The organism is Nocardioides mangrovi (assembly GCF_020073815.1).
Taxonomy (GTDB): domain Bacteria; phylum Actinomycetota; class Actinomycetes; order Propionibacteriales; family Nocardioidaceae; genus Nocardioides; species Nocardioides mangrovi.
This window is the reverse complement of the sequence record NZ_JAIQZJ010000002.1, coordinates 219,313-274,486: the sequence shown is the minus strand read 5'-3', so window position 1 is coordinate 274,486 and position 55,174 is coordinate 219,313. Positions and strand designations below refer to the sequence as shown.

Sequence of the window (55,174 nt, the reverse complement as noted above, 5' to 3'; positions counted from 1 at the left end):
GCAGCGCGTCGTCGAGCTCGAGCCGGGGCGGCGGGTGGTCTGGCGGGTCGTCGACAGCCGGCTGACCTTCATCGCCGAGCCGGACGAGTGGACCGGGACCGAGATCGTCTTCGAGATCGCGCCGACCGACGGGGGGACCGAACTGCGCTTCACGCACGTCGGGCTGGTCCCCGACAACGAGTGCTACGGCGCGTGCTCGGCGGGGTGGTCGCACTACGTCGGCGGCAGCCTGCGCAGCCTGGTCACCACGGGAGTGGGGCTGCCCGACCCGTGGTGACCGGCGACGTACGACGGGGTCAGGCGCCCCAGGTGTCCTGCCACCCGTCGACCTCCGACGCCGGCCGCGAGGCCGGGCCGGTGTAGATCGCGGAGGGGCGGATCAGGCGCCCGGTCTTCTTCTGCTCGAGGATGTGCGCGGACCAGCCGCCGGTGCGCGCGCAGGTGAACATCGAGGTGAACATGTTCGCCGGCACCTCGGCGAAGTCGAGGACGATCGCCGCCCAGAACTCCACGTTGGTCTCGAGCACCCGGTCGGGGCGGCGCTCGCGCAGCTCGGCGAGCGCCGCCTGCTCGAGCGCCTCGGCGACCTCGTAGCGCGGGGCGCCGAGCTCGCGCGCCGTACGACGGAGCACGCGGGCGCGGGGGTCCTCGGCCCGGTAGACCCGGTGGCCGAAGCCCATCAGCCGCTCGCCGCTGTCGAGGAGGCTCTTGACGTAGGCGGTCGCGTCGCCGCTCTTCTCGACGTCCTCGATCATGCCGAGCACACGCGACGGGGCGCCGCCGTGCAGGGGTCCGCTCATCGCGCCGATCGCGCCGGAGAAGGCCGCCGCCACGTCGGCGCCGGTGGAGGTGATGACCCGCGCGGTGAACGTCGAGGCGTTCATGCCGTGCTCGGCCGCCGAGCTCCAGTAGGCGTCGATCGCGTGGGCGTGCTTGGGATCGGCCTCGCCCTTCCAGCGGATCAGGAACTTCTCGGCGAGCGTCGCGCCCTCGTCGACCGTCTTCTGCGGGACCACGGCCTGCTGCAGGCCGCGGGCCGACTGGGCGGCGTACGAGAGGACCATGACGGCGAGCCGCCCGATGTCCTCGCGCGCCTGCTCGTCGCTGATGTCGTAGGTCTGGCCGAAGCCGAACGCCGGGGCGAGCATCGCCACGGCGGCCTGGACGTCGACGCGTACGTCGCCGGTGTGCACCGGCAGGTTGTAGGGCTCGGCGGGGGAGAGGCCGGGGGTGTACGCGCCGTCGATCAGCAGCCCCCAGACGTTCTCGAAGGGCACCCGGCCGACGATCTCCTCGATGTCGACGCCCCGGTAGCGGAGGGCGGAGCCCTCCTTGTCGGGCTCGGCGATCTGGGTCTCGAAGGCGACGACGCCCTCCAGCCCGTGGTGTACGTCAGTCACCCGCGCATTGTGCACCGCACCCTCGTCAGGGGTCACTACTAGGGTCGGGAGCATGTCCGACCTCGACCTCTCCGTGCTCCGTGAGGAGTACGCCCGCGCCGGCCTCGACGAGTCCGACCTCGAGCCCGACCCGTTCGCGATGTTCGACCGCTGGATGAGCGAGGCGCACGAGGCGATCCGGCACGACGCCAACGCCATGGTCGTCAGCACCGTCGGGGCCGACTTCGCGCCGTCGTCGCGCATGGTGCTGCTCAAGGGCGTCTCCGAGGCGGGCTTCGTCTTCTTCACCAACACCGGCTCCCGCAAGGGTCAGGAGCTGGCCGGCAACCCGCGCTGCGCCCTGCTCTTCCCCTGGCACGTGCTCGAGCGCCAGGTCCGCGTGGACGGCGTCGCCACCCCGCTGCCCCGCGCCGACGTCGAGGCCTACTTCGCCAGCCGGCCGCACGGCTCCCGGCTCGGCGCCGTCGCCTCGCACCAGTCGCAGGTCGTCGCCGATCGCGGCGAGCTCGAGGCGGCGTACGACGAGGCGGCGGCCCGCTACCCCGACGACGTGCCGACCCCCGAGGAGTGGGGCGGATACGTCGTCCGTCCCGAGGTCGTGGAGTTCTGGCAGGGCCGGACGTCCCGCCTGCACGACCGCCTGGTCTACCGCCGGACGGCCGGTGACCGGGGCGGGTGGGTCACGGAGCGGCTCGCCCCGTAAAAACCGTTTGTGAGTGAGTGCTCACTCACTTATGCTCGTCCCTCGTGGACACCAGCAGACGCGAGCGTGCGCGGCCGATGTCGCCCGAGGAGCGCCGGGAGGCGATCATCGCCGCGACGCGGCCGCTCCTCTACGAGCACGGCCGGGCCGTCACGACCCGCCTGATCGCCGAGGCCGCCGGGGTCGCCGAGGGCACCATCTTCCGGGTCTTCGAGTCCAAGGAGGAGCTCGTCGACGCCGCGATCGAGGCGGCCTTCGAGCCCGGCGACGTGATCGCCCGGATCGAGGAGATCGACCCCGACCTGCCGCTGCGCGACCGGCTCGTGGTGCTCACCTCGATCCTCCAGCAGCGCTTCCGCGCCACCTTCGGGCTGATGCAGAAGGTCGGCCTGGTCGGCCCGCCGAAGCACCTGCACGACAACGGGGTGGCCCAGGAGTGGCGGGCCCGCCAGGAGCTGCTCTTCTCCGCCGTCATCGCCCGCGACGCCGACCAGCTCCGCGTGCCCGTCGACCACTTCGCCCACGTCCTCCGACTGCTCACCTTCGCGGGCAGCCACATCATGATCTCCGACGACCGGCTGCTGTCGCCCGAGGAGATCGTCGACACCGTGCTGGTCGGGATGCTCCGACCCGAGGCCCGGACCACCAAGGAGATCTCCTGATGCTGATCCGACTGCTGCGCAGCCAGCTCGCGCCGTACCGCGCCTGGCTGAGCGTCGTCGTGCTCTTCCAGTTCCTCGGCGTGGTGGCGATGCTCTACCTGCCGACGCTCAACGCCGACATCATCGACAACGGCGTCGTCGAGGGCGACACCGACTACATCCTGCGCACCGGTGCGCTCATGCTCGTCGTGTCCATCGGCCAGATCGTCTGCTCCGTGATCGCCGTGCGCTTCGGCAGCCGGACCGCGATGAGCATGGGCCGCGACGTGCGCGCCGCGCTCTTCCACCGGGTCGGCACCTTCTCGACCCGCGAGGTCCAGGACATCGGCGCCCCGTCGCTGATCACCCGCACCACCAACGACGTCCAGCAGGTGCAGATGCTGGTGCTGATGTCGTGCACGATCGCGGTGTCCTCGCCGATCATGATGGTCGGGGGCGTCTTCATGGCGCTGCGCGAGGACACTGGCCTGGGCTGGGTCCTGGCCGTCGCGGTCCCGGCCCTCTTCCTCTGCGTCGGCTTCGTCGTCAGCCGGATGGTCCCGAACTTCCGCAAGATGCAGACCCGGATCGACGAGGTCAACCGCGTGCTGCGCGAGCAGATCACCGGCATCCGGGTGGTCCGTGCCTTCGTCCGCGAGCCCTACGAGACCAAGCGCTTCGGCAAGGCGAACGACGACCTCACCGACGTCGCGGTCGCGGCCGGACGCTGGATGGCGACGATGTTCCCGCTCGTGATCCTGGTCGTGAACGTCTCGAGCGTCGCCGTCATCTGGTTCGGCGGACACCGCATCGACAGCGGCCAGATGCAGGTCGGTGCCCTGACGGCGTTCCTCTCCTACCTGATGCAGATCCTGATGTCGGTGATGATGGCGACCTTCATGCTGATGCAGGTCCCGCGCGCCTCGGTCTGCGCGGACCGGATCGTCGAGGTGCTCGACACCCACACCTCCGTGCCGGTGCCGACCGACGCCGCGGCGCCCGACCCGGCTCGCCGCGGCCACCTCGACCTCGACGGCGTCACCTTCGCCTACCCGGGCGCCGACGAGCCGGTGCTCTCCGACATCGGCTTCCAGGCCCGGCCCGGTCAGACCGTGGCCGTCATCGGCTCGACCGGCGCCGGCAAGTCCACGCTGGTCAACCTGGTGCCGCGGCTCTTCGATGCGACCGAGGGCGAGGTCCGCGTCGCGGGCCACGACGTACGCCGTCTCGACCCGGACCTGCTCTGGCAGCAGATCGGACTGGTGCCGCAGAAGGCCTACCTCTTCAGCGGCACCGTGCGCAGCAACCTCCAGCACGGCAAGCCGGACGCCACCGACGAGGAGATGTGGGCCGCGCTCGAGGTTGCGCAGGGCCGTGACTTCGTCGAGGCACTGCCCGAGGGGCTCGACGCCCCGGTGACCCAGGGCGGCACCAACTTCTCCGGCGGCCAGCGGCAGCGGCTCGCGATCGCGCGGGCGCTGATCCGCAAGCCCGGCATCTACCTCTTCGACGACTCCTTCTCGGCGCTCGACCTGGCGACCGACGCCCGACTGCGGGCGGCGCTCAAACCGGAGACCCGGGACGCGACGGTGGTGATCGTGGCGCAACGCGTGTCCACGATCCGCGACGCGGACCTGATCCTCGTCCTCGACGACGGGCGCATCGTCGGCCGCGGCACGCACCACGAGCTGCTGGCCGGCTGCGCGACGTACCAGGAGATCGTCACCTCCCAGCTCACCGCGGAGGAGGCGGCCTGATGAGCACCGACACCACCTCTCCCTCCGGAGCACCGGGCAAGAAGCAGGAGTTCCAGGCCACCGAGCGGATCGAGGCGCCGCAGGGCGGACCCGGTCGCGGCCCGATGGCCGGCGGCATGGTCGGCCAGAAGGCGATGGACTTCGGCCCGTCCGCCAAGCGGGTCGTGGCACTGATGCGTCCCGACCGCACCAAGGCGATCGCGGTCGTCGTCCTCGGCGTCGCGAGCGTCATCATGATGTCGATCGCGCCGCGGATCCTCGGCCACGCGACCGACCTGGTCTTCAACGGCTTCATCGGCTCGAAGTTCCCGGCCGGCACCCCCGACTCGGCGCTGCCCGACGCGGTGCAGGGCATGGACGTCGTCCCCGGTCAGGGGGTCGACTTCACGGCCGTCGCGCACGTGCTGCTGGTCGTCCTCGCGCTGTACGCCGCGGCCTCGCTGCTGGCCTGGCTGCAGGGCTACGTGCTCAACACGGTCGTGCAGAACACCATCCGCACGATGCGCGAGGACGTCGAGGAGAAGATCAACCGGCTGCCGCTCAACTACTTCGACCGCTCGCCGCGCGGCGAGCTCCTGAGCCGGGTCACCAACGACATCGACAACGTGTCGCAGACCCTGCAGCAGACGATGAGCCAGCTGCTCACCTCGGTCATGACCGTCCTCGCGGTGCTAGCGATGATGGTCTGGATCTCGCCGCTGCTGGCGCTGGTCGCGCTGGTCACCGTGCCACTGTCGCTGATCGTCACCCAGCAGATCATGAAGCGCTCGCAGGGCCAGTTCGTGGCGCAGTGGCGGCGTACCGGCAAGCTCAACGCGCAGATCGAGGAAGCCTTCTCCGGCCACGCGCTCGTCAAGGTCTTCGGCCGCCAAGCCGAGGTCGAGCGGACCTTCGCCGAGGAGAACGACGAGCTCTTCAAGGTCAGCTACGGCGCGCAGTTCGTGAGCGGCCTGATCATGCCGTCGATGATGTTCATCGGGAACCTCAACTACGTCCTCGTCGCCGTCGTCGGCGGCCTGCGCGTGGCCAGCGGGTCGCTGTCGCTGGGCGAGGTGCAGGCCTTCATCCAGTACTCCCGGCAGTTCACCCAGCCGCTCACCACGGTCGCGTCGATGACCAACCTGCTCCAGTCGGGCGTCGCCTCGGCGGAGCGCGTCTTCGAGCTGCTCGACGCCGACGAGGAGCCGGTCGACGGCGCCGGCGTACCGTCCGCGTCGCGGCGGGGCGAGGTCGCCTTCGAGCACGTCTCCTTCTCGTACGACGCGGAGCGGCCGCTGATCACGGACCTGTCGCTCGTCGCGCGGCCGGGGGAGACCGTCGCGATCGTCGGCCCGACCGGTGCGGGCAAGACCACGCTGGTCAACCTGGTGATGCGCTTCTACGACGTCGACGGCGGCCGGATCACCCTCGACGGCGTGGACATCGCCTCGATGCCGCGCGCCGACCTGCGTGGCCAGATCGGCATGGTGCTCCAGGACACCTGGCTCTTCGAGGGCACGATCCGCGACAACATCGCCTACGGACGCCCGGACGCCACCGAGGACGAGATCCTCGAGGCCGCGCGCGCGACGTTCGTGGACCGCTTCGTGCACTCGCTGCCCGAGGGCTACGACACCGTGATCGACGAGGAGGGCTCCAACCTGTCGGCCGGCGAGCGGCAGCTCGTCACCATCGCCCGGGCCTTCCTGACCGACCCGGCGCTGCTGATCCTCGACGAGGCCACGTCGTCGGTCGACACCCGCACCGAGCTGCTGCTCCAGCAGGCGATGGCGGCGCTGCGCACCGACCGGACGTCGTTCGTGATCGCCCACCGGCTCTCGACGATCCGCGACGCCGACCTGATCCTGGTGATGGAGGACGGTGCGATCGTCGAGCAGGGCGACCACGAGTCGCTGCTCGCCAGCGGTGGCGCCTACGCGCGGCTCTACCAGGCGCAGTTCACCGCCGCCGCGGTGGAGGAGACCTCGGTGTAGGTGGCCGCGACGTACCCCTCATCGGTGATGCCGCACGCGGATCGGCTGCTCTAGCGTCCGAGCGTGGCCGCCCTGACGCGAGGCTCGTCGACCAGATCACTGCTCGGCGTGCTCGCGGCGCTCGCGCTGGCGCTGGTCGGGTTCGTCGCGGCGGTGCCGACCGCGCCCGCCGGTGCGGACGGCCCGGCCGACTGCACGCTCACCGCGCAGCTGGAGAACCCGTGCCGACCGTGGTTCGGAGGGAACTCGAACCTCTATCCGGGGATCACCGCGGGGTCGCTCAACCAGTACCTCTACTTCGAGCAGCGCACCGGCCGGCAGATGGACGTGGCGCACACCTTCCACGCCGTCGGCCAGACGACGGCCAACCAGCTCACCGACAACGACCGGTACTTCATCAACCGGCCGAACACGCTGCTCTACACGAACTGGGCGCTGACCAACGACTTCGCCACCGCGACCGGCGGCAACGACGCGGTCAACCAGCAGATCGACCAGATGGCGGCGAGCATCAAGTCCGTCGCACCCGCCAAGATCTTCCTCACGCTGCACCACGAGCCGGAGAACGACCTCGACGTCGCCCCGTCGGGCTGCAGCTTCACCCCGACCGGAACCATGGGGACGGCCGAGGAGTACCGCGCGATGTGGGCGAACGTGCGCGCCCGCTTCGATGCCGCAGGCGTCGACAACGTCGTCTGGGTCATGAACTACATGGGCTACCCCAAGTACGACTGCACGGTCGACGCCCTGTGGCCCGGCGACGACCTCGTCGACTGGGTGACCTACACCGGCTACGAGGACAGCGACGTCGGCGTCAGCTTCGACGAGGAGGTCGGCACTTTCTACGACCTGCTGACCGCGCACAGCGCCCCCGGCCACGACTACCTGTCGAAGCCCTGGGGCATCGCCGAGTGGAGCATCTACAACACCACCCAGGAGAGCGCCTACCTCTACTACCGCCAGGCCCGCGAGGCGGTCGAGGCAGGCCGCTTCCCCCGGCTGCGGATGTACCTCGTCTTCGACAACGCCGACCAGACGAAGAACCTCTACGACTACCAGGTGTCCTACGGCAAGAACCGTACGCTCGACCCGCTCGAGCAGGCCTGGTTCAACCAGTACGCCAACTCCTGGGCGCTCACCGGGGACGGCACGCCCGACCCCGACGCCCCGACCGTGCCCGGCAGCACCGCGCTCGCGCTGGACGCGGGCGAACGGCCGGTCCTCAGCTGGGATGCGTCCACGGACGACGACGGTGCCGTGACCTACGACGTGCTCCGCGACGGCGTCCGGGTCGCCACCACGGCGACGACGCGTTTCGTCGACGCCGGCGTCGCCGAGGGCAGCCACTTCTACCAGGTGCGAGCCGTCGACCCGACCGGTCGCGCCGGGGAGCTCTCTGACCCGCTGGTCATCAGTGCCCCGGCGCCGGACACGACCCCACCCAGTGTGCCCACCGGGCTCGGGGTGAGCCTGGTCGACCACCAGCCGTCCCTGACCTGGGACGCCTCGAGCGACGACCGCTCGGTGACCGGCTACGACGTCTACCGGGGGACGACGCTGCTCGCCACCACGACGGAGACGGCGTACGTCGACGACACGGCGCCGGCCGGGACCGCGACGTACACCGTGACCGCGCGCGACGGCTCGGACAACGTCAGCGACCCGTCGTCCTCCGTGACGATCGAGGTGCCCGACACGACCCCGCCGTCCGCCCCGGTCCTCGCGGGCACGCTCGTCGGGCGGGTGCCGTCCCTGTCGTGGAGCGCCTCCGGTGACGATGTCGGCGTCACGGCGTACGACGTCTACCGGGGGACGACCCTGCTGACGACCACGACGTCGCTGGCCTACGACGACTCGGCGGCGCCGACCGGCATTCAGACCTACACGGTGCGGGCGCGGGACGCCGCAGGGAACGTGTCGGACGCGAGCGTCCCGGTGTCGATCACCGTGCCGCCGCCTGCCGACACGACGGCCCCGACGCGTCCGACGGGACTGCGCGTGGCGCTCGCGGGTGGCGTGCCGTCGCTGACCTGGAACGCCTCCACGGATGCCACCGGGGTCACGGGCTACGACGTGCTCCGCGGCGGCACCGTCATCGCCACCGTGACCGGCCGGCAGTACACCGACAGGACGGCACCGCAGGGCCGGAGCAGCACCTACACCGTGCGGGCGCGGGATGCCGCCGGCAACGTGAGCGCGGTCAGCTCGTCGGTCAGCATCCGGGTCCCCGACACCACGGCTCCCGTAGGACCCGGCACGCTCAGCCTGACCCGGTCCGGGACCCGCGCGACGCTGCGCTGGTCCGCGGCGACCGACAACGTGGCGGTGACGGCCTACTGGGTCTACCGCGGGAGCACGCGGGTCGCGACGCTCGGTGCGAGCGCCAGGTCGTACGCCGCGACCGGACTGGTGTCGGGCCGTAGCTACACGTTCCGTGTCGTGGCGCGCGACGCGGCCGGCAACCAGAGCCCCGGCGCCTCCGCCACCGGCTGACGTCCCTCGGTCCTGGGTCTGACCTCTGCGGTCCTCGGGTGCCGCGAGGCGGCACCCGAGGCCGAGGCGCCGGCACCCCCGCGCTGCCTACGGTCCAGGCGTGAACCTGTTCCCGGTCCTGCTCGCCCTCACCCTCACCATCACCGGTTGCTCCGGATCCGAGGCCGCCGACGACCTGCCCGCCGCCAAGCGGCCCACGATCGCCCACCTCGACCCCGACCTCCGCGCCGCGGTCGTGGACGCCGCCGCCGACGCCCGGGCCGACGGCGTCCGGGTCTCGGTCACCAGCGGATGGCGCAGCAAGGCGCACCAGGAGCGGCTGCTCGAGGACGCCGTGCAGAAGTACGGCAGCGTCTCCGCCGCACTCCACTGGGTCTCCACGCCCGACACCTCCGCCCACGTCACCGGCGACGCCGTCGACATCGGCCCGAACCGCGAGGCCGACGCCTGGCTGAGCGAGCACGGCTCGGCGTACGGGCTGTGCCAGACGTTCGCCAACGAGCCCTGGCACTTCGAGCTCGCGACCGACCCCGGCGGCGACTGCCCGGAGATGCTGCCCGACAGCAGCTACCGCGAGTCCGGTCCTTCTGCTGGTTGAGCCCGTCCGCTGGTTGAGGTGCGAGGCCCGCTAGGGCCGAGCCTCGAAACCCCGCAACTGTCCCTAGCGGCCCGGTCCGCCTCCTCCGGCGTGGCGACGAAAGACATTTACAGCAATACGTGGTCACCGTCCGCTGTGGCCACCCGGGAGCGATTTCCAGCCGCTTCCCGGCTTCGACGTTGGCTCGGGTAGACCGCTGTGGCCCGGGCCGAAAGAAGAAGAGAAAGAGTCCGATTGGGCTAGAACACCTGTTCGATTCGATGTAGAATCAGGCATGGCTTCCGCACCCGCTCCTACCGCACCGACCTCACCGTCGGTGCTGCTGGATGCCGCCGCGGAACAGACCCGGATCGCCCTGCTCGCCGAGGCCGAGCGGTTCTCCCTCGCACTGCGCTGGGCCCACGCCCACCCCGCGCCGGTCACCGACGCCGTCGTCGACGAGCTCGGCGACCTGGTCATGTACGCCGACCAGCCCGCCACCCTGGCAGGAGAAGGCGCGCCCGGCATGTCGGAGTTCGCGATCGCGGAGTTCGCCACCGCCTGCGGACTCTCCACCTACCAGGGCCGCGCACTGATCGGCGCCGCCCTCGAAGCCCACCACCGCCTCCCGCGCCTCTGGTCGAAGGTGATGGCCGGGGACGTGGCGGTGTGGAAGGTCCGCCGGGTCACCGAACAGACCCACCGCCTCCCACCCGGCGCCGCCGCCGAGGTCGACACCGTGCTGGCGCCGATCATCGGGACCTGCTCCTACGCGCAGATCGAGAAGACCGTCGCCGCGGCCGCCGCACGGGTCGACGACGAGCACGAAGAGATGGAACGCCTCGACCGCTGGCAGCAGCAGCACCTCGAGGTCCGCCTCGACGCCGCCGCCCTCAACGGCGGCCTCGTGCCCGTCTCCGGGCTCCTCGACTATGTGGATGCGGTCGCCCTCGAAGCCCGGCTCAAGACCGGCGCCGCACTCCTCGGCGAGGCCCACCCCGACCTGTCGCTCGACGTGCGCCGCGCGATGGCCGCCGGCAGGTTGGGCACCACCGAGGGGGCCACCAGTCGGGAGGTCGTGGTCTACACCCACCACGAGCCCGACCAGATCCACGACATCCTCGACATCGAAGGCAACCACGGCCGGCTCGGGCACACCACCATCGAACAGATCGCCCAGTGGTGCCAGCTCGCCGGCACCAAGGTCACCATCAAGCCGGTGCTCGAGCTCGACGCCGAGATCTCGGTCGACCGCTACGAGCCATCCACCGCCCAGCGGGAGCAGGCGATCCTGACCTGCCCCACCTGCGTCTTCCCCGGCTGCTCAAAGTCGGCCCGCGGCTGCGACCTCGACCACATCACCGCCTACGCACAGGGCGGGACAACCACCTCCTGGAACCTCGCACCCCTGTGCAGGTACCACCACCGACTCAAGACCTTCGGCCACTGGACCTACCGACGACTCGGCCGCACCCGGTTCGAATGGACCTCCCCATCCGGACGGATCCACCACGTCGACCTCACCGCCAAGCGACGACGAACCCGCTGACCCCACACCCCACCAGCCCCGAGCAGGTGGGGCATCCGTCGTGCTCCTTGCTTCGGTCCGGGCCACCACGGTCGACCCGAGCGAACGGCGAAGCCGACAGCGAACTGGAAATCGCTCCCGGGTGACCACAGCGAACGGTGACCACATATTTCTCGAACTGTCTTTCGTCACCCACGCCGGGGGTGGCGGACAGGGCCGCTATAGACAGTCGCGGGTCGTCGGGGAGCGCATTAACCCGTTGAGCGAAGGCGCCGGCCGACCTACGCTCGTCGTACACGGGAAAGGAGGTGGTCCGAAGAATGAGTTCTTTCAGGACGCGTGAGGTGGCTGCCCGCTAGCAGCCCATCAGCATCACCCGGGGTGGAGTCACTCCGGGACGGCTGCTGGTGAATCCCAAGCAGTCACCCGACCCGCAGGCGATCCGGTCATCACGTCCACCGGAGCCGGGCCACTCGGCCCGAACGCCTGCGGGTCGCTGCATTTCCCGTGACGCCCGCAGGTACGCCGGCGGTCAGGCCGCGTCGGACTCCTCGATCGGGACCGGGATCGCCTCCAGGTCGACGCGGGTGGCGTCGGCGGCGTTGTTCGCGGCGTTGTTGGAGGCGACCGTCGACTGGGCGATGCTCGCAACCAGCGAGCACGCGGCCCACACGGCGACGAGGCAGATCAGCACCCGCACGAGCGCGACGTTGGTGGAGAGCATGCCGGTGTAGGCGGCGTACATCGCCGGCGAGCCGACGACGAGGGTGCCGAGGACGACCGGACCGGAGAACGGACTCATGCGGGACCTCCAGGGGTGACGGGGGACGGGGGCGGGGGCGGGGATGGGGACTAGCGGTTCGCCAGCTGGCGGTCGGCGGTCACGACGCCCTCGGAGCGGATCTGCTCGGCGCCCGACAGCTCCTGGTAGGACAGCACCGCGAGGCGCGGCACGATCGGGTGGACCAGCCGGCGCAGCGGGGCGCGCAGCTGGGGGGCGCAGACGAGGACCGGGCGCAGGTTCTGGTTCTCGACGTTGACGACGTGCTGGCCGAGGTTGTTCATCAGCGCCTGGCTGGTGTCCAGGTCGAGGGCGATGGTCTGGCCGGCCTCGCCGGGGCGCAGCGACTCGAGGATCCGCTGCTCGAGCTGCGGGTCGAGGGTGATGACGTGCAGCGTCTTGTCCACGAGGTACGGCGCCGCGATCGCCGCGCCGAGGGCCGTCCGGGCGGCCTCGACGAGCGGGTCGAGCTCCTTGGTGCGGGTCGCGCGGAGCGAGAGCGCCTCGAAGATCCGGACCAGGTCGCGGATGGAGACGCCCTCGTCGAGCAGCGTCTGGAGCACCCGCTGGATCTCGCCCAGGCTGAGCTGGGCCGGGGTGAGCTCCTCGACGACGACGGGGTGGGTCCGCTTCACCACGTCGGTGAGCATCCGGACGTCCTCGCGGCCGAGCAGGCGGCCGGCGTACTGCGTGATGATCTCGGCGAGGTGGGTGGTGATCACCGACGCGCGGTCGACCACGGTGGCGCCACCGAGCTCGGCCTGGCTGCGCAGCTCCGCGGGGATCCACTTGGCCTCGAGGCCGAAGACCGGCTCCTGGGTCGGCTGCCCCGGCAGCGAGCCGAGGTAGTCGCCGATCGCGAGGACGGTGCCGGACGGCGCCTCGCCGCGGGCGACCTCGATCCCGAAGAGCATGATCGCGTAGGTCTGGCTGGGGAGCATGAGGTTGTCGCGGGTCCGCACCGGCGGCGCGACGATGCCCAGGTCGGTGGCGATCTTGCGACGCAGCGCCCGGACCCGGTCGAGCAGGTCGCCGCCGCGGCTGGTGTCGACGAGGTCGACCATGTCGGCGGAGAGCTCGAGGCCGAGGGGGTCGACCTGGATCTCCGCGGCGAGCAGCTCGGGGGTGTCGGCGGAGACGACCGGCGCCTCGAGGGCGGCCTTCTCGACTTCGGCGCCCGGCTTGGGGGCGCGGGTGGACAGGATCAGCATCAGGCCGCCGGCGACGATGAACGGCAGCTTCGGCAGGCCGGGGATCACGCACAGGCCGAGGGCGCCGAAGCCGGCGATGCGCAGCGGCATCTGGTTGCTGGTGATCTGGCGGACGATGTCGGAGCCCATGTCCTGCTCGCTCACCGAGCGGGTCACCACGAGACCGGTGGCGACCGACAGCAGCAGCGCCGGGATCTGCGAGACCAGGCCGTCGCCGACCGAGAGGAGGCTGTACGTCGTGATCGCGTCGCTGAAGGGCATGCCCATCTGGCCGACGCCGACCGCGAAGCCGCCGATCAGGTTGACCAGGGTGATGATGATGGCCGCGATCGCGTCGCCCTTGACGAACTTCGACGCACCGTCCATCGCGCCGTAGAAGTCGGCCTCGGCGTGCACCTCGGCCCGACGCCGACGCGCCTCGTCCTCGTCGATGAGGCCGGAGTTGAGGTCGGCGTCGATGGCCATCTGCTTGCCGGGCATCGCGTCGAGAGTGAAGCGCGCGCCGACCTCGGCGACGCGGCCGGCACCGTTGGTGATGACGACGAACTGGATGATCAGCAGGATCGAGAAGACGATCAGGCCGACGATGAGCGAGCCGCCGACCACGAAGTGGCCGAACGTGTCGATCACCTTGCCGGCCTGGCCGTGGAGCAGCACGAGGCGGGTCGCGCTGACGTTGAGCGCGAGCCGGAAGAGCGTCATCACCAGCAGGATCGAGGGGAAGGCCGCGAAGTCGAGCGGCTTGTGCACGAACATCGCCGTCATCAGGACCAGCAGGGCCGCGGTGATGTTGAGCGCGATCAGCAGGTCGAGCACGACCGCGGGCAGCGGTACGACGAGCATGACGACGATCGCCACGATGCCGACAGGCACCGCCAGCTTGGTCAGCTGGTTCGTGGGCAACGGGTCTCCCGAGGCGTGTGAGGGGGCATTCGTGGATCCGAGCGCCGTCCCTGGCACCTGCTGGTCGACTCCGTCCTGGTGTCTCCGGGAGGCCTATCGGCTCGCGAGCGCCGGACCTGAGACGTCGCGGCGACGGCGTCCCGGCCGGCTCACCGGCGGGAGGTCGGACTCGAGGCGCGGGCTGCGGTGCTCGCCGCCGCTCTGGCCGCGGGTGCGCCGGTTGATGACGAACGCCAGGACCTGGGCGACGGCGGCGAACAGCTCGGCGGGGATCTGGTGGCCGACCTCGGTGGAGGAGTAGAGGGCACGCGCCAGCGGTACGTCGCGCACCATCGGCACCCGCGCCTCGGCGGCCCGCTCACGGATCGCGGCGGCGATCACGCCGGCACCCCGGGCGACCACCTGGGGCGCACCGCGCTCGGGCTCGTAGCGCAGCGCCACCGCGACGTGGGTCGGGTTGACCAGGACGACGTCCGCCGTCTTGACGTCCGCCATCATCCGGTTGCGCGCCGCGGCCAGCTGGCGGGAGCGGATCGCGCCCTTGAGCATCGGGTCGCCCTCGGACTGCTTGTGCTCCTGCTTGACCTCGTCCTTGGTCATCCGGGTCTGCTTGTTCATCCGCTGGCGGGCGACGAGGTAGTCGGCCGCGGCCAGCACCACACCGATGATCGCGACGTTCCGGACCAGACCCAGCGCGTCGTGCGCGACCTGGTCGAGCACGACCTGCATGGGGACCAGGCCGCCGATGAGCGGCATCAGACCCTTGACCGCCGAGTAGACGAGCAGCACGACCACCGCGGTCTTCAGCAGCATCTTGGCGCCCTCCCAGAGGGTCTTGACGCCGAACAGCCGCTTGATGCCCGCGATCGGGTTGATCTTCGAGAGCTTCGGCTTCATCGCCGAGGTGGCGAGGAAGAAGCCGCCCTGGGCGAGCGCGCCGGCGACCCCGACGACCATCACCATCGAGCCGAGCACGACCAGGGTCGTCAGCACGTGCCAGAGGGCGTGGCCGAGCAGGGCGAGCGCGGTCGGCACGTCCGCCTGGCCGCCGATGCTGAGGCTCGTGGTCATCATCGTCTGGAGCTTGCCGACCTCGTGGGCGAGCAGCTTCGGCAGCGCCATCGCGAAGAGCGCGAGCGCGCACCAGGCGCCCAGCTCCTGCGTACGCGGGACCTGGCCCTCCTTGCGGTTCTTCTTCCGCCGCTTGGGTGTCGGCTTCTCGGTCTTCTCCTCGGACACGCGTCGGTCACCCCGCCCCGGACATCGTCGAGGTCGCCTGCAGGGCGAGGTCGGTGAGGCGGTCGATCGCGTGCGGCAGCACCGGGAAGGAGAGGCCCACCAGGAGCAGCGTGAGGCCGATCTTCACCGGGAACATCACCGTCATCGCCTGGAGCTGCGGGGCCACCTTCGTCATCAGGGAGAGGCCGAGGTCGGCGAGGAAGAGAACCGCGATCAGCGGCAGCGCGATCTGCACGGCCGTGGTGAAGAAGAGGCCGAACGTCGTGAACACCACGTCGGAGAAGCTGCCCCAGTCGGGGGTGGTGCCGAGCGGGAGGAAGTGGAAGGTCTTCAGCAGGCCGCCGATCACCAGCAGGTGGGCCCCCGTGGTGAAGAGGAGCACGGTGGCGAGCATCTGGTGGAACTTGCCGAAGACCGTGTTGGAGTTCATCGACAGCGGGTCGAAGCCCTGCGCCAGCGAGAAGCCACCGAAGGTGTCGATCAGGCTGCCGGCGGCCGCGATGGCGGCGAAGAGGAGGTAGGTCACGAAGCCCATCGCGACGCCCACGCAGACCTGCGTGCCGACGTTGAGCATCAGCCCGATCGTGTCCAGCGGGATGTCGGCGGACTCGGGGACCACCGCGAAGGCGAGGCCGAGGGCGATGACCATCTTGACCATGCTCGGCACGGTGCGCCCGGAGAAGGGCGGCACGATCGCCAGCCAGGCGATGATGCGCACCGAGGCGAGCAGGTAGGCGATCAGCGGCTCGCCGGCGACGGTCAGGGTCATGGACGGAGGAGCGCGCTCAGCCCAGCATGCCGGGGATCGACTCGAACAGGTCGTTGGTGAAGTCCACGAGGGTGTGCATCATCCAGTTGCCCGAGATCAGCAGCGCGACGCCGACGCCGACCAGCTTCGGGACGAACGCGAGCGTGACCTCCTGGATCTGGGTCAGCGACTGGAAGAGCGAGATCGCGAAGCCGATCACCAGGGCGGTGAGCAGGATCGGCGCCGAGAGCTTCAGCGCGACCAGCATGGTCTGCAGCGCGATCTCGATGACGGTGGTGTCGGTCATGACAGGACTCCCGGGCCTTATCCGTAGCTCGCGACGAGGGACTTGATGACGAGGGCCCAGCCGTCGACCATCACGAAGAGCAGCAGCTTGAAGGGCAGCGAGACCATGACCGGCGGCATCATCATCATGCCGAGCGCCATCAGCGCCCCGCTCACGACCAGGTCGATGACCAGGAAGGGGATGAAGATGATGAAGCCGATGATGAAGGCCTGCTTGAGCTCGGTCAGCACGAACGCCGGGATCAGCGTCGTGGTCGGCACGTCATCGCGGGTCTTCGGCGTCTCCCGGTCGGCGACGTTGGTGAGCAGCTCGATCTCGTCGTCGTCGGTGTTGTCGAGCATGAAGTCGCGCAGCGGGCCGAGGCCGGCGTCGATCGCCTGCGACGAGCTCATCTCGCCGTCCTGGTAGGGCTGCAGCGCCTCGCTGTTGATCTGCGAGAGCACCGGGCCCATCACGAAGAGGCTGAGGAAGAGCGCGAGCCCGGCGAGCACCTGGTTCGGCGGGGTCTGCTGGAGGCCGAGGGCGTTCCGGGTCAGGCCGAGGACGACGAAGATCTTGGTGAAGGCCGTGCAGCTGAGCAGGATCGCCGGCAGCAGTGAGATGAGCGTGAGGCCGATCAGCACGGTGACCGAGGTGCTCGGGCTGTCGGTGAGGCCGTCGAGGCCGATGGTCACGTTGGAGTCGCCGGTCGGGCCGGACGGACCGGTCGGGCCGGTGGGGTCGGCGTACGCCGTCGCGGGCGCGGCGAGGAGCGCCGCGACCGTGACACCGAGGAGACCGGTGAGCAGCAGGCCGCGGCGAGCCAGCGGCGTCACGAGGCCCGCCGGGTGGCGGCGGCGAGGGCCTGCCGCCAGGTGTCCGTGCTGAGCACGGAGCCGCTGAGCGCACCGCCGGTCGCACCCTGCGGGGCCTTGCGGCGGCCGCCGGCCGGAGTGGCCGCGCGGTGGCTGCCGCGGACCGGCTCGGCCGGGGCGATCGCGAGGGGCTGGGTCGCGGACTCCGCGGTCTCGACCTCGCCGGGCACGAGGCTGAGCACGTCGGCCTCCTCGATCTCCTCGGGGTCGAGCTCGGCCAGCACGCGCACCTGGTGCTCCGTGGTGCCGAGCACCAGGACCCGGCTGCCGACGGCGACGACCGAGACGGCCGTGCCGCGCGAGATCGCCTGGCGGTGGACGACGCGGATCATCGCGTCGCGCCTGCCGGCGAACTTGCGCCCGCCGAAGCGGGCCAGCAGGGCGAGCAGCCCCAGGACGACGGCCAGCGAGAAGACCAGCCGGATGGTGAGCTCGAGCATCGGCGGATCAGCCCGCCGCAGCGGCGTCGGCCGCGATCTCGGTGATCCGGAGACCGAAGTCCTCGTCGATGACGACGACCTCGCCGCGGGCGATGAGGCGACCGTTGACGAGCAGGTCGGCGGGGCTGCCCGCGGCCCGGTCCAGCTCGAGGACCGCGCCGGGGGTGAGGTCGAGGAGGTCGCGGACGGTCATCCGGGTCCGACCGATCTCGACCGTCACCTCCATGTCGACGCCGTGCAGCAGCTCGATGCCGTTGCGGTGGTGGTCGAGGTTGGTGACCGAGGAGCCGCCGGGGATGACCGGCCCGGCGGTCGGCATGCCTGCCGGGGCCGCCGGCACGGGGAGGGCCGCCGCCTCGGGCTCGGACGGCGCGGCGCCGGACATGGCGGCGTTCTGGGCGGAGGCGAGCAGGACGTCGGGCATCAGGACCGCGGCGGCGACCGCCTCGGAGTGGAGGTAGGCGACGGTGAACGGCGACGGGATCTCGCGGGCGACGAGGCCGAGTCCGACCTGGCGGGCCGCGGCGGTGCGGCAGTGGAGCGCCTCGGCGACGGCGTCGATGGTCGGCTGGAGGGCCGCGGCCAGGTCGAGGCTCCCCATCGGGCTCGAGGCCAGCGCGTCGACGAGCTCCTGACCCACCAGGATGGCGATGCTGCCCGGGACCGAGCCCTCGACGTCGGCGACGATCGCCCCGGCGAACGGGCCGGCCACCTGCGGGTCACCGGGAGCCACGGCGCCGAGGGTGAGCGGCGCGGCCGACGGCAGCACGGACGCCGCGGCGGCGGCAGCGGAGGCGGCGATGTCCTGCGCGGCGGGGATGGGTCCGGTGCTCATGGCGTCTCCTTGGGGGTGCCCACGATCAGGGCGGCGAGGCGGAACCCACTGGTGCCGGCGGTGGCGTGGGCGAAGTTGATCCCGTCGACGACGACCTCGAGAGGCGCCGACGCGGGGTGGTTGAGGCGGATGGCGTCACCGGGGGTGAGCGTCGCGAGGTCGCCGGGGCGCAGCGTCGTCGGACGGAGCCGGACGGCCACGTCGACCGGGACGCGCTGGAAGCCGTCCTTGAGCTCCGCCGCGGCGGCTTCGCGCTGGGCGCGCTCCCGGTCGGAGACGGGGGCGGGGGCGGCGGCGCGGACGAGGTGGGGGTGCAGGCCGGAGAAGGGCATGCACATGGTCATGCGGGTGCTGCGGTCGTTGAGCTTGAGCTCCATGCTCATCGCGACCATCACGTCGGAGGCGCCGGCGACCTGCGCGAACTGCGGGCTGTACTCGACCCCGGTCACGACCGGCTCGAAGGTGAGCACCGAGGCGAAGGAGTAGCGCAGCTCCCGGAGGAGGCGCTCGACCAGGCCGCGGACCACGCCGGACTCGATCTCGGTGAGCGGTCGCTCGGGCTGCTGGACGCGGCCGGGGCCGCCGAGCATGTGGTCGACCGCGGTCATCACGGCGGTCAGCGGGATCTCGAGCATGCACTTCGAGAGCAGCGGCTCGGCGGAGAAGATCGTCAGGTACGTCGTCGGCAGCAGCGAGTCGACGTACTCGGCGTACGTCGACTGCTCGATCGCGCCGGGCGTCACCGTGCAGACCGCGCGCAAGGAGGACGTCAGGACGGTGGTCGCCTGCCGGCAGAAACCGTCCAGCGACACCTGGAGCATCCGCTGGTGCTCACGGGACAGCTGGATGGGTCGCCGGAAGTCGTAGGGCACCGGCTCCACGGTCCGACGGGCGCCCGGGTCGGCCGTGCCCGGTCCGGGCTGGCTGACGGAGACGTCGGAGGGGGGCACGAACACACGGATCGGCCCCACTCGCGACATCTTGAGGAATTGTCCGGATGTGACTTGGCCCACATCTGGCGTACGTCGTGGCTACTGCGTGACGAACTCCGTGAAGTACACGCCCATCACTTCGCCCTCGTAGAGCTCCTCGAGCTCCTTCTCGAGCTTGTCCTTCAGCTTCTCCCGGCTGTGGCCCTCGACCTGCTCCAGGGTCCGGCCGCTGAACAGCTCGATCGCGGCGTCGAGCGCCTTGCTGCCGTCGACCTCCTCCCCGGCGGTCGTCGTGAGCTGGAGGGCCAGGCCCAGGCGCAGGTAGTGCTCGCCGGACAGGTTGATCTGGGTCGAGTCGAGGGTGAGGATCGCGCCGGGCTCGGGCGGCGGCTCGGGCCCGCTCGGCTTGAGGAAGAACCAGTAGCCGGCACCCGCGATGGCGAGCACCGCCACCACGATGATGATCAGCTTCTTCTTCCCGCCCTTCTTCTTGCCCTCGCCCTCGGCCTCCTTGTCGGGGGCCTTCTCAGCGGTCGCGGTCATCAGTGCTCTCCTTCGGTGGACGTCGTGCCGGACGCCTCGTCGTGCCCGTCGCCGGAGGAGGTCTCGCCCTCGCCGCCGGTGTCGGTGTCGGTGCTGGTGTTCGTGCTGGTGTGCTCGGTCCCGTGCTCGGACTGCTGCTCGGTCGCCTTGCCCTGGGCGATCTCGCCGAGGAGCTCCTTGGCGGACTGGTCGACGTCGGGGAGCACCACGATGTCGACGCGCTTGTTGATCTCCTGGGAGTGGGGCTGGTCCGGCGGGATCAGCGGCTGCTCGTGGCCGAAGGCGGCCAGCGAGAGCCGGTCGCCCGGGATGCCGAGCACCTCGTTGAGGCGCCGCAGCACGGTGAGCGCCCGCGCGGCCGAGAGGTCCCAGTCGGTCGCGTAGTACTTCGGCGGCCCGGCGGCCTGGTTGGTGTGGCCGTTGATCTGGAGGTCGTTGCCCAGGGACCGCAGCACCGGGGCGAGGGTGTCGACGACCTCCTCGCCGCGGGGGCTGAGGTCGGCCATGTTGGGCTGGAAGACCACGTGCCGGGAGACCAGGCTGACGACCAGGCCGCGATCGTCGATCGTCGTCGACACGTCGTCGGCGAGACCCGCCTTCGACAGGGCGCCCATGAGTGCCTGCTGGGCGTCCTTCAGCTTGGTGGCCTCCTTCGAGGCGGCGTCGTACGACGCCTGCTGGGCGCGTGCCTTCTCCTGGTCGAGTGCCTTGGTGACGAGCGTCTGCTGCTCCGGGGAGAGCTGCTCGAAGATCTGCGTGCCCTTGAGCGACGGGTCGGTCGCCTCGTTGAGGTGGCCGTCGAGGATCGAGTCCGAGCCCTTCATGAAGGAGCTGGTCGCGCCGAAGCCCTCGGCGAGGCCGTTCTTGAGCGCGTTGTACTTCTGCTGGTCGACCGAGCTCATCGCGAACATGACGATGAAGAGCACCATGAGCAGCGTGAGCATGTCGGCGTAGGTGACCAGCCAGCGCTCGTGGTTCTCGTGCTCCTCGTGCTCCTCGTGCTTCTTGCGGCGTCCGCCGTGGCCTCCGCTCATCAGGCCGCCTCCGGTTCGCGCTGGTCGGCGGGCAGCAGGGAGCTGAGCCGCTGCTGCACGACGCGCGGGTTGGCCCCGGCCTGGAGCGAGGCGACGCCCTCGATGACGATCTCCATCTGGGCGGCCTCGAGCTCGCCGAGGCGGGTGATGCGTGCGCCGACGGGGAGGAAGAACACGTTCGCCGACATGACGCCCCACAGGGTCGCGATGAAGGCGCCCGCGATCAGGTGGCCGAGCTTCTCGGGCTCCGCCAGGTTCTCGAGCACGTGCACGAGGCCCATGACGGTGCCGATGATGCCGATGGTGGGCGCGTAGGCACCGGCGGCGGTGAAGAACTTCGCCGTCTGCTTGGTCGCCGCCTTCACCGCGGTCACCTCGGCCTCGAGGATGTCCCGGACCTCCTCCGGGTCGGTGCCGTCGATGGCGAGGGTCAGGCCGCGGAGCAGGAAGGGGTCCTCGATCTCGTTGAGGGCGTCCTCGAGGGCGAGGAGGCCCTCGCGGCGGGCCTTGTCGGCGAGCGAGACCAGCGTCGGCACGGCGGCCGCGGCGTCGGGGCGCTTGCCGGTGAAGGCCTTGACGAGCCCCTTGACCGCGAGCTTCGCGTCGGCCATGGTGCCGCCGGCGATGCAGACCATCAGGGTGCCGCCGAGGACGAGCAGCATCGCCGGGATGGCGATGAGGCTCGCCGGGTTGCCGCCCTCCATCACGTTGGCGACGACGATGAAGACCAGGGCGCCGAGGACGCCGATCATGGTTGCCGGATCCATCACGCCTCCTTGTCGGACGAACGTCGCGGGAGCTCGGTCACGGTGCCCAGGTGCGGCTCACGGTCGGGTGGCTGCCACGGCTCGACGTCGACGAGGGTGCTGATCGCGAGGATCTCGCCGCGGTGCCGACGGATCGCGTCGACCACCTCCCGCAGCGACTCGACCACGACGTACTTCTTGCCATCGACCAGCGTCACGACCGTGTCGGGAGTGGCGTCGACGCGCTCGATCAGGTCCGAGTTGAGCGCGAACGTCGTTCCTGAGAGTCGCGTGAGCGTGATCATGCGCACCGTCCTTGGGCAAATAACCGAGCGGCCGTCCGTGGCTGCTCGACAGTTGGAATCGGCGGAGCTTGTCTGGACCTGAGAGTGAACGCGCCGAAATGCCGAGTCGGCGCTGATCACACCCCTGGGGGGTGGATCAGCGCCGACGGCGGAGCGCGGGATCAGCGCTTGATGTTGACCAGGTCCTCGAGCACCGAGTCGGAGGTCGTGATGACGCGCGAGCTCGCCTGGAAGCCGCGCTGGGCGAGGATCAGGTTGGTGAACTCGGCGGCCAGGTCGACGTTCGACATCTCGACCGAGCCGACGACGAGGTCGCCCTCGCCCTGCTCGCCGGGGACGCCGATCTCGGCGGCGCCGGAGTTGGCGCTCGCGGTGTAGCTGGTGTCGCCGGCCTTGTCGAGGCCCATCGGGTTGGAGAAGTTGGCGAGCGCGATCCGGGCGATCGAGTAGGTCTCCTCGGTCTCGCCGTCGGAGAAGGTGCCGGTGACGACGCCGTCGGAGCCGATCGAGTAGCTGGTGAGCTCCATCGAGCTGTCCAGGCCGAGCTGGTCCTGCAGCGTCTCGTTGTCGAGGCTGATGCTGTTCAGCGCGTCGGGGTCACCGATGTCGCCGTCGACGGGCTCGCCGTCGGAGTCGAGGCGGTAGCCCTGCACGAGCGCACCGGTCGGGGTGACCAGGTTGGCCTGCGAGTCGAAGCTGAACGCGCCGGCGCGGGTGTACTGGGTCGCGCCGCCGTCCTTGACGACGAAGAAGCCGTCGCCCTGGATCATCATGTCGGTCGCGCCGCCGGTGGTCTGGTTCGAGCCCTGGAGGAAGTTGGTGTTGGTGCCGGCGACCTGGACGCCGAGGCCGATCTGGATCGGGTTGGTGCCGCCGCGGGTGCCGTTGGCCGAGGAGCCGGAGGTCAGCATCTGCGACAGCGTGTCGGAGAAGACGGTGCGGCTGGACTTGAAGCCGATGGTGTTGGCGTTGGCGATGTTGTTGCCGGTGACGTCGAGCATGACCTGGTTGACGCGCAGGCCGCTGATGCCGGCGAAGAGGGAGCGAAGCATGGTGGTGTCTCCTAACGCGCGTGGGTCACGCGGTGGTGGAAGTGGAAGAAGAGGAGGAGCCGGAGCCCGAGCCGGTGCCGGTGTCGGAGCCGGTGGAGATCGACGAGACCTGGGCGAGCGAGACGTTCGTGCCGCCGATGACGAGCATCGGGCCGGTCGAGTCGAAGCTCACCGAGTCGACCTTGCCGCTCTGGGTGTCGCCGTTCTCGTCGAGGTAGGACACGGTCTTGCCGACCATCCCGGCAGCGCCGAACGCGGTCTGGCTCTGGAGCAGCGCCGCGGTCTGGTCCGCGACGTCCTGCATCTTCTCCAGCGCCGTGAACTGCGCGTTCTGTGACAGGAACTCGCTCGAGTCCGCCGGGTTCATCGGGTCCTGGTAGCGCAGCTGGGCCACCATCAGGTTCAGGAACATGTCTTTGTCCGAGCTCGACGACGCACTCGTCGCCGTGTAGAGCCCGTTCGAGGTCGTGGTGGACGACACCGCCTCGGTTGCTGCTACGGACATGGCTTCTCCTCACATGGACAGGTCGAGGCTGGTCGTGCGGTGACCTGCCGATCGGGAAGGTCGCGACGGGTTCGTCGGGACCGGGGTGCCGTCCATGGCGGTGGTGCTTCCTGAGAACTGGGGGCGGCCCTGGCGCTGGTCCTGGTCCGCGGAGCCGGTCCACGCCGCGCCCGCGCCGGAGCCGCCCGACCAGCCGGCGGTGTCGCCGGTGAGGCCGGTGTCGGTGCCGGGGGGCGCGGTCGGGGCGGGGGTGGAGGTGCTGGTGCCGGCGAGGTCGCGGACCACGATCCGCGACTCGGCGTGGCCGGCCGACGCGAGCAGCCGGCCGAGCTCGGAGGTGCCGTCGGCCAGCGCCGCGCGGGCCTGGTCGGCGCCAGCGGTCAGGCTGACGTGCAGCTCACCGCGCCGGTGGGTGAGCACGACCCGGACCTCGCCGAGGTTCTCCGGGTTGAGCCTCACCGTCACGCGGGAGGTCTCCTGGGTGCCGCCACTGCTGGCCTGGACGACCTGCTGGAAGACCTGGTCGACCACGCGGTGCGGGTCGGCGGCCGGGGTGCCGGTCGTCGTGGCGGCGGCCACGGCGGTCGAGGTGACCGGGGCCGCGGCGCCCACCGGGGTGGTGGTCGTCGGAGCCGGGCTCGTGTCCTGCGCGGCATGGGCGACGGCCTGGGCGGCGGGCGCCGGTGCCGTCGCAGCGGCCTGGCTGTCGCTGGGGCCGCTGTCGTCGCTCTGCGTCGGCGCGACGGTGGACCGCTCCTCCGTGCCCGAGGTCGGGGCCTTGGCCTCGTGACGTGCCGCGGCCACGTCCGTGCGCCGGTCGACCGTGCCGCCGGGCGTGCCCGGCGCCGACGTCGGCGCGGAGCCGGGGGCGGCCACGGTGAGGTCGTCGGTCGCCGGCTCGGTCGCCGTCGCGGGCTGCTGGTCCGTCGCGGTCGTGGTCGGCACGACGGGGAGGGCGACCGGCACCATCGTCGCGAGGGCCGCGGGTACGACGCCGGCCAGCATCGGGTCGACCGTCACCGTCCCGGGGTCGGTCGGGTCGGTCGGGTCGGTCCGACCCTCCGCCTCGTCCTGCTGGTCGGCCTCGCCGGAGGGGTCGGTGGCGGTCGTGCCGGCACCGGCCAGGACGACGGCGGGGTCGGCCGCGAGCTCGGCGGCGGTCGCCGGACCGTTCTCGGCGGGCGCGGTCGGGACCGCCGTGGCGGCCGGGTCGGTCGGTCCACTCGTGGTGCCGGCGGTGGCCGCCGCCGGGTCGGTGGTGCCCGCGACGGCCGGGGAAGTGGTCGTCGCGGCCGGGTCCGTGGTCGCGCTGCCGGCTGCCGGCGTACCGCCGTCGAGCAGGGTGGCGACGAGGGAGAGGAAGAGGGCGCCGGCGCCGGGCGCCGGGGCAGTGCCGGTGCCGCCGAGGGCCGGGTCGCCGGTGATCGCGGCGCCGAGGCCGTTCAGGAGCCCGGTCGCGAGGGGGGTCGTGGTCATGCTGCCTCCACCTTGGAGAGGACGGATCGGACGTAGTTCGTCGTCTCCGGGTACGGGGGAATGCCGCCGTAGCGCAGCACCGCACCGGGTCCTGCGTTGTAGGCGGCGAGGGCCAGGTCGGTGCGGCCGAAGCGGTCGAGCAGGCTGCTGAGCAGCTTCGCCGCTCCGTCGACCGACTGGGCCGCGTCGTAGGGGTTGCTGACGCCGAGGCCGTCGGCGGTCGCGGGCATCAGCTGCATCAGGCCCTGGGCGCCCGCCGGGCTGGTCGCGCTCGGGTTGTAGCCCGACTCCTGCTCGGCGACCGCGGACAGCAGGCCGGCGCTGACGCCGTACTTGGCCGAGGCGGACTCGAACAGCGAGGCGTACGGCGTGCCCGCGGCGACCCGGCCGGCGGCGGTCGAGCCGCTGACGGACGAGGTCGACGAGGTCGACGAGGCGTCCGGCACGATCCGGCGGATCGCGGTCGGGGTCTCGTAGACGTCGGATACCCGGACGTCGAGGCCGGTGCGCGGCGCCTCGATCATCTGGTGGTCGCCGATGTAGATGCCGACGTGGTGCACGGGGGAGCCGAAGGCCAGGATGTCGCCGGGCTGGGCGTTCTCGAGGCCGTCGACGGGCCGGCCGGCCTGCGCCTGCTGGTAGGAGACGCGCGGCAGGTCGTAACCGAGGTCGGCGTAGACGCGCTGGACCAGGCCGGAGCAGTCCAGGCCGGTCTGCGGGTCGGTGCCGCCCCACACGTAGGGCACGCCGAGGTACTTGCGGGCGTCGGCGACGACCGCGTCGCCCTTGGAGTAGCCGGTGGAGCCGGGCGTCGTCGACGTGGTGTCGCTGGCGGTGCGGAGGGCGGCGGCGAAGTCGGTGCCCGAGCTGCTGCTGGTCGTCGCCGGCGCGAACTGCGCGAGCTGCGCCTGGATCTGGCTGATCCGGGCGGTCACGTCGTCGATGCTCATCGCGCACCCCCGTTCGCGGCGGCGAGGGCCCGGCCGCGGCGCCAGAGGTCGGTGGCGACCTCGTCCTGCTCGCGGTCCTCGCGGCGGCGCCGCTCGGCGCGCTCGGCGGCCGCGCGGCGCTCGACCAGCGACTCGACCGCGGCGAGGCGGCTGCGGTCGGTCATCCAGCGCTCGCGGGCGGCCAGGGTGAGGCGGCAGGCGGCCTCGAGGTCCACCCGGGCGGCGGCGAGGGACTCGCGCAGCATCTGGAGGGAGTGCTGGCGGCCCTGGAAGGCGAGCAGGTCGGAGGTGACCGGCGCCGGCAGGGTCACGATCAGGTGCTCGATCTCGGACACCCGGTCGGCGGCGGCGCGCTGCTCGTTGAGGGCGGTGGCCAGGCCGGTCCGGCTGTCGCGCTCGCGGACGGCGCGGACGCGGACGACGCCGTTCAGGCTGCCCGCCTGCTGGCGGCTCATGCGCTCACCAGCTGGTGGAGGGCGGCCCAGGTGGCCGCGGCCGGGGTGCTGTCGTCCATGTCCTGGCGCAGGAAGGCCTCGATGGCGGGCATGAGCGCGAGCGCGAGGTCGGCGTCGGCGTCGGTCCCGGCGACGTACGCGCCGATCTCGACGAGCTCCTTGACGTTGCGGTGCGCGGCCAGCAGCCGGCGCAGGCGCTGCGCGTCCTGCTTGCCCTCGGGGGTCACGATCGCTGAGACCCGCGAGATCGACTCGAGCACGTCGATGCTCGGGAAGTGCCCGGACGTCGCGAGCTCGCGGGTGAGCACGATGTGCCCGTCGAGGATCGAGCGCGCCGAGTCGCCGATCGGGTCCTGGAGATCGTCGCCCTCGACGAGGACGGTGTAGAGGCCGGTGATGCTGCCGGTCGGGGAGGTGCCGGCGCGCTCCAGCAGCTGCGGGAGCATCGCGAACACGCTCGGCGGGAAGCCACGGGTGGCGGGCGGCTCCCCGGCGGAGAGGCCGATCTCGCGCTGCGCGAGCGCGACCCGGGTGAGGCTGTCCATCATCAGCACGACGTGGCGGCCGGCGTCGCGGAACGCCTCGGCGATCCGGGTGGCCACGAACGCCGCGCGCAGCCGGACCACCGGCGGCTCGTCGGAGGTGGCGACCACGACGATCGAGCGGGCCAGGCCCTCCGGGCCGAGGTCGTTCTCGAGGAACTCGCGGACCTCGCGACCTCGCTCACCGATCAGCGCGATCACGGAGATCTCCGCGTCGGTGCCGCGGGCGATCATCGACAGCAGGCTGGACTTGCCGACGCCGGAGCCGGCCATGATGCCGAGGCGCTGGCCGCGGCCGCAGGCGGTGAGCGCGTCCATCGCGCGGACGCCCAGGCTGAGCTGCTGGTCGATCCGCGGCCGCAGCAGGGCGTGGGGGGTCTCGTTGTTGACGACCACCTGGGGGAGGTGGGCGAGCGACGGGCCGCCGTCGATCGGGCGGCCGAGGCCGTCCAGCACCCGACCCCGGAGCTCCTCGCCGACGGGGATCCGCAGGCCGGCTCCGCTGGCCTCGACGTGGTCGCCGACGCGCAGGCCGGAGGTCTCGGCGAGCGGCAGGCACGCGAGCACGCCGTGCTCGCTGGCGACGACCTCGACCGGGACCGGTCCGCCGGCGCCGTGGACGGTCAGCAGGTCGCCGAGGGCGGCGGGTACGCCGGCGACGGTGACGCGCAGCCCGAGCAGGCCGACGACCCGGCCGTGCCGGACGGGGACGACGGCGTGCCGGGCGGCCGCGACGCGGTCGGCGGTCAGCGCGCTCACGACAGGGCCTCGCGGAGTCGGTCCAGGGCGGTGCCGAGGCGGAGGTCGACCGCGGTCTCGGCCGTCTCGACGACCGCGTCGTGCCGCTCCAGCGTCGGGTCCGGTACGACGGAGGCGCCGTGCTCGGCGAGCTCGGACGCGACCGCGCCGGCGATCGTCGGGTGCAGCCGGACGACCGTGCTGGGGTCGCGGGGGAGGACCGAGAGGACGCGGGCGACGACGCCCGCTCCGGGGTCCGCGGACACGGTGAGCTCGTGCCCGACCAGCTCGCGGGTGAGCTCGAGCGCGAGGTCGGTGGCCTGGTCGGCGATCTGCGCGGCCACCTGCGCCGACGCGCGGGTCAGCTCGGCGGCGGCGCGGGCCAGCGCCGCGATCGCGGCGGCGTGCTCGGCCTCGCGACGCTCCTCGCGTCGCGCCGCCTCCTCGCGCGCCACCTCGGCCTCGTCGGCCGCCCGGCGCAGGCCGGACTGGTGGCCCTCCGACCAGCCGACGGCGTACCCCTGGGCACGCGCGGCCTCCCGGGTGCGCTCGGCCAGCGAGCCGAGCACCGCCTCGGTGGCGCCGTCGCCGAGGACGCGGTGGTCGCCGAGACGCGTCCAGACCCCCGTGCGGAGGTCGGGCCGCTCGGGCGTCCGCCACGTGACCTGCTGTGCCTCAGACAACGAGCTGCTCCTCGCTGCCACTGCGGTGCACCGTGATCTGCCCCTGCTCCTCGAGCTGGCGGATCTTGCGGATGACCGACTGCTGGGCCTCCTCGACCTGCGTCAGGCGCACCGCGCCCAGCAGCTCGATCTCCTCGAGCAGCGTCTCGGCCGCGCGGGAGGACAGGTTGGTGGTGATCTTGTCGCGCACGCCCTCGCTGACGCCCTTGAGGGCGAGCGCGAGCTCGGCCTCGTTGGTCTGGCGCAGCACCAGCTGAACCGACCGGTCCTCGAGGTGGATGATGTCCTCGAACATGAACATCCGGCTGCGGACCTCGTCGGCCAGCTCGGCGTCCAGCGCCTCGAGGCCCTCGACGATTGCCCGCTCGGTCACCCGGTCGGACCGGTTGATGATGTTGACCAGCGGGTCGAGGCCGCCGACGCGCATGGACTCCGACGGCTGGAGCACCGAGGACAGCTTGCGCTCGAGGTTCGCCTCGACGGCGCGGATGATCTCGGGGGAGGTGCGGTCCATGACCGCGATCCGGTGCGCGATCTCGGCCTGGAGCTCGGGCGGCAGGCCGGCGATCACGACGGACGCCTTGTCCGGGGTCATGTGGGCCAGCACCAGCGCGATCACCTGCGGGTGCTCGTCGGCGATGAAGGTGCGCAGCTGACCGGGGTCGGCGCGGTGCAGGAACTGGAAGGGCATCTTCACGGCCGCGGCCTGGAGCCGCTCCATGATCTCCTTGGCCCGCTCCTCGCCGAGCGACTGCTCGAGCATGGTGCGCGCGAAGGCGAGACCGCCGTGGGCGATGTTCGACTGTGCGGTCGCCATCTCGGTGAACTCCGTGAGCACCGCGGTGCTCTCGCTGGCGTCCACGACGTCGAGCCGGGCGATCTCGGCCGAGATCGCCTCGACCTCCGCCTCGGAGAGGTGGCTGAGGACCGCGGCGGCCTTCTCGCGGCCGAGCTGGATCAGGATGATGGCGGCCTTGCGGACGCCAAGGGTGGCGAGGTCGATGCTCATCAGTGGCGCTCCACCAGCCAGCCGCGGAGCAGCGTGGCGAGTTCGTCGGGCTGTCGGTCGGCGAGCTGGGCGAGCTCACGCTTGAGCTCCTCGTTGGCCTGCTGCTCGGCGGTCTCCAGTGCTGCCATCGCGGGCGGCTGCTCGACCGCGGCCACGGCGGCCGCGCGGTCGGCGGCGTCCTGGCGCAGCTGCTCGACGAGGTACGTCGTGCGCTCCTCGCGCTGCTTGCGACCCTTGCGGGCCCGCAGCCAGGCCAGGAGCAGCATCAGCGCGATGCCGACGGCGATGCCGCCGTTGCGGATCATCGTCCACTGCGCGGCCTTGGCCTTCGCCGCGGCGGCGTCCGCCAGCTCCTTCGAGGCGGCCTCGTCGGCGGTGCGGTCGAACGGCATCGAGGTGACCTCGAGGGTGTCGCCGCGCTTGGTGTCGATGCCGAGGGCGGCCGCGATCTGGTCCTTGACGCTGGCGGGGTCGATGCCCTGCACCGTGGCGGCGTCGAGCACGACGCTGACGTGCTGGGCCTTGAGTGCCCCGGGCGCGCTCTCGCGGTGCTCGACGACCTGGCCCACGCCGTTGTCGCGGGTCGTCGACTCCTTGGCGTAGTCGGAGCCCGTGCCGGTGGTGGTCGTCGTACCGGTGCCGCTGTTGTCCATCTGGCCGTCGGGGCCGACGACGCCGGTGTCGCCGCCAGAGGTGCCGGCGCCGTTGTAGGTCTCCTTCGAGGTCGACTCCGACAGCGCCGGAGCCTCCTTCTTCGTGTCATAGGTCGTCGACTCGCTGGTGACCTTGTCGAAGTCGAGGTCGGCCGTGTACGTCGCGATCGAGTTGCCCGCCCCGACGACGCGGTCGAGCATCGCCTGGATCTGCGAGGTCTGGTCGGCCTCGTAGTCCGCGACCGCCTGGTCGCGGGTGCTCGAGCCGGCGCCGCCCTCCTCGCCGGAGAGGACCTGGCCGCTGGAGTCCGCCACGGTCACGGCGTCGGGGTCGAGCCCGTCGATGCTGGCGGCGACCAGGTTGACGATCGCCTGGACCTTCTCGGCGTCCAGCGTGCCGGTGGAGGTGCTGACGAGGACCGACGCGGTCGGCGGGTCCTGCTCGTCGGCGAAGACCTTCTTCTCGGGGAGCGCGAGGTGGACGACGGCGGTGTTGACGCCGTCGATGGCCTCGATGGTGTTGGCGAGCTCGCCCTCCATCGCCCGCTTGAAGTCGGTCTGCTCCTGGAAGTCCGAGGTCGAGATGTCCTGGCCGTCGAGGATGTCGTAGCCGCCGCTCGCGCTGTTGGCGGGGAGGCCCTGGCCGGCGAGGTTGACGCGGGTCGAGTAGACCGAGTCCTTCGGCACCATGATCGTGCTGCCGCCGTCGGCCAGCTGGTAGGAGACACCCTCGGCGTTGAGCTCGTCGATCACCGCGGAGGCGTCCTCGGAGGCGAGGTTGCTGTAGAGCGGCGCGTAGTCCGGGGTGGACACCCAGCGGAACACCATGAACGCCGCGAGCAGCAGCGCACCGGTGCCGACGACGGCGACCATGCGCTGGCCGACCGTGAAGGACATGAAGGTGGTCCGCAACCTCGTGAGGGTGCGGTTGAGGTTCTGCTTCATCCGTGGGTCATCCGATCGGCATCCGCATGATCTCGTTGAAGGACTCCAGCGCCTTGTTGCGGACGGCGACCGTCAGCTGGGCGGTCACGGAGGCTTCCGAGGCGGCAATGGTGTAGTCGTGGATGTTGTCGAGGTTGCCGGTCGCGGCCTGGACGGCGAGGCTGTCGGCCTTGTCCTGGACGCCCTCGAGCTTGTCGAGACCGTCGAGGACCATGTCGCCGAAGTTGCCGCTGGCCGCCTGGGTGCCGGAGGCGGACCCCGACGAGATGACCGAGCTGCTGCCCGAGGTCGCGAACGTCGGAGCGGTGTACGGCGTGAAGCCGACCGACTCGATCCCGGAGACGCTCATGACGACTTCCCGATCGAGAGGGCCGACTGGTAGGTCTCCTGCGCGTCCTTGATCACCTGGACCGAGGCCTGGAAGCCGCGCTGGGCCATGACCAGCTGGGTCATCTGGCTCGCGAGGTCGTCCTCGGGGAGGCGCACGTTGCCGTTCGCGTCGGCGAGCGGGCTGTCGGGGTCGTAGGTCACCCGGCCGTTGGGGTCGCTCAGCGCGATGCCGGCGATCTCGACGCCGCCGCCGGCGCTCGAGCGCACGATCGGGGTCTGCGCCTGGAAGGCGGTCTGGCTCGTCGAGGTGGCGGTGTTGACGTTCGCGATGTTGTTCGCGAGGGAGTCCAGCCACACCTGGTGGACGCCCATCGACGAGCTCGCGATGCGCAGGGTGTCGAAGGCACCCATCAGCCGGCCGCCACGGTGCTGATCAGCTTGAACCGCTCGGTCGTCGCGCGGGTCAGCATCTGGTACTGGAACTGCGACTGGACCGCGGTGAGGGTCTCCTCGCGCAGGTCGACGTTGTTGTCGTTGGCGCCGACCGGGGTGTCGGTGGCCTGCGTGGTCACCGAGACGTCGCCCGGGTCGCCGGAGGCGATGGCGGCGCGGAGGCTGGTCTCGAAGTCGACGCTGCTCGCCCGGTAGCCGGGGGTGTCGACGTTCGCGATGTTGTCCGCGGTGACGCGTTGACGCAGGGCGACGCCGTCGAGGGCGGCGTTGAGCACCGCACCCACGGGGTCGGACAGGGAGAACGACACGCTGAGCCTCCGAGATGAAAGCGTTGCGATGCCGATCCTTCGGCGAGGGGCGAGCGTTCCGTGCTCACCCCTGACATCGGTCGGGAGGCACTCCTCTTGAGGAGTTCTGGAGAAATTCCGTCCGGTACGGCGCGGCGTGTTGCCGACGGCGGGTCAGGCGGCGGGTCAGGCGCGCAGGTCGAGGTAGACCGGCACCTCGGGCGGGCGGGTCGCCTGCTGGATCCGCTGCGCGAAGGCGTGCTGCTGGCCGATCGAGGTGAGCTTCTCGCTCAGCCGCACCTGCACCCGGCGCTGCCGCTCCGCGATCGAGATCGCCCGCTCCTGCAGGTCACCGGGGATGGGGCCGGCCAGCAGGGGCTCGTCCCAGGGCTCCGGCACCTGGCGGGTCGGGTCCTCAAGCAGCCGTTCGGCCAGGATCACGTCCAGCTCGAGCCGGTCGAGCGCCGTCTCCCAGTGGAGCCGGAGCCGCATCTCGGCGTGCTCCGGGGTCTCGACGACCACGTCGTCGCTCACGCGGACTCGGCCAGGAGCGACCCGGCGGCCTCGCGCCAGGTGTCGCGCAGGGTGGTCACGATGTCGAGGCAGAACTCCGTCGCCCGCAGGTCCTTGTTGATGTTCGCCCGCACGAGCTCGTGGTGGAGGTAGTCGTAGAGCGACGCGAGACCGGCCGCGCCCTCCCACACGTCGACGTTCAGGCTGGCCGCGAGCTCCAGGACGATCTCCTGGGCGTGCAGCAGGTGGGGGTGCGCCTGGCCGGGCTGACCGGTGCGCAGGGCGTCGGCCGCGCGCTGGACGTCGAGGGCGAGGCGGTCGCAGAGCATGATGAGCAGCTGCTGCGGGCTCGCGGTGGTGACGGAGGAGGCCAGGTACGCGTTGCGGGCGGTGGTGTTCATCGATGTTCCTTCCGTGGTCACGATGAGGGGGGTTGGTGGCGGGTGGAGCGGGCCGTCGAGTCGTTCTCCGGCACTGGTTCCTGCGGTACTCAGTTCTTCGGCACGTCGGTCAGCTGGATGAGGAAGATCCCCACGTCGGGAGCCCGGCGATCTGGGACGTGAGGTAGCTGCTCTGGCTGTTGAGCGACTGCATGGTCGTCTCCAGGGCCGTGTACTGCGCCTCGAGGGTCGACTTCTTGAGCGCGAGGCGAGTGTCCCAGTCGTCGATCTGGCTCTGGAGGGTGTCGACGAGGGTGTTGTGGCTCTTCACGGCCTTGGTGACGCTGCCGTCGATGCTGTCGCTCGCGGCCTTGGCGACGGTCGCGACGCGGGCCGCGAAGCCGTCTGCGTCGGTCGTCGCCCCGGACGTGAACTTCGCGGCGATGCCCTCCGGGTCGGCCGCGTACGCCGCGGTGAAGGTGTCCTCGTCGAAGGTGAGCATGCCGTCGCGGGTCGTCTGGATGCCCGCGGTCGCCATCGAGCCGGTGCCGCCGAAGACCGTGTTGAGCAGGGCGTAGCGCAGGTCGCGGGTGACCGCGTCGCCGGCGAGGACGCCGCTGCTCGTGGTGCTCGTCGAGCTGGAGGAGCTCGAGCTGGCGAACTTGCTCTGCGTGTCGATGCTCGTGAGGATCGAGTTGATCGAGTCCACCAGCGACTTCACGGTCGCGGTGATGTCGCTGCTGTCCTGCGCCAGGCTGATCGTGCTCGTGTCACCGACCGCCAGCGACGAGGACAGGGTCAGGTCCACGCCGGGCGTGACGTCCTCGAAGGTGTTGGTCGAGGACGTCGCGACCACGCCCAGCCCGAGGTCGATCGAGGCGTCGGTGCCGTCCTTGACGGTCGCGCCGCCCAGCAGGTCGCTGCCGTCCGCGTTGGTGAGGGTGAAGCTGGTGTCCGCCCCGGTGGTCGCGGACTGGACGAGCAGCTTGTAGCTGCCGTCGGCCACCTTGACCGCGGTGGCGGTGATGCCGGTCTCGGACGTGAGGTCGTTGATGCCCTTGATGACGTCGGTGAGGCTGCCCGAGCCGGTGTCGACGTCGTGCTCGGTGCCGTCGTTCGTGGTGAGCGTGAGGTTCTGGCTCGTGACGGTGTCGCTGAGCCCGGACGCCGTCGAGAACGCGGCCTGGGACCGGCTGGCGAGGCTGACCACCTTCACGTCGAAGGAGCCGGCCGTCGCGCCCGTGCTCGTGGTGACGGAGAAGCCGGTCGCCGAGGAGGTGCCCTTCACGGTCTGCCAGGTGCTCGCCTTGGCGAGCGAGGCGGCGGCCGTGGCCAGCGAGGCGACGCTGGTGTTGATCGTCTGGAGCGCGGAGACGACCGACTTCTCGGTGGTCTGCTGCGTCTTGAGCCGCGTCTGCGGCTGGGCCTCCAGGGTCATCAGCTGGCTGATGATGCTGGCGGTGTCGAGCCCGCTCGCGAGTCCGCTGATGCTGCTCGTGGAGGTGGCCACGACTTCTCCTTCGGATCGGGAACGGGTCCGGATGCGACGACGGGGCCCCGGGAGCGTGGTGATGCACTCCCGGGACCCCGGTCGTCATCGCTGTCCGGCCGGGCGGCCGGTCAGCGGGTCAGGCTCAGCCCAGGAGCTTCAGGACGCCCTGCGGGGCCTGGTTGGCCTGCGCGAGCATCGCGGTGCCGGCCTGGGACAGGATCGACGAGCGGGTGTAGGACACCATCTCGCTGGCCATGTCGGTGTCGCGGATGCGGCTCTCCGACGCGGTCAGGTTCTCGATCTCGGTGTTGACGTTGTTGATGGTGTGCTCGAAGCGGTTCTGCGTGGCACCCAGGGTCGAACGCATCGAGGAGACGTTGGTGATGCTGTCCTGGATGGACTGCGAGTCGGTGATGTCGAGACCGCTGGTGTCGACGGAGCCGCTCAGGTCGATCGAGATGCTGTCCGAGGAGGAGTAGCCGACCTGGAAGTTCAGCGTGTCGCCACCGAAGAGGGCGACGCCGTTGAAGGTGGTGTTGTCCTGGATCCGGCCGATCTCGGCGGACAGCTGGTCGAACTCCGACTGGAGGGCCGACTGCGAGTCCGAGTTCTGGGTGCCGTTGTTGTACTGCACCGCGAGGTCGTTCATGCGCTGCAGCATGGAGTGGACCTCGGTGAGCGCACCTTCAGCGGTCTGCGCGACGCTGATGCCGTCCTGCGCGTTGCGGACGCCGACCTGGAGGCCGCCGATCTGCGAGCGGAGGCCCTCGGAGATCGAGAGGCCCGCGGCGTCGTCGGCCGCGCGGTTGATCCGGAAGCCACTGGACAGCTTCTCGAGGGACTTCGACATCTGGCCCTGGGTGACCGACAGGTTGCGGTACGCGTTGAGGGCGTCGGAGTTGGTGTTGATGCGGAGACTCATGATGGGTTCCTTCCTTGGGTCCTGAGTCGGAGTGGAGCCCGTCCGTGGGCTTCCGTACGCCGTTCCATTCGGCAGATGTGGAACGGGCCTGAGGAGATCGCCGAGATTTTCTCGGCCGATCTCCCCAGGCCCGTGGACGGTGGGGGAGGGTGGATCAGGCGCTGGCGTTGATGCCCATCTGGTTGGCGAGGGTGCCGGGTCCGGCGTACCCGCGCAGCCCGGAGGCGTGCCGGGCGGCGACGGCCGCGAAGTAGGCCTCCCGGCGCCGGGCAGCCGCCCCGCCGGGGCGCGCCGCCTCGGGGACGAGGTCCGGCTCCAGCTCGTGGTTGAGGGCGTCGCGCAGGAGCACGAGCGCCTCCGCCCGGAGCTGGGAGACCCGGGACTCGGTGACGCCCAGGGTCGCCGCGATCTCGGCCATCGGCCGCTCCGCGAGGAAGTACTGCTCCACCACGAGGCGGAGCCGCTCGGGGAGCTCGGCGATCGCCTCGGTGAGGTAGGTGAGCTTCTCGCGGTGCTCCAGCAGCGCCTCGGGGGTCGGGCTGCTGGACACGAGGCTCTCACCGAGCGAGTCGTCCTCGGACGCGTGCAGCGAGAGCACCTGCGCCCGCGCCACGTCGTCGTCGTTGGCGGTGACGTCCTCGGTGCTCAGGCCGGTGGCCTGGGCGACCTCGGCGGCGGTCGCCGAGCGACCGAGCACGGTCGCCAGGTGGGACCGGGTGGCGTCGAGCTCGCGGGCTCGACGCCGGACCGAGCGCGAGGCCCAGTCGATGCTGCGGAGCTCATCGAGGATGGCGCCGCGGATGCGGGTGGTGGCGTACCGGTTGAACGGCACGCCACGCTCGGGGTCGAAGGACTGGGCTGCCTGCACGAGTGCGGCAAGTCCGGCCGAGGTGAGGTCGTCGCGGTCAACGTGGGACGGGACCCTGGCCATCGTCTCTCGGACGATGTGGCCGACCAGGGGCACGTGTACCACGATCAACGCCTCGGAGCCCGGCGGGACGTCGTTGTAATGGGTCACGGGAGTAATTGTGCATTTCAGAAACGGACCCGTCCGGTTTTCTTGCAGATTCCTTGAATCTTTACTCAACTCGGACCTCCGCGGGGAGCGGGCTGGGATGTGTCGGCACCACCTCCATCGGCAGGATCCGCTCCTTTAAAGGGATTTTTCCGCTCAGGAAGCCCGTTCGTCCGCCGATCTTCTTCCTCGACACCGGCGCACAAGGCGTCTGGACCAGTTGACTCAAACCAGGGGATGTCGTGCAGAAGCTGACATGGGTGCTGTGGCGAGAGCGCGAGCTGCTCGAGGCTCTGCTCTACCGGCTGGAGGTCGAGGAGCTGATCATGGCCAGCGGCCGCACCCGCTGGCTGGCCAACGCCTCCCGGGACGTCGACGAGGCCGTCGCCGCCCTGCGGGAGCTCGAGGTGCTCCGGGCGGTCGCCGCGAACGAGGCGGCCGAGCTCGCCGGGCTGGGCCCGGACGCGAGCCTCGGCGACCTGATCGCCGTCGCCGACGAGCCGTGGACCGGCATCCTGGTCGAGCACCGCGACCAGTTCCTCCGCCTCACCGACGAGATCGCCCGGGTCGCGCAGACCAACCGCGCGCTGATCGTCGCCGGCCTCCGCGCCACCCAGGACACCCTGCTCGGCCTGGACCGCTCGGGCACCACCTACACCGCCGGCGGGGCCGTCGACACCGGCGCCGCCCGCAGCGCCGTCCTCGACCGGAGCCTGTGACGTGACGGGCTTCTCCTCGATCAACACCGCCCTCACCGCCCTGCGCTACCAGCAGGGGGTCATCGACGTCGCGAGCACCAACGTCGCGAACGCCTCCACCGAGGGCTACGTCCGCCGCCGCCTGATCGGCCAGACCATCGAGACCGCCAACACCTCGGCGCTGTGGTCGCGCTCCTCGAGCCTGGGCAGCGGCGTCACCTCCAGCGGTGTGCAGCGCATCAACGACCCGTTGCTGGACGCGCGGATGCGCCGCGAGCACGGCACGCAGGGCTACCTGGACCTGAAGTCGGCCGCGATGAGCCGACTGGAGACCGGGATCGCCGAGCCGAGCAGCTCCGGCCTCGCGGCCGCGCTCAACAACTTCAAGTCGGCGCTCCAGGACCTGGTGAACTCGCCCGGGAGCGACGCGGCTCGCAGCCAGGTGCTCTCCACCGCCTCCATCGCGGCGGACGCCTTCAACCTCCAGTCGTCGAACTTCGCCGCCGAGGCGCAGGACCAGCGGGCCCGGGTGTCCGCCAACGTCCTGGAGATCAACGACGTCGCCAACCAGCTCGCCTCCACCAACAAGACCCTGGCTGCGGCCACCGCCAACGGCAGCGACACCTCGACCCTGATGGACACCCGCGACGCCCTGGCGCTGCGGCTCTCCGAGCTCTCGGGCGCGACCGCGAAGATCCGCGACGACGGGGGCATGGACATCACCGTCAACGGGGTCTCCCTGGTGTCGGGCGGGAAGGCGTCGAAGATCGAGATCGCCTCCGGCATCGAGGCCGACGGCACGGCCAGCGACCCGGCGGCGGAGATCACCTTCTCCGTGGTCGCGCCCGACGGCACCTCGACCGACGTCGACGGTGCGCTCGGGGGTGAGATCGGCGCCGGCGTCGAGCTCATCGACAAGGTGATCCCCGACTACGTGTCCGGGCTGAACCAGATCGCCGCCGACTTCGCCGACGCGATCAACGCGGTGCAGACCACGGGCTACGACATCGACGGCAACATCGGGTCGGACTTCTTCTCCTACGACCCCGACGACGCTGCCGCGAGCCTCAAGGTGGTCCTGACCAAGACCAGCGAGATCGCGGCCTCCAGCGAGTCGGGCGGCGTGCTCGACGCGGCCAACGCCGACGCGATGTCCGACGCGATCACCGTCGGCGACGCCTACCAGCGCCTGGTCAACAACTTCGGCAGCAGCGTCAACACCGTCAAGCAGCTCGCCGAGAACCAGCAGGTGATGACGACCCAGGTCGACAACGCCCGCGAGCAGCTGACCGGCGTCAGCCAGGACGAGGAGACGGTCAACATGGTGATGGCCCAGAAGTCCTACCAGGCCGCCGCCCGCGTCATGACCACGGTCGACGAGATGCTCGACACCCTGATCAACCGGACCGGGAAGGTGGGTCTGTGAGCACTACTCGCATCACTCAGAGCATGCTGATGTACCGGTCGTACAACGGCATGCAGACCGCGATGGACCGGGTGGCCAGCGTCCAGGAGCAGCTGACGACCGGGCGCGTCATCAACCGGCCCTCCGACGACCCGACCGGCGCGACGATCGCGATGCGCATCCGCTCGGCGGTCAACGACCAGACCCAGTACGTCCGCAACGCGAACGACGCACTCGGCTGGCTCAACCAGATCGACGGCACGCTCGGCACGGTCACCAGCCAGGTGACCCGCGCCCGCGACCTCGCCGTCCAGGCCAACAGCGGCGCCGCGGGGGCGACCTCGCGCGAGGCGCTGGCCACCGAGATCGACCAGATCCGGGCCGGCCTGATCAGCAATGCCAACGTCACCTACCTGGACCGCCCGGTCTTCGGTGGCGTCACCGCCGGGGGTACGGCGTACACCTCGGACGGCGAGCTCTCCGACCCTGACGCGATCGGACTGGGGACCGGCGTGGTCCGCACCGTCGCCGACGGGACGAAGGTCCGCGTCGACATCGAGGGCCCGGAGGTCTTCGGTGACGACGGGGACAACCTCTTCGACCACCTGACGGCCCTGGCGGCCGCTCTGCGGTCGGGGGACCTGGACGCTGTCTCGGACAACGTCGACGCGCTGGACACGGACGTCAAGCGGATCACCAATGTGCGCTCCGACATCGGAGCGCGCACGAACCGTGTGGAGCAGGCACAGAGCGTCGCGTCCGACGCTCAGCTCTCGCTCAACAACTCCCTCTCCGAGGTCGAGAACGTCGACCTCGCCAAGGCGACGGTCGACCTCCAGCTGCAGGAAGTCGCCTACCAGGCCGCGCTGGCGGCCACGTCGCGTGTCGTGCAGCCCAGCCTCCTGGACTTCCTGAAATGACGATGACGATGATGGCTCCCACCCCCACCGAGACCACCGTGGAAGGAGGTGCCGTGCCCGAGTCGCTCGAGATCCCCGTGATCGAGATGGTGCGGCCGCTGCCCGGCTTCCCCGACCACACGCGCTTCGCGCTGGTCCAGCTCGAGCCCGGCAGCGACCTCTTCAGCCTCACCTCGCTCGACGAGGAGGGCCTGCGCTTCCTCGTCGTCCCGCCGATGCACTTCTTCCCGGACTACGCCCCCGAGGTCGGCGACGACGTCGTGGAGGACCTGCGGATCGAGTCGGCCGCCGACGTCCTGGTCCTGGTGGTCCTCAACCCTGGCGCCGGCCTGGGCGACACCACCGCCAACCTCGCCGCACCGCTGCTGGTCAACCCCGGTGCGCGGGTCGCCGGGCAGATCGTGCTCGACGAGCCCGGCCTGCCCGTCGCGGCCCCGTTGCTCGGCTGATCCACCCCCGTCCGGATACGGTGGGCCCATGCTGGTACTGAGCCGCCGTGCGGGAGAGAGCGTCGTCCTGGGTGACGACATCACGGTCACGGTGCTCGAGGTGCGCGGTGACGTGGTGCGCGTCGGCATCGACGCGCCCCGGTCGCTGAAGGTCCACCGGGCCGAGCTGCTCGCCCAGCTCGAGGAGAGCAACCGGCAGTCCGCCTCGCCCGACGACGACACCGTTGCCCGCCTGTCCGAGGCTCTGCACCGCGACAAGGACGCCGACCCGGCACGAGACGGCGGAGAGTAGTCCGGCTCACATGTGACCCCGTGTGATCGACACTTCGTTGTCGGTGGCAACCTTTCGGGAATATAGTTGCCACCGACAACCTTCTAGTCGTCGTGAATCGAGCTTCCGTGACCACCGAACCTGCCGCCGCCGCACGTGCCGACGACGCTCCCATGTCCCACCGGCAGATCCTCGAGGCCCTCAGCGGCCTGCTGCTGGCGATGTTCGTGGCGATGCTCTCGAGCACCGTCGTCTCCAACGCCCTGCCCCGCATCGTCTCCGACCTCCACGGCAGCCAGACCGGCTACACCTGGGTCGTCGTCGCGACGCTGCTGGCGATGACCGCGACCACCCCGATCTGGGGCAAGCTCGCCGACCTCTTCAGCAAGAAGCTGCTGGTGCAGGTCGCGCTGCTCATCTACATCGCCGGCTCGGTCGCCGCCGCGCTCGCGCCGAGCATGGGCGTCCTCATCGGCGCCCGCGTCGTGCAGGGCCTCGGCGTCGGCGGCCTGACCGCGCTCGTCCAGGTCGTGCTCGCGACCATCGTGTCGCCGCGGGAGCGCGGTCGCTACTCCGGCTACCTCGGCGCGGTCTTCGCGCTCGCGACCGTCAGCGGCCCGCTCATCGGTGGCGTCATCGTCGACTCGGCGCTCGGCTGGCGCGGCTGCTTCTTCGTCGGCCTGCCCTTCGCCGTGATCGCGTTCTTCCTGCTCCAGAAGACCCTGCACCTCCCGGTGGTCAAGCGCGCGGTCGACATCGACTACGCCGGCGCGACGCTGATCGTCGCGGGCGTCTCCACCCTGCTGATCTGGGTCAGCCTCGCCGGCAACGACTTCGCCTGGGGCTCGGCCACCAGCGCGGCCCTCGTGGTGCTCGGCCTGGTGCTGCTCGCCGCGGCGGTGTACGTCGAGGCGCGGGTCGCCAAGGACCCGATCATCCCGCTGCACCTCTTCCGGGACCGCACCATCACGCTCGCCACGATCGCCTCGATCATGGTCGGCGTCGCGATGTTCGGCTCCACGGTCTACCTGAGCCAGTACTTCCAGACCGCTCGCGGCATGAGCCCGACCCACGCCGGCCTGATGTCGATCGCGATGGTCGGCGGGCTCTTCGTCTCCAGCATCTTCAGCGGCCGGATCATCACCGCGACCGGACGCTGGAAGCGCTTCCTGGTCGGCGGCATGGTGCTCGTCGTCGCGGGCCTCGCGCTGCTCGGCACCATCGACGAGAAGACCAACCTCGCCGAGGTCGGCCTCTTCATGGCGATCCTCGGCGTCGGGATGGGCATGACCATGCAGAACCTCGTGCTCGCGGTCCAGAACAACGTCGCGATGTCCGAGATGGGCTCGGCCAGCGCGGTCGTCGCGTTCTTCCGCTCGATGGGCGGCTCGATCGGCGTCTCGGCGCTGGGTGCGCTGCTCAGCCACCAGGTCGCCGGGAAGGTCACCAGCGCCCTCCAGGCGATGGGGATCGCGACCGACAGCACCGAGAGCCACTCCATCCCGGACCTGTCGACCCTGCCCGAGCCGGTGCGCGCGGTCTTCGAGACCGCGTTCGGCCAGTCGTTCGGCGAGCTCTTCCTGGTCGCCGCGCCGTTCGCCCTGATCGCCCTCGTGTGCGTGATCCTGATCAAGGAGGTCCCGCTGCGGACCTCCAACATCGAGGAGATCGCCGAGACCTCGCCCGAGGTCGCCGCCGAGATCCACCCCGCCGTCGTGAAGGCCGAGGCTGTGCGATGACCACCGTGACCCCCGGGACCGCCGCCCGCGTCGATCTGCTCCGCGATCTCGAGGAGCAGGTCGGCGTGATGATCCGCCGCGTCCGTCGGGTCATCGCCGAGCGGGCCCGCGCCGTCCACCCGGAGCTCCAGGGGTCGACCTACCTCATGCTCTCCTGGCTCCAGGTCCACGGACCCGTCCGCGCCTCAGCGATGGCCGAGGCGTTCACGATCGACAAGGGCGCCATCAGCCGTCAGGTCCAGCACCTCATGGACCTCGGCCTCGTCGACCGCACCCCGGACCCCGACGACGGCCGGGCCAGCCTGGTCGCCGTCAGCGAGGCCGCCCGCGACCGGATGGAGGTCGTCGCCGCCGAGCGCCGGGTGTGGGTCGACGACCGGCTCGCCGATCTCGACGACGCCGAGCTGGCGACGTTCGTGCGGCTGCTCGGCCGCTACAACGTCGCCCTCGACGCCTGATCCTCAGCCCAGCCAGACCGCCGTGTCGCCGGGCAGCGTGCCGTCGACCGGGCCGCTGGCCATCAGCACCCGGCCCTCGGGCAGGTCGACCGGCGCGGTGCCGCAGTTGAGCACGCAGGTCACCGGGCCGCGGCGGAACGCCACGACGTCCTCGCCGAGCTCGAGCATCTCCACGTCGTCCCCGGCCGTCGTCGCGAAGGTACGACGGACGGCGAGCGCCGCCCGGTAGAACTCGAGCGTCGACGCGTCGTCGCCGGTCTCGGCCTCCGCAGTGAGCGGCGCCCAGTCGTCGGGCTGGGGCAGCCACGGCTGACCCGTCCCGGGTCCGAAGCCGTACGGCGGGGCCGTGCCGCTCCACGGCACCGGCACGCGGCAGCCGTCGCGGCCGCCCTCGCCGGTGCGCAGGAAGAGCGGGTCCTGACGGAACTCCGGGGCGACCTCGACCTCGGGCAGGCCGAGCTCCTCGCCCTCGTAGAGGTAGGCCGAGCCGGGCAGCGCGAGCATCGTGAGCGTGGCCGCCTTGGCCCGGGCCAGGCCGAGCTCGCCGCCGCCGTACCGGGTCACGTGCCGGATGACGTCGTGGTTGCTCAGCACCCAGGTGGGGGAGCCGCCGACCAGGCCGACCGCGTCGAGCGTGTCGGTGATGACACCGCGGAAGGCGTCGGCCTTCCAGTCGGCCAGCAGCCACGCGAAGTTGAAGGCCTGGCTGAACTCGTCGGGGCGGATGTAGCGGGCCATCGACTCCGGCGTCTGCGTCCACGCCTCGGCGACGAACATTCGGTCGCCGTCGTACTTGGCGAGCACCTCGTGCCAGCGGCGGTAGACGTCGTGGACCTCGGGCTGGTCCCACATCGGCTCGTCGACCTCGGAGCGCTCGACCATCGACTCGCCGGCGGACTGCCCGCGGAGCTGGTCGACGCCCTCGGGGCGGCGCTGGTCGCGCAGCCCCTCCTCCTTGAAGAGGCCGTGGGCGACGTCGACCCGGAAGCCGTCGACCCCGCGGTCGAGCCAGAAGCGCAGCACGTCGACGAACATGTCGCCGACCTCGGGGTTGCGCCAGTTGAGGTCGGGCTGGCTGGAGTCGAAGAGGTGCAGGTAGTACTGGGCGTCGTCGCCGGTGCCGTCCTCGACGCGGGTCCACGCGGGACCCCCGAAGACCGACATCCAGTTGTTGGGCAGCGAGCCGTCCGCGGGCGCGTCGCGGAAGAGGTAGCGGTCGCGCTCGTGGCTGCCGGGTCCGGCGGCGACGGCGGCCTGGAACCACTCGTGCTCGCTGGAGGTGTGGTTGGGCACCAGGTCGACGATCACCTTGAGGCCGAGCTCGTGGGCCCGCTCGAGGAGCGCGTCGGCGTCCGCGAGGGTGCCGAAGAGCGGGTCGATGTCGCAGTAGTCGGCGACGTCGTACCCGTGGTCGTGCTGCGGCGAGGTGTAGAACGGCGAGATCCAGATGGCGTCGACGCCGAGGTCGCGCAGGTACGGCAGCCGGGAGGTGATCCCGGGGATGTCGCCGATCCCGTCGCCGTTCCCGTCGGCGAAGCTCCGCGGGTAGACCTGGTAGGTCACCGCGTGCCGCCACCACTCCTGCTGCTGTGCTGGATCGTTCAAAGCCATGCGGGACATCCTAGGGACGTCGCCCCGCTCCTCGGGAGGTCACCTGATCTCCTCCCAGCGGTCGAGGGCCTCGCGGCGCTCGGCGGCGTGGTCGACGATCGCCTCCGGGTAGCCCGACGCCTCCCGGTCCTCGGCGCTCGGGTCGTGCGGGTCGGCGACCTCGGCGAGCTCGGGCACCCATCGCCGGACGTAGTCGCCGCGGGCGTCGAACTTCCGGCCCTGGGTGGTCGGGTTGAAGACGCGGAAGTACGGCGCCGCGTCGACGCCGCTGCCCGCGGCCCACTGCCAGTTCTGCTGGTTGGAGGCGAGATCGCCGTCGACCAGCCAGTGCATGAAGTGCCGCGCGCCGTGCTGCCACTCCAGGTGCAGGTCCTTGACCAGGAAGCTGGCCACGATCATCCGGACGCGGTTGTGCATCCACCCGGTGGCGCGCAGCTGGCGCATCCCGGCGTCGACGATCGGGAAGCCGGTGCGGCCGCGCTGCCAGGCGGTGAGCTGGGCGTCGGGCTCGTCGTACCGCATCCGCGCGTACTCGGGGCGCAGGTACTCCCGCGCGGTCTCCGGGCGGGCCGCGAGCACGTCGGCGAAGAACTCCCGCCAGGCGATCTCCTTGCGGTAGGTCGCGGCGCCGTCGCTGCGCAGGCGGGCCAGGTCGGCGAGCATCGTGCGCGGGTGGATCTCGCCCCAGCGCAGGTGGGTCGACATCCGCGAGGTGGTGTCGAGGTCGGGCCGGTCGCGCTCGCCCTCGTAGTCGCCGACCCGGTCCAGGAAGTCCTGCCAGGTACGGCGGGCCGCGGCCTCGCCGGCCTCGGGCAGCTCGAGGCCCGGGGGCAGCGCCGGGTCCGGGATCTCGGTGGTGTCCTTCTCGAGCTCCAGCCAGCTCCCGCCGCTCGGGGCCTCGACCGGTGCCCGCCAGCCGTGCTCGGCCCAGGCGCGGGAGAAGGGCGTGTAGACCTTGTAGGGCTCCCCGCTCCCGCTGGTCACCCGGCCCGGCGCGACGGCGTACGGCGAGCCGGTGCGCACCAGCTCGATGCCGTGCTCGGCGAGCGCCTCCTCGACGGCCGCGTCGCGGCGGGCGCCGTACGGCCCGAAGTCGGCAGCGACGTGGACGCGGGTCGCGCCGACCTCGCGGGCGGCCAGGACGACCCGGCGGACCGGGTCGCCGCGGACCACGGAGAGCCGGGTGCGCCGCTGCCGCAGGGCGGAGTCGAGGGCGCGGAGCGACGCTCCGAGGTAGGCGCGCCGGCTCGGCCCGGCCGGGCGCCAGAGCGCCGGGTCGAGCACGAATAGCGGCAGCACGGGACCGTCGGCGACGGCCTCGAGGAGCGCGGGGTTGTCGGCCAGGCGGAGGTCGCGCCGGAACCACATGACGGCGGTGGGGGCGGAAACAGGGGACTCGGACATCGCCTCCAGCCTGCCAGTGGGTGCCATACGACAGAATGGAGGCGTGAGCGATCTGATCGACACCACCGAGATGTACCTCCGGACCATCTACGAGCTGGTCGAGGAGGGCATCGTCCCGCTGCGTGCCCGGATCGCGGAGCGACTGCACCAGAGCGGTCCGACGGTCTCCCAGACCGTCGCCCGGATGGAGCGCGACGGTCTGCTGACCGTCCAGGGCGACCGTCATCTCGAGCTGACCGACGAGGGGATGCGCCTGGCGACCCGGGTGATGCGCAAGCACCGCCTCGCCGAGCGGCTCCTCACCGACGTCATCGGGCTCGAGTGGGAGCTGGTGCACGAAGAGGCGTGCCGATGGGAGCACGTGATGTCCGAGACCGTGGAGCGTCGCCTTCTCAAGCTCCTCGACCACCCGACCGAGTCGCCGTACGGCAACCCGATCCCGGGCCTGGACGAGCTGGGCGAGAGCGAGCGGGTCGAGGAGTTCATGGAGGGAGTCGAGCCGCTGTCCCGGGCAGCCGGCTCGGACGAGGGGAGAGTGCTGGTCCGACGCATCTCGGAGGAGATGCAGAAGGACGAGATCCTGATGAGCGCGATGCGCCGAGTGGGCGCGCTGCCGGACAAGACGATCACCGTCGTCGCGACGCCGGCCGGGGTCCTGGTGGGCTCGGGCGGCGAGACCGCGGAGATCGTGCCGGAGGCAGCCGACCACATCTTCGTCCGGAGGCTGTGACCTCCGGCACGCAGAACTACCGACCCGCTCGGGCGTTGGCCGGACAATTGTGGGCGTCTTGCGTCCGCCTTGAGTTTGTCGTGATGGTGACGTCGCTACGGTGGGTGCGACCGGGTCGGGGGGACCGGGTCGGTGGCTGCCGGGGGAGGCAGTGGGAGGGTACAGATGGAGATCGTGGCACTCGACCCGTCCGTACGGGTGCGTGGGGAGCGGGCGGTGGTGGTCGCCCACAGCCAGACCGGGCTCGAGCGCGGGCTCGAGCACCGCGAGGGCGTGGTGCTGCACACCGCCGAGGGTGACTACTACGCCGCGCAGGTCGGCGGCATCGACTTCGACATCGACGACACCATCTACACCTTCGACATCGGCGCCCGGCTGCCGGAGGACCTCGCCCTCGAGCGCGTCGAGGGCCTCGACCCGGCCGTCCACGACCTCTCGCTGCACGAGATCGTCGACCTCCTCGGCGAGCTCTCCAAGGACCAGGCCGGCTGAGCCGGTCCCGGGCGGTCAGCCCGCCAGCGCGGTGAGGAACTCGCTGCAGCCGTCCTCGACGCGGTACGTCGCGAGGTCGTCGCCCCGCGTGGTGCCGCGGTTGACGATCACGACGGGCGTCCCGGCCTTCGCGGCGCGTCGTACGAACCTCAGGCCGGACATCACGGTGAGGCTCGAGCCGGCGACCAGCAGCACCCCGTCGGTCTCCGCCAGCGCGTCGACCGCGGCGTAGCAGCGGGCGACCCGCTCGGCCGGGACGTTCTCGCCGAAGAACACCACGTGCGGCTTGAGGATCCCGCCGCAGCCGTCGCACGCCGGGACGACGAACCCGGCCGTGTCCTCGAGGTCGACGTCGCCGTCCGGTCGCACCTCGACCGCGGCGTGCCGGTCGGCGTACCCGGGGTTGAGCTCGCCGAGCAGCTCCTGGAGCGCGGCGCGGGTCGAGGTCTCGCGGCAGCCGAGGCAGACCACGTCGGCGATCCGGCCGTGCAGCGCGACGAGTCGCGGGGTGCCGACCTTCTCGTGCAGGCCGTCGACGTTCTGGGTGATGAGGAGGTCGGGCGCGATCCGGGCCAGCGCGCGGTGACCGTCGTTGGGGTCGGCGCGCCGCATCCGCCCCCACCCGACGTGGCTGCGCGCCCAGTAGCGCTGCCGGGCCTCGGGGCCGGAGACGAACTCCTGGTAGGTCATCGGCATCCGCGCCGGCGCCTGGGGCCCGCGGTAGTCGGGGATCCCCGAGTCGGTGGACAGGCCCGCGCCGGTCAGCACCACCAGGGGCCGGCTCCGCAGCAGGTGGAGCAGGTCGGTCCGCTCGTGCAGCTCGGTCAACGGGCGTACCGGAGCTCCGCCCGGGCCCGGGCCTTGGCCGCCTCGACCTCGCGGTTCTTCGGCGGTGCGGTCGTCACCAGGTCGTCGAGGAGGTGCTCGGTGATGTGCGCGATCTCGCGGACCGCGCGGTCGAACGCCTCCTGGTTGGCCTGGCTCGGCTTCGTCGTACCGCTCACCTTCCGGACGTACTGCAGCGCGGCCGCCGACACCTCGTCACGCGTGGCCGGCGGCTCGAAGTTGTTCAGCGGGCGGATGTTGCGGCACATGCTCCGAGCGTACGTCGCGTCACACGCTGTCGTCGCGGCGTCGTCCGCCTGACAGCATGGCGCGCATGCCTGCTGATCGCGAGCTCGACATCGTCCTCCTCGGCGCGACGGGGTTCACCGGCGGCCTGACCGCCGAGTACCTCACCGCCCACGCCCCTGCCGGACTACGCTGGGCGCTGGCCGGGCGGAGCAAGGAGAAGCTGGAGGCGGTGCGCGAGCGGCTCGGGGTCGACGTCCCCCTCGTGGTCGCCGACAGCTCCGACGCCGAGTCCCTGGCCGAGCTCGCGGCCCGGACCCGGGTGGTGATCTCGACCGTCGGCCCCTACCTCGAGCACGGCGAGCCGCTGGTCGCCGCGTGCGCCGCCGCCGGCACCGACTACGTCGACCTGACGGGCGAGCCGGAGTTCGTCGACCGCGTCTACCTCGACCACCACGAGACCGCGGTCCGCACCGGGGCACGGATCGTCCACGCGTGCGGCTTCGACTCTGTCCCGCACGACCTCGGCGCCTACTTCACCGTCCGCGAGCTCGCGCCGACCGGGCCGGTCACCCTGCGCGGCGTGGTCCGCGCCGGCGGCATGTTCTCCGGCGGCACCTTCCACTCCGCGCTCGGCCAGATCTCGCGGGGCAAGCAGATGCGGGCCGCGGCGGCCGACCGGCGCAAGGCCGAGCCGAGGCCGGAGGGCCGCTCGTCACGCGCGGTGGGCGGCAAGCCGCACCGGGACCCGCTGCTCGGCTACTGGCTGCTGCCGATGCCGACCATCGATCCGTTCATCGTGGCCCGCAGCGGCGCCGCGCTGGCGTCGTACGGCCCGGAGTTCCGCTACTCCCACTTCGCCGGCACCAAGACGCTGCGGTACGCCGCCGGCGGCGCGGCCTTCGTCGGCGGCGTCGCGCTGGCCGCGCAGATCGGCCCCCTGCGCCGGGCGCTCGGCGCTCGGATCGCCCGCGGCGACGGCCCGGACGAGGCGCGGCGCGCGAAGTCGTGGTTCACCGTCGACTTCGTCGGCGAGACCGACGGGCGGACCCTGCGCACCCGGGTCTCCGGCGGCGACCCCGGCTACGGCGAGACCGCGAAGATGCTCGCCGAGTCCGCCCTCTGCCTCGCCCTGGACGACAACCCCACCACCGCCGGCCAGGTCACCACCGCCCAGGCGATGGGGGACGCGCTGCTCGTCCGGCTGCAGGCGGCCGGGATCCGCTTCGAGGTCGTGGACTGACACCGGTGGCCGATCTGGAGCTGCTCCGCGCGGACCACGCCCCGGCGGTGCTCGACTTCGAGATCGTCAACCGCGCGTGGTTCGCGCGCTCGATCGGTGACCGCGGCGACGACTACTTCGACCACTTCGCCGACCACCACGCCGAGCTCCTCGCCGACCAGGGGGCCGGTCACCGCGCCTGCTACCTGCTCGTCGAGGACGGCGTCGTCCTCGGGCGCTTCAACCTCCTGCTGCTCGGCGACGGCGTGGCCGAGCTCGGCTACCGGGTCGCGGCGAGCTCAGCCGGCCGGGGCGTCGCCACCTAGGCGGTCCGCGAGATCAGTGGCCTCGCGGCCGACCGGTACGCCGTGACGACGCTCCGCGCCTCGGTCTCCGACACCAACCTCGCCTCCCAGCGGGTGCTCCAGAAGACCGGCTTCGTCGAGATCGGACGGGCGGACCCGGCGGAGATCGGCGGCAAGCAGGGCAGCTGGTACGAGCGCGACCTCACCGACGACGGTCGGCGTAGAACGCCAGCGCCGCCGCCAGGTCCGCCTCGCTGAAGGCCGGCCAGAACCTCTCGCTGGAGTAGATCTCCGCGCCGACGCTCTGCCAGGGGAAGAAGCCGGAGAGCCGCTGCTCCCCGCTGGTGCGGATCACCAGGTCGATCTCCTTCACCGGGCCGCCGGGCAGGGCGGCGGTGATCTCCTCGACCGTCGGTGCCCGGCCGTCGAGCAGCGCGACGCTCCGGCGGATGCCCTCGACGATGTCCTGGCGCCCGTCGTACGCGATCGCCAGCGTGAGGTGCGAGGCGCGGTCCGCGGTCGCCCGCTCGGCCTCGGCGAGCGCCCGCCGCGCCCGCTCGTCGAGCAGCGACCGGTCGCCGGAGACGTGGACCCGCCACGGCTGGTCCGGCCGGGTCAGGACCCGCGGGATCGTCGTGGCGAGCAGGTCGAGCAGGTTGGCCACCTCGGCCTCGGGCCGCTTGCGGATGTTGTCAGCCGAGAGCACGTACGCCGTCACGTGCTCGATCCCCAGGCCGGCGCACCAGCCGAGGAACCGCTCGAGGTGCTCGGCCCCGACCCGGTGGCCGACCCTCGGGTCGAGGTGTCCGGCCGCCCGCGCCCACCGGCGGTTGCCGTCCATCACGATCCCGACGTGGCGTGGATGCGCCCGGGTCTCGCTCGTCGACGGCCTCACGTGCCCCGGGCGAGAGTCGAACTCGCGACCTTTCGCTTCCGGACCTTGACGGAGCGCGGCTGCTCTCTCGGTCGGCCTCACGTGCCCCGGGCGAGAGTCGAACTCGCGACCTTTCGCTTCCGGACCTCGACGGAGCGCGGCTGCTCTCTCGGTCGGCCTCACGTGCCCCGGGCGAGAGTCGAACTCGCGACCTTTCGCTTAGGAGGCGGCTGCTCTATCCACTGAGCTACCGGGGCTGGTCGCGGGCCAGTATGCCCGAGCCTGCGGCACCTCACCCGTGACGGGTGAGGAAGGTGGGGCGAGATCTCCCTACCGTGAACCAATGCGGGTGCTGGTCTTGGGCGGCGATGGCTTCTGCGGCTGGCCGAGCGCGCTGCACCTCTCGCGCGCCGGGCACGACGTGGTGATCGTGGACAACCTGGTGCGGCGTCGGATGGACGACGAGCTCGGGGTCCAGTCGCTGACCCCGATCGCGACGCTGCCCGAGCGGATCGAGGCGTGGCGCTGCCGCACCGGTGCCGAGATCGGGTGGGAGGACCTCGACGTCGCCCACGACTACGACGCGCTGCTGGCGCTGCTCCGGGAGGCCAGGCCGGACGCGGTGGTGCACTTCGCCGAGCAGCGCTCCGCGCCGTACTCGATGAAGGACAGCGCCCACAAGCTCTCCACCGTCGACAACAACGTCAACGCGACGCACCACCTCCTCGCGGCGCTCGTCGAAGCCGGGCTCGACACCCACGTCGTGCACCTCGGGACCATGGGTGTCTACGGCTACGAGACGGCGCCGGTCGACCTGCCCGAGGGCTACCTCCGCGTCGGCTATCCCGACCGCGAGGGCGGCACCGTCGAGCGCGAGATCCTCTACCCGACCAGGCCCGGCAGCGTCTACCACATGACGAAGTCGCTGGATCAGCTGCTGTTCCAGTTCTACGCGCAGAACGACGGGGTCCGCGTCACGGACCTCCACCAGGGCATCGTCTGGGGCACCCAGACCGAGGAGACCCGCCTCGACCCGGCGCTGATCAACCGGTTCGACTACGACGGCGACTTCGGGACGGTGCTCAACCGCTTCCTCATGCAGGCCGCGATCGGCTACCCGCTGACGGTGCACGGCATCGGCGGGCAGACCCGCGCGTTCATCAACATCCAGGACACCGTCCGGTGCGTCCTGCTCGCGGTCGAGTCCGGCGACCAGGTCGAGGGGCGGGTGCGGATCATGAACCAGGCCACCGAGACCCACCGGGTCCGCGACCTCGCGGACCTGGTCCACCGGGTCCTCGGCGCCGAGGTCGCGCAGCTGACCAACCCCCGCGCCGAGGCGGTCGCGAACGAGCTCGCCGTCCGCGCCGACAAGCTGAAGGAGCTCGGCCTCGACCCGATCCTCCTCGAGGAGGGGCTCCTGCAGGAGTCCGTCGAGATCGCCCAGCGGTACGCCGACCGCTGTGACCGCAGCAGGATCCCGGCGACCGCCCTGTGGAACCACGAGCGGCGCGCCGCCGTACGGGCCAGGTCATGAGCACCTCCGGACCGTCGAAGCGCGGCAACCGCCTGGTGCCCCGCGGCGCGCTGGTCCTCCTCGGGATCGTGGTCGTGCTGGTGCTCGTCTTCGTGTTCGTCCGGCCCGAGTGGCTCAGCGGCGAGGCCGACGACGCATCGCCGGACCGCCAGGTCTCCACGACGCTCAGCGACATCGGGATGGTCGACGGACTCCGGCTGAGCGACGACAACTCGACCACGCAGACCGTCACCATGGCGCTCCCGGTCGACTCCACCGTCGGCAACCCGCGGCTGTCCCTGGTCGGCACGACCGCCGCGGCGGAGGACAGCACCGTCTTCCTGCGGGTGCTCGCCGATGGTCAGTCCGTCTACGTCGAGCAGCTCGACGCCGGCCAGCACGACCTCGACGCCGACATCCCGCTGCCGGACAGCGTCGCGGAGGACGGCTCGGTCCGGGTCCAGGTCCGGCTGACCGGCAGCCTCGACCAGCGCCGCTGCACCATCACCCAGGAGCTCGGCGCGCTCGTCGTGCTCGACCCCGACCGGACCCGGGTCCGCGGCACCCTGTCCTCGCCGCTGCACACGGTGCGCGACGTGGTGGCCGACCTCGACCACGACGTCACCCTCGACCTGGCCTTCCCGGCGGGCGACACCGAGTGGTTCGAGACCGCGGCCCGGTACGCCGTCGCGCTCACCCAGGCCGGCCACGAGGTGACCTACCGCGACGTCGGCAACGCCGACGACCTGCCCGACGACCAGGACAGCCAGGTGCTGCTGGGCCCCGCGGACACCCTGGCCGACCTCGGCTGGGACGCCGGGGACCCGTCCGGGGACGCGGACCCGACGGTGCAGGTCGGCACGGTCGGCGACCTCGCCCACCTGGGCGTGCTCGAGCCGTCCGAGGTGACCCCGACCTTCCTCAGCACCGCCGCCGTCACCACGGCGGACACCGGGGCCTCCTCGCCCCGGAGGGCCGAGCCGGAGCGCCTGGCCGGCGACGGCGTGACCCTGGAGTCGCTGGGCGTCGACACCTCGGTCCAGTCGCTCACCGACACCCGCACCTGGCGCGCGGCCTACTCCCTGGCGGACCTGCCCGACGGCTCGCTCCCCACTCGCCTGCGGCTGGAGGTGAGCGTCCCGATCACCACCGACGACTCACGCTGGCTCGTGCAGGTCCAGCTCAACGGCCAGCTCCTTGACAGCGTCCGGCTCCCGGGCGACGACGCCGCCCAGCAGGTGACGCTCGACCTGCCCTCCGGGCTCGAGGCGCTGCGCAACCAGCTGTCGATCACGCTCCTGCGCGACCGGGACCTCGGCGGCTGCAACGTCCGGCAGACGACCTACCAGGTGCAGGTCCTCCCGTCCTCGCGGCTGGTCCTGGGCGGCACGGGCGAGGGCTTCACCGCCGTGCCGGCGGACTACGCCGGCGGCTTCGACGTCCTCCTGCCGAGTGCGAGCGCCGAGGACCCGGCGACCTCCCTGGCCGACCTGGTGCCCACGCTCGCCGAGCTCAGCGGCTGGGAGCAGGACCTCGCCTTCGGCTGGGACGGTACGCCGGGCCAGCGGCCGTTCCTCCTGCTCGGGAACCCGCCCGCCGACGCCCCGGTCCAGGTCGCCGACGGCCGTATCACCGCGGCCGGCCTCGACCTGCAGTCCTTCGCCGACGGGCTCGTGGTCCAGTGCGTGCCGGGAGGCGTGGCCGTCACCGCGGTCGGCGTCCCCGGCGACGTCGTCCCGCCGTACGCCCGCGAGTCCGCACGCCTGGTCACCGGTGACGGCGGTGGCTTCGTCGTCAGCGGATCGGGTCGCGTGGTGACCGCGCCGCCGGTGCGCGCGGACCCGGGCGGGTGACCGAGCCGCCACCACCGGAGGCGGTCTCGGACCACTTCCGGTCGGTCGACAGCACGCCGGCCCAGTACGCGCTCGCCCGCCCGCCCCGCGTCGTCAACGGCTTCCTGGTCAACTTCACCACCCTCAGCCTGCTGGGGCTGCTGGTGATCGCGGTCTTCGCCCATTACGCCGGCGACGACACCAGCCGGGACCTGGTCGTGCTCCCGTCCGCGGGCGAGCGGGCGGCGGTGCCGGTCCGCCTCTTCGTCACGGTGTTCTTCGTGGTCTTCGGCTGCTCGATCGCCTCGGACCTGCGCCGGCGGGCGCGCGTGTGCGGCCAGCTGCTCGGCACCTTCGCGGTGGTGATCCTGCTGGTCGACGTGACCGCGTACCTCGCCCGCGACGCCGGCGTCCAGGTCCCCGTCGTCGGTCAGCAGATCGTCTCCGGCATGGTCGCGATGATCTCCTTCCCGATCGTGGTGCTCCGCAACGCCCACCTGCCGCCGCCGGTCGAGCTCCCGATGACCGGTCGGATCCGCTGGCACGCGTGGCCGCGGATCGTCGTCCCGCTGGTGCTCGCCTTCGCCACGGCCGCGCTGGTCGAGCGGTACGCCGGGCCGCTGACCCGCGCGATGCGCGACGTCGCGCTGCTCGGCGGCATCGGGCCGGGCGTGTTCCTGGTCCAGCAGGTGCTCGCGCTCCTGACCGCCGGGATCGGGCTGGTGCTCCTCCGGAGGTCCAGCCGGAGGCCCTACGCGCCGCCCGTCGCGGTGCTGGTCCCCGCCCACAACGAGGCGCACCTGATCGCGGCCACCATCGACGCGGTCGACCGTGCGGCTGCGGCGTACGCCGGCACGGTGCGCCTCTACGTGGTCGACAACGCCTCGACCGACGAGACGATCGCGGTCGCGGAGACGGCGATCGAGCACTGTCCGAACCTGACCGGCGAGGTCCTCGTCTGCATCACGCCGGGCAAGGCGATCGCGCTCAACTACGGGCTCGCGCGGATCACCGAGCCGTTCGTCGTACGCATCGACGCGGACACGGTGGTGGGGGAGGGCTGCCTGGCCCGCGCGATGCGGCACTTCGCCGACGGCGGCGTCGGCGCGGTCGGCGGGCTGCCGCTCCCCACCACCCTCGACACGTTCTTCGACCGGGCCCGCACGGTCGAGGTGCTGGTCCGGCACGGCTTCTTCCAGATCTCGCTGATGGGGTACGACGGGATCCTCGGCATCCCGGGCATGTTCGTGGCCTACCGCAAGGCCGCGCTCGACGAGGTCGGCCCGATCGTGCAGGGCATGAACGGCGAGGACACCGACATCTGCCTGCGGATGGGGACCGCCGGCTACCGCTGCGTCTCGGACCCGCGGGCGGTCTACCGCTCCGAGACCCCGCGCACCTGGGCGCACATGCGCGAGCAGCGCACCCGGTGGTTCCGGAGCATCTACCACCTCTCGGGGCACCACCGGCACGCGATCTTCAGCAGCGCCTCGATGGCCGGCGCGGTGGTGCTGCCGCTGCAGCTGATCAACGCCGCCCGCCGGGCGATGCTCGTGCCGATGCTGATCTTCGCCTTCCTCCTCCTGGTCGTCTTCCACGCGGTGCTGCCGACCCTGCGCTGGCAGCCGGTGGTCGCGACGATCGTCGGGCTGCCCTTCCTGATGGCGGTGCTCGTCTGCCTGCTGCTGGGCCGGCCGCGGGCCGTCCTCTACGTCCCGGAGTACCTCGTCTTCCGGCTGGTCCGGAGCTACTTCACCCTCGCGGCGGTGCTCAGCCTGATCTACCCACCGGTCCGGCCACCCTTGCGCAGTGATTAACCTGAGTTAA

Annotated in this window: 59 protein-coding genes and 1 tRNA gene (1 of these 60 cut by a window edge); 23 read left to right on the top strand and 37 right to left on the bottom strand. The window is 71.3% G+C overall.

The features are described 5' to 3' along the window. On the top strand, window positions 1-277 hold the 3' portion of the coding sequence (locus K8U61_RS06690) for an SRPBCC family protein (protein WP_224122213.1). Its footprint begins 176 nt before the window's first position; 277 of the gene's 453 nt are visible here — the last part of the coding sequence; its start codon lies off the left edge, out of view; its stop codon occupies window positions 275-277. Between the two features lie 19 nt (window positions 278-296). Here K8U61_RS06690 and K8U61_RS06685 read toward each other — a convergent pair whose 3' ends face one another. Beyond that, the gene (locus tag K8U61_RS06685) at window positions 297-1,400 is read right to left on the bottom strand and encodes a citrate synthase 2 (protein WP_224122212.1); all 1,104 of its coding nucleotides are present in this window, start codon (window positions 1,398-1,400) and stop codon (window positions 297-299) included. A 52-nt stretch (window positions 1,401-1,452) separates the two neighbouring features. Here K8U61_RS06685 and pdxH point away from each other — a divergent pair, with 52 nt between their 5' ends. The 7 genes from pdxH to K8U61_RS06650 all read left to right on the top strand — a co-directional run bounded on the left by pdxH (window position 1,453) and on the right by K8U61_RS06650 (window position 11,093). Further along, window positions 1,453-2,103 (top strand): pyridoxamine 5'-phosphate oxidase, encoded by a 651-nt coding sequence (pdxH, locus tag K8U61_RS06680; protein WP_224122211.1) that lies wholly within the window; start codon window positions 1,453-1,455, stop codon window positions 2,101-2,103. Between the two features lie 44 nt (window positions 2,104-2,147). Beyond that, window positions 2,148-2,765, top strand: a complete 618-nt coding sequence (locus tag K8U61_RS06675; protein ID WP_224122210.1) for a TetR/AcrR family transcriptional regulator — start codon at window positions 2,148-2,150, stop codon at window positions 2,763-2,765. Next, window positions 2,765-4,501, top strand: a complete 1,737-nt coding sequence (locus K8U61_RS06670; RefSeq protein ID WP_224122209.1) for an ABC transporter ATP-binding protein — start codon at window positions 2,765-2,767, stop codon at window positions 4,499-4,501. The genes K8U61_RS06675 and K8U61_RS06670 overlap by 1 nt, the downstream gene beginning before the upstream one ends. Beyond that, the gene (locus tag K8U61_RS06665) at window positions 4,501-6,474 is read left to right on the top strand and encodes an ABC transporter ATP-binding protein (RefSeq protein ID WP_272491944.1); all 1,974 of its coding nucleotides are present in this window, start codon (window positions 4,501-4,503) and stop codon (window positions 6,472-6,474) included. Before K8U61_RS06670 ends, K8U61_RS06665 begins: the two co-directional genes overlap by 1 nt. 63 nt (window positions 6,475-6,537) lie before the next feature. Next, window positions 6,538-8,967: a fibronectin type III domain-containing protein gene (locus tag K8U61_RS06660; protein WP_224122208.1), complete on the top strand. Its 2,430-nt coding sequence runs from the start codon at window positions 6,538-6,540 to the stop codon at window positions 8,965-8,967. 100 nt (window positions 8,968-9,067) lie between these two features. Beyond that, entirely contained in the window at window positions 9,068-9,565 is a 498-nt protein-coding gene (locus tag K8U61_RS06655; RefSeq protein ID WP_224122207.1) for a M15 family metallopeptidase, read from the top strand. A 274-nt stretch (window positions 9,566-9,839) separates the two neighbouring features. Beyond that, entirely contained in the window at window positions 9,840-11,093 is a 1,254-nt protein-coding gene (locus tag K8U61_RS06650; RefSeq protein WP_224122206.1) for an HNH endonuclease signature motif containing protein, read from the top strand. 511 nt (window positions 11,094-11,604) lie between these two features. On the opposite strand, the gene K8U61_RS06645 is transcribed toward K8U61_RS06650, so the two are convergent. From K8U61_RS06645 to K8U61_RS06500, 30 genes are all read right to left on the bottom strand, one after another. Continuing rightward, the gene (locus K8U61_RS06645) at window positions 11,605-11,874 is read right to left on the bottom strand and encodes a hypothetical protein (RefSeq protein ID WP_224122205.1); all 270 of its coding nucleotides are present in this window, start codon (window positions 11,872-11,874) and stop codon (window positions 11,605-11,607) included. A gap of 50 nt (window positions 11,875-11,924) precedes the next feature. Further along, window positions 11,925-13,967, bottom strand: coding sequence for a flagellar biosynthesis protein FlhA (gene flhA, locus K8U61_RS06640; protein WP_224122204.1), 2,043 nt, complete (start codon window positions 13,965-13,967; stop codon window positions 11,925-11,927). A gap of 93 nt (window positions 13,968-14,060) precedes the next feature. Further along, complete coding sequence (locus K8U61_RS06635; RefSeq protein ID WP_224122203.1) at window positions 14,061-15,206, bottom strand: EscU/YscU/HrcU family type III secretion system export apparatus switch protein; 1,146 nt, start codon at window positions 15,204-15,206, stop codon at window positions 14,061-14,063. Window positions 15,207-15,213: 7 nt separating this feature from the next. Further along, window positions 15,214-15,975, bottom strand: coding sequence for a flagellar biosynthetic protein FliR (locus tag K8U61_RS06630; protein WP_224122202.1), 762 nt, complete (start codon window positions 15,973-15,975; stop codon window positions 15,214-15,216). A gap of 16 nt (window positions 15,976-15,991) precedes the next feature. After that, window positions 15,992-16,261: a flagellar biosynthesis protein FliQ gene (fliQ, locus tag K8U61_RS06625; RefSeq protein WP_224122201.1), complete on the bottom strand. Its 270-nt coding sequence runs from the start codon at window positions 16,259-16,261 to the stop codon at window positions 15,992-15,994. 17 nt (window positions 16,262-16,278) lie between these two features. Beyond that, entirely contained in the window at window positions 16,279-17,076 is a 798-nt protein-coding gene (fliP, locus tag K8U61_RS06620) for a flagellar type III secretion system pore protein FliP (protein WP_224122200.1), read from the bottom strand. Next, entirely contained in the window at window positions 17,073-17,555 is a 483-nt protein-coding gene (locus K8U61_RS06615; RefSeq protein WP_224122199.1) for a flagellar biosynthetic protein FliO, read from the bottom strand. The genes fliP and K8U61_RS06615 overlap by 4 nt, the downstream gene beginning before the upstream one ends. Window positions 17,556-17,562: 7 nt before the next feature. Then, window positions 17,563-18,390 (bottom strand): flagellar motor switch protein FliN, encoded by an 828-nt coding sequence (gene fliN / locus K8U61_RS06610; protein ID WP_224122198.1) that lies wholly within the window; start codon window positions 18,388-18,390, stop codon window positions 17,563-17,565. Further along, entirely contained in the window at window positions 18,387-19,340 is a 954-nt protein-coding gene (locus K8U61_RS06605; protein ID WP_224122197.1) for a flagellar motor switch protein FliM, read from the bottom strand. Before K8U61_RS06605 ends, fliN begins: the two co-directional genes overlap by 4 nt. 81 nt (window positions 19,341-19,421) lie before the next feature. Continuing rightward, window positions 19,422-19,865 carry a flagellar basal body-associated FliL family protein gene (locus tag K8U61_RS06600; RefSeq protein ID WP_224122196.1) on the bottom strand — a complete coding sequence of 148 codons (444 nt, stop codon included), beginning with the start codon at window positions 19,863-19,865 and terminating at the stop codon, window positions 19,422-19,424. Continuing rightward, window positions 19,865-20,899, bottom strand: a complete 1,035-nt coding sequence (locus tag K8U61_RS06595; RefSeq protein WP_224122195.1) for a flagellar motor protein MotB — start codon at window positions 20,897-20,899, stop codon at window positions 19,865-19,867. The genes K8U61_RS06600 and K8U61_RS06595 overlap by 1 nt, the downstream gene beginning before the upstream one ends. Further along, entirely contained in the window at window positions 20,899-21,666 is a 768-nt protein-coding gene (locus K8U61_RS06590; protein ID WP_224122194.1) for a motility protein A, read from the bottom strand. Before K8U61_RS06590 ends, K8U61_RS06595 begins: the two co-directional genes overlap by 1 nt. Then, window positions 21,666-21,950 carry a flagellar FlbD family protein gene (locus K8U61_RS06585; protein ID WP_224122193.1) on the bottom strand — a complete coding sequence of 95 codons (285 nt, stop codon included), beginning with the start codon at window positions 21,948-21,950 and terminating at the stop codon, window positions 21,666-21,668. Before K8U61_RS06585 ends, K8U61_RS06590 begins: the two co-directional genes overlap by 1 nt. A 161-nt stretch (window positions 21,951-22,111) precedes the next feature. Next, window positions 22,112-23,002, bottom strand: a complete 891-nt coding sequence (locus K8U61_RS06580) for a flagellar hook-basal body complex protein (protein ID WP_224122192.1) — start codon at window positions 23,000-23,002, stop codon at window positions 22,112-22,114. Between the two features lie 25 nt (window positions 23,003-23,027). Next, window positions 23,028-23,507 carry a flagellar hook assembly protein FlgD gene (locus K8U61_RS06575; protein ID WP_224122191.1) on the bottom strand — a complete coding sequence of 160 codons (480 nt, stop codon included), beginning with the start codon at window positions 23,505-23,507 and terminating at the stop codon, window positions 23,028-23,030. A gap of 9 nt (window positions 23,508-23,516) precedes the next feature. Then, the gene (locus K8U61_RS06570) at window positions 23,517-24,983 is read right to left on the bottom strand and encodes a flagellar hook-length control protein FliK (RefSeq protein ID WP_224122190.1); all 1,467 of its coding nucleotides are present in this window, start codon (window positions 24,981-24,983) and stop codon (window positions 23,517-23,519) included. After that, complete coding sequence (locus K8U61_RS06565; protein ID WP_224122189.1) at window positions 24,980-25,933, bottom strand: transglycosylase SLT domain-containing protein; 954 nt, start codon at window positions 25,931-25,933, stop codon at window positions 24,980-24,982. The genes K8U61_RS06570 and K8U61_RS06565 overlap by 4 nt, the downstream gene beginning before the upstream one ends. Continuing rightward, a complete protein-coding gene (locus tag K8U61_RS06560) occupies window positions 25,930-26,388 on the bottom strand; it encodes a flagellar FliJ family protein (RefSeq protein WP_224122188.1) in 459 nt (152 codons plus the stop codon). The genes K8U61_RS06565 and K8U61_RS06560 overlap by 4 nt, the downstream gene beginning before the upstream one ends. Continuing rightward, a complete protein-coding gene (locus K8U61_RS06555; RefSeq protein ID WP_224122187.1) occupies window positions 26,385-27,689 on the bottom strand; it encodes a FliI/YscN family ATPase in 1,305 nt (434 codons plus the stop codon). The genes K8U61_RS06560 and K8U61_RS06555 overlap by 4 nt, the downstream gene beginning before the upstream one ends. Further along, the gene (locus K8U61_RS06550; RefSeq protein ID WP_224122186.1) at window positions 27,686-28,351 is read right to left on the bottom strand and encodes a FliH/SctL family protein; all 666 of its coding nucleotides are present in this window, start codon (window positions 28,349-28,351) and stop codon (window positions 27,686-27,688) included. Before K8U61_RS06550 ends, K8U61_RS06555 begins: the two co-directional genes overlap by 4 nt. Further along, a complete protein-coding gene (gene fliG / locus K8U61_RS06545) occupies window positions 28,344-29,360 on the bottom strand; it encodes a flagellar motor switch protein FliG (RefSeq protein ID WP_224122185.1) in 1,017 nt (338 codons plus the stop codon). The genes K8U61_RS06550 and fliG overlap by 8 nt, the downstream gene beginning before the upstream one ends. Continuing rightward, window positions 29,360-30,958, bottom strand: a complete 1,599-nt coding sequence (fliF, locus tag K8U61_RS06540) for a flagellar basal-body MS-ring/collar protein FliF (protein ID WP_224122184.1) — start codon at window positions 30,956-30,958, stop codon at window positions 29,360-29,362. The genes fliG and fliF overlap by 1 nt, the downstream gene beginning before the upstream one ends. 7 nt (window positions 30,959-30,965) lie before the next feature. After that, window positions 30,966-31,307: a flagellar hook-basal body complex protein FliE gene (gene fliE, locus K8U61_RS06535; RefSeq protein ID WP_224122183.1), complete on the bottom strand. Its 342-nt coding sequence runs from the start codon at window positions 31,305-31,307 to the stop codon at window positions 30,966-30,968. Further along, a complete protein-coding gene (locus K8U61_RS06530) occupies window positions 31,304-31,699 on the bottom strand; it encodes a flagellar basal body rod protein FlgC (RefSeq protein ID WP_224122182.1) in 396 nt (131 codons plus the stop codon). Before K8U61_RS06530 ends, fliE begins: the two co-directional genes overlap by 4 nt. Beyond that, complete coding sequence (locus tag K8U61_RS06525; RefSeq protein WP_224122181.1) at window positions 31,699-32,049, bottom strand: flagellar basal body rod protein FlgB; 351 nt, start codon at window positions 32,047-32,049, stop codon at window positions 31,699-31,701. The genes K8U61_RS06530 and K8U61_RS06525 overlap by 1 nt, the downstream gene beginning before the upstream one ends. Before the next feature lie 165 nt (window positions 32,050-32,214). Continuing rightward, window positions 32,215-32,562 carry a hypothetical protein gene (locus K8U61_RS06520; RefSeq protein ID WP_224122180.1) on the bottom strand — a complete coding sequence of 116 codons (348 nt, stop codon included), beginning with the start codon at window positions 32,560-32,562 and terminating at the stop codon, window positions 32,215-32,217. Next, the gene (fliS, locus tag K8U61_RS06515) at window positions 32,559-32,942 is read right to left on the bottom strand and encodes a flagellar export chaperone FliS (RefSeq protein WP_224122179.1); all 384 of its coding nucleotides are present in this window, start codon (window positions 32,940-32,942) and stop codon (window positions 32,559-32,561) included. Before fliS ends, K8U61_RS06520 begins: the two co-directional genes overlap by 4 nt. A gap of 109 nt (window positions 32,943-33,051) precedes the next feature. Continuing rightward, on the bottom strand, window positions 33,052-34,431 hold the full coding sequence (gene fliD, locus K8U61_RS25380) for a flagellar filament capping protein FliD (RefSeq protein WP_224122178.1): 1,380 nt from the start codon (window positions 34,429-34,431) through the stop codon (window positions 33,052-33,054). 124 nt (window positions 34,432-34,555) lie between these two features. Then, on the bottom strand, window positions 34,556-35,335 hold the full coding sequence (locus tag K8U61_RS06505) for a flagellin N-terminal helical domain-containing protein (RefSeq protein ID WP_224122177.1): 780 nt from the start codon (window positions 35,333-35,335) through the stop codon (window positions 34,556-34,558). A gap of 154 nt (window positions 35,336-35,489) precedes the next feature. Beyond that, window positions 35,490-36,353, bottom strand: coding sequence for a sigma-70 family RNA polymerase sigma factor (locus K8U61_RS06500; RefSeq protein ID WP_224122176.1), 864 nt, complete (start codon window positions 36,351-36,353; stop codon window positions 35,490-35,492). Between the two features lie 239 nt (window positions 36,354-36,592). Between K8U61_RS06500 and K8U61_RS06495 the strand changes: the two genes are divergently transcribed. The 7 genes from K8U61_RS06495 to K8U61_RS06465 all read left to right on the top strand — a co-directional run bounded on the left by K8U61_RS06495 (window position 36,593) and on the right by K8U61_RS06465 (window position 42,290). Continuing rightward, window positions 36,593-37,069 carry a flagellar protein FlgN gene (locus K8U61_RS06495; protein WP_224122175.1) on the top strand — a complete coding sequence of 159 codons (477 nt, stop codon included), beginning with the start codon at window positions 36,593-36,595 and terminating at the stop codon, window positions 37,067-37,069. Window position 37,070: 1 nt separating this feature from the next. Continuing rightward, window positions 37,071-38,474 (top strand): flagellar hook-associated protein FlgK, encoded by a 1,404-nt coding sequence (gene flgK / locus K8U61_RS06490; protein WP_224122174.1) that lies wholly within the window; start codon window positions 37,071-37,073, stop codon window positions 38,472-38,474. A gap of 23 nt (window positions 38,475-38,497) precedes the next feature. Next, window positions 38,498-39,373, top strand: coding sequence for a flagellin N-terminal helical domain-containing protein (locus tag K8U61_RS06485; protein ID WP_224122173.1), 876 nt, complete (start codon window positions 38,498-38,500; stop codon window positions 39,371-39,373). Window positions 39,374-39,384: 11 nt separating this feature from the next. Continuing rightward, window positions 39,385-39,822, top strand: a complete 438-nt coding sequence (fliW, locus tag K8U61_RS06480; RefSeq protein WP_224122172.1) for a flagellar assembly protein FliW — start codon at window positions 39,385-39,387, stop codon at window positions 39,820-39,822. Window positions 39,823-39,850: 28 nt separating this feature from the next. Continuing rightward, window positions 39,851-40,114 (top strand): carbon storage regulator CsrA, encoded by a 264-nt coding sequence (gene csrA / locus K8U61_RS06475; protein ID WP_224122171.1) that lies wholly within the window; start codon window positions 39,851-39,853, stop codon window positions 40,112-40,114. 152 nt (window positions 40,115-40,266) lie between these two features. After that, window positions 40,267-41,832 (top strand): MDR family MFS transporter, encoded by a 1,566-nt coding sequence (locus K8U61_RS06470; RefSeq protein ID WP_224122170.1) that lies wholly within the window; start codon window positions 40,267-40,269, stop codon window positions 41,830-41,832. Further along, entirely contained in the window at window positions 41,829-42,290 is a 462-nt protein-coding gene (locus tag K8U61_RS06465) for a MarR family winged helix-turn-helix transcriptional regulator (RefSeq protein ID WP_224122169.1), read from the top strand. The genes K8U61_RS06470 and K8U61_RS06465 overlap by 4 nt, the downstream gene beginning before the upstream one ends. 3 nt (window positions 42,291-42,293) lie before the next feature. On the opposite strand, the gene K8U61_RS06460 is transcribed toward K8U61_RS06465, so the two are convergent. Next, a complete protein-coding gene (locus K8U61_RS06460; RefSeq protein WP_224122168.1) occupies window positions 42,294-43,901 on the bottom strand; it encodes a glycoside hydrolase family 13 protein in 1,608 nt (535 codons plus the stop codon). A gap of 39 nt (window positions 43,902-43,940) precedes the next feature. Further along, window positions 43,941-45,305: a cryptochrome/photolyase family protein gene (locus K8U61_RS06455; protein WP_224122167.1), complete on the bottom strand. Its 1,365-nt coding sequence runs from the start codon at window positions 45,303-45,305 to the stop codon at window positions 43,941-43,943. A 43-nt stretch (window positions 45,306-45,348) separates the two neighbouring features. Here K8U61_RS06455 and K8U61_RS06450 point away from each other — a divergent pair, with 43 nt between their 5' ends. Continuing rightward, the gene (locus K8U61_RS06450) at window positions 45,349-46,035 is read left to right on the top strand and encodes an iron-dependent transcriptional repressor DtxR (protein ID WP_224122166.1); all 687 of its coding nucleotides are present in this window, start codon (window positions 45,349-45,351) and stop codon (window positions 46,033-46,035) included. A 165-nt stretch (window positions 46,036-46,200) separates the two neighbouring features. Continuing rightward, window positions 46,201-46,527, top strand: a complete 327-nt coding sequence (locus K8U61_RS06445; protein WP_224122165.1) for a hypothetical protein — start codon at window positions 46,201-46,203, stop codon at window positions 46,525-46,527. Between the two features lie 15 nt (window positions 46,528-46,542). Here the strand turns inward: K8U61_RS06445 and K8U61_RS06440 are convergent, their stop codons facing one another. Together K8U61_RS06440 and K8U61_RS06435 are read right to left on the bottom strand one after the other, a co-directional pair. Further along, window positions 46,543-47,355, bottom strand: a complete 813-nt coding sequence (locus K8U61_RS06440) for a Sir2 family NAD-dependent protein deacetylase (RefSeq protein WP_224122164.1) — start codon at window positions 47,353-47,355, stop codon at window positions 46,543-46,545. After that, window positions 47,352-47,621, bottom strand: coding sequence for a DUF2277 domain-containing protein (locus tag K8U61_RS06435; protein ID WP_224122163.1), 270 nt, complete (start codon window positions 47,619-47,621; stop codon window positions 47,352-47,354). Before K8U61_RS06435 ends, K8U61_RS06440 begins: the two co-directional genes overlap by 4 nt. 65 nt (window positions 47,622-47,686) lie before the next feature. Here K8U61_RS06435 and K8U61_RS06430 point away from each other — a divergent pair, with 65 nt between their 5' ends. From K8U61_RS06430 to K8U61_RS06420, 3 genes are read left to right on the top strand one after another with little or no spacing between them, the layout of a single operon-like run. Next, the gene (locus K8U61_RS06430; protein ID WP_224122162.1) at window positions 47,687-48,841 is read left to right on the top strand and encodes a saccharopine dehydrogenase family protein; all 1,155 of its coding nucleotides are present in this window, start codon (window positions 47,687-47,689) and stop codon (window positions 48,839-48,841) included. Between the two features lie 5 nt (window positions 48,842-48,846). After that, on the top strand, window positions 48,847-49,146 hold the full coding sequence (locus K8U61_RS06425) for a GNAT family N-acetyltransferase (protein WP_224122161.1): 300 nt from the start codon (window positions 48,847-48,849) through the stop codon (window positions 49,144-49,146). Window positions 49,147-49,188: 42 nt separating this feature from the next. Further along, window positions 49,189-49,383: a hypothetical protein gene (locus K8U61_RS06420; RefSeq protein WP_224122160.1), complete on the top strand. Its 195-nt coding sequence runs from the start codon at window positions 49,189-49,191 to the stop codon at window positions 49,381-49,383. On the opposite strand, the gene uppS is transcribed toward K8U61_RS06420, so the two are convergent. Both uppS and K8U61_RS06410 read right to left on the bottom strand, forming a co-directional pair. Next, the gene (uppS, locus tag K8U61_RS06415; RefSeq protein ID WP_263426752.1) at window positions 49,328-49,966 is read right to left on the bottom strand and encodes a polyprenyl diphosphate synthase; all 639 of its coding nucleotides are present in this window, start codon (window positions 49,964-49,966) and stop codon (window positions 49,328-49,330) included. The genes K8U61_RS06420 and uppS overlap by 56 nt on opposite strands. A gap of 217 nt (window positions 49,967-50,183) precedes the next feature. Beyond that, window positions 50,184-50,256 (bottom strand) — tRNA-Arg (locus K8U61_RS06410). 86 nt (window positions 50,257-50,342) lie between these two features. Here K8U61_RS06410 and K8U61_RS06405 point away from each other — a divergent pair. The 3 genes from K8U61_RS06405 to K8U61_RS06395 are packed head-to-tail and all read left to right on the top strand — an operon-like array spanning window position 50,343 to window position 55,164. Continuing rightward, complete coding sequence (locus K8U61_RS06405; RefSeq protein WP_224122158.1) at window positions 50,343-51,536, top strand: NAD-dependent epimerase/dehydratase family protein; 1,194 nt, start codon at window positions 50,343-50,345, stop codon at window positions 51,534-51,536. Continuing rightward, the gene (locus tag K8U61_RS06400) at window positions 51,533-53,368 is read left to right on the top strand and encodes a cellulose biosynthesis cyclic di-GMP-binding regulatory protein BcsB (protein WP_224122157.1); all 1,836 of its coding nucleotides are present in this window, start codon (window positions 51,533-51,535) and stop codon (window positions 53,366-53,368) included. Before K8U61_RS06405 ends, K8U61_RS06400 begins: the two co-directional genes overlap by 4 nt. Next, window positions 53,365-55,164, top strand: coding sequence for a glycosyltransferase family 2 protein (locus K8U61_RS06395; RefSeq protein ID WP_224122156.1), 1,800 nt, complete (start codon window positions 53,365-53,367; stop codon window positions 55,162-55,164). The genes K8U61_RS06400 and K8U61_RS06395 overlap by 4 nt, the downstream gene beginning before the upstream one ends. Window positions 55,165-55,174 lie beyond the last annotated feature (10 nt).

What these genes read in the sequence shown, in the direction of transcription:
- pdxH (WP_224122211.1), top strand. Translation starts at nt 1,453, where the DNA reads ATGTCCGACCTCGACCTCTCCGTGCTCCGTGAGGAGTACGCCCGCGCC.
- K8U61_RS06670 (WP_224122209.1), top strand. Translation starts at nt 2,765, where the DNA reads ATGCTGATCCGACTGCTGCGCAGCCAGCTCGCGCCGTACCGCGCCTGG.
- K8U61_RS06665 (WP_272491944.1), top strand. Translation starts at nt 4,501, where the DNA reads ATGAGCACCGACACCACCTCTCCCTCCGGAGCACCGGGCAAGAAGCAG.
- K8U61_RS06650 (WP_224122206.1), top strand. Translation starts at nt 9,840, where the DNA reads ATGGCTTCCGCACCCGCTCCTACCGCACCGACCTCACCGTCGGTGCTG.
- K8U61_RS06645 (WP_224122205.1), bottom strand. Translation starts at nt 11,874, where the DNA reads ATGAGTCCGTTCTCCGGTCCGGTCGTCCTCGGCACCCTCGTCGTCGGC.
- K8U61_RS06630 (WP_224122202.1), bottom strand. Translation starts at nt 15,975, where the DNA reads ATGACCCTGACCGTCGCCGGCGAGCCGCTGATCGCCTACCTGCTCGCC.
- fliQ (WP_224122201.1), bottom strand. Translation starts at nt 16,261, where the DNA reads ATGACCGACACCACCGTCATCGAGATCGCGCTGCAGACCATGCTGGTC.
- K8U61_RS06615 (WP_224122199.1), bottom strand. Translation starts at nt 17,555, where the DNA reads ATGCTCGAGCTCACCATCCGGCTGGTCTTCTCGCTGGCCGTCGTCCTG.
- fliN (WP_224122198.1), bottom strand. Translation starts at nt 18,390, where the DNA reads ATGAGCACCGGACCCATCCCCGCCGCGCAGGACATCGCCGCCTCCGCT.
- K8U61_RS06600 (WP_224122196.1), bottom strand. Translation starts at nt 19,865, where the DNA reads ATGACCGCGACCGCTGAGAAGGCCCCCGACAAGGAGGCCGAGGGCGAG.
- K8U61_RS06595 (WP_224122195.1), bottom strand. Translation starts at nt 20,899, where the DNA reads ATGAGCGGAGGCCACGGCGGACGCCGCAAGAAGCACGAGGAGCACGAG.
- K8U61_RS06590 (WP_224122194.1), bottom strand. Translation starts at nt 21,666, where the DNA reads ATGGATCCGGCAACCATGATCGGCGTCCTCGGCGCCCTGGTCTTCATC.
- K8U61_RS06585 (WP_224122193.1), bottom strand. Translation starts at nt 21,950, where the DNA reads ATGATCACGCTCACGCGACTCTCAGGAACGACGTTCGCGCTCAACTCG.
- K8U61_RS06580 (WP_224122192.1), bottom strand. Translation starts at nt 23,002, where the DNA reads ATGCTTCGCTCCCTCTTCGCCGGCATCAGCGGCCTGCGCGTCAACCAG.
- K8U61_RS06575 (WP_224122191.1), bottom strand. Translation starts at nt 23,507, where the DNA reads ATGTCCGTAGCAGCAACCGAGGCGGTGTCGTCCACCACGACCTCGAAC.
- K8U61_RS06570 (WP_224122190.1), bottom strand. Translation starts at nt 24,983, where the DNA reads ATGACCACGACCCCCCTCGCGACCGGGCTCCTGAACGGCCTCGGCGCC.
- K8U61_RS06565 (WP_224122189.1), bottom strand. Translation starts at nt 25,933, where the DNA reads ATGAGCATCGACGACGTGACCGCCCGGATCAGCCAGATCCAGGCGCAG.
- K8U61_RS06560 (WP_224122188.1), bottom strand. Translation starts at nt 26,388, where the DNA reads ATGAGCCGCCAGCAGGCGGGCAGCCTGAACGGCGTCGTCCGCGTCCGC.
- fliG (WP_224122185.1), bottom strand. Translation starts at nt 29,360, where the DNA reads ATGAGCATCGACCTCGCCACCCTTGGCGTCCGCAAGGCCGCCATCATC.
- fliF (WP_224122184.1), bottom strand. Translation starts at nt 30,958, where the DNA reads ATGAAGCAGAACCTCAACCGCACCCTCACGAGGTTGCGGACCACCTTC.
- fliE (WP_224122183.1), bottom strand. Translation starts at nt 31,307, where the DNA reads ATGAGCGTCTCCGGGATCGAGTCGGTCGGCTTCACGCCGTACACCGCT.
- K8U61_RS06530 (WP_224122182.1), bottom strand. Translation starts at nt 31,699, where the DNA reads ATGGGTGCCTTCGACACCCTGCGCATCGCGAGCTCGTCGATGGGCGTC.
- fliS (WP_224122179.1), bottom strand. Translation starts at nt 32,942, where the DNA reads ATGAACACCACCGCCCGCAACGCGTACCTGGCCTCCTCCGTCACCACC.
- K8U61_RS06505 (WP_224122177.1), bottom strand. Translation starts at nt 35,335, where the DNA reads ATGAGTCTCCGCATCAACACCAACTCCGACGCCCTCAACGCGTACCGC.
- K8U61_RS06485 (WP_224122173.1), top strand. Translation starts at nt 38,498, where the DNA reads ATGCTGATGTACCGGTCGTACAACGGCATGCAGACCGCGATGGACCGG.
- fliW (WP_224122172.1), top strand. Translation starts at nt 39,385, where the DNA reads ATGGCTCCCACCCCCACCGAGACCACCGTGGAAGGAGGTGCCGTGCCC.
- csrA (WP_224122171.1), top strand. Translation starts at nt 39,851, where the DNA reads ATGCTGGTACTGAGCCGCCGTGCGGGAGAGAGCGTCGTCCTGGGTGAC.
- K8U61_RS06470 (WP_224122170.1), top strand. Translation starts at nt 40,267, where the DNA reads ATGTCCCACCGGCAGATCCTCGAGGCCCTCAGCGGCCTGCTGCTGGCG.
- K8U61_RS06465 (WP_224122169.1), top strand. Translation starts at nt 41,829, where the DNA reads ATGACCACCGTGACCCCCGGGACCGCCGCCCGCGTCGATCTGCTCCGC.
- K8U61_RS06460 (WP_224122168.1), bottom strand. Translation starts at nt 43,901, where the DNA reads ATGGCTTTGAACGATCCAGCACAGCAGCAGGAGTGGTGGCGGCACGCG.
- K8U61_RS06455 (WP_224122167.1), bottom strand. Translation starts at nt 45,305, where the DNA reads ATGTCCGAGTCCCCTGTTTCCGCCCCCACCGCCGTCATGTGGTTCCGG.
- K8U61_RS06445 (WP_224122165.1), top strand. Translation starts at nt 46,201, where the DNA reads ATGGAGATCGTGGCACTCGACCCGTCCGTACGGGTGCGTGGGGAGCGG.
- K8U61_RS06435 (WP_224122163.1), bottom strand. Translation starts at nt 47,621, where the DNA reads ATGTGCCGCAACATCCGCCCGCTGAACAACTTCGAGCCGCCGGCCACG.
- K8U61_RS06430 (WP_224122162.1), top strand. Translation starts at nt 47,687, where the DNA reads ATGCCTGCTGATCGCGAGCTCGACATCGTCCTCCTCGGCGCGACGGGG.
- uppS (WP_263426752.1), bottom strand. Translation starts at nt 49,966, where the DNA reads ATGGACGGCAACCGCCGGTGGGCGCGGGCGGCCGGACACCTCGACCCG.
- K8U61_RS06405 (WP_224122158.1), top strand. Translation starts at nt 50,343, where the DNA reads ATGCGGGTGCTGGTCTTGGGCGGCGATGGCTTCTGCGGCTGGCCGAGC.
- K8U61_RS06400 (WP_224122157.1), top strand. Translation starts at nt 51,533, where the DNA reads ATGAGCACCTCCGGACCGTCGAAGCGCGGCAACCGCCTGGTGCCCCGC.